Source organism: Streptomyces sp. A01 (genome assembly GCF_059026195.1).
This window is the reverse complement of the sequence record NZ_JBWLKN010000046.1, coordinates 1-41,485: the sequence shown is the minus strand read 5'-3', so window position 1 is coordinate 41,485 and position 41,485 is coordinate 1. Positions and strand designations below refer to the sequence as shown.

General features: G+C 69.6%; 33 protein-coding genes, 4 pseudogenes and 1 riboswitch. Of the genes and pseudogenes, 3 read left to right on the top strand and 34 right to left on the bottom strand.

From position 1 onward, the window contains the following. The first annotated feature begins 263 nt into the window (after window positions 1-263). Window positions 264-1,403 (top strand): LOG family protein, encoded by a 1,140-nt coding sequence (locus tag AC5P1B_RS34155; RefSeq protein ID WP_493891898.1) that lies wholly within the window; start codon window positions 264-266, stop codon window positions 1,401-1,403. A gap of 176 nt (window positions 1,404-1,579) precedes the next feature. On the opposite strand, the gene AC5P1B_RS34150 is transcribed toward AC5P1B_RS34155, so the two are convergent. From AC5P1B_RS34150 to rpsB, 9 genes are all read right to left on the bottom strand, one after another. Beyond that, window positions 1,580-2,608: an ABC transporter ATP-binding protein gene (locus tag AC5P1B_RS34150; protein WP_493891897.1), complete on the bottom strand. Its 1,029-nt coding sequence runs from the start codon at window positions 2,606-2,608 to the stop codon at window positions 1,580-1,582. A 315-nt stretch (window positions 2,609-2,923) separates the two neighbouring features. Next, the gene (locus AC5P1B_RS34145; RefSeq protein WP_493891902.1) at window positions 2,924-4,570 is read right to left on the bottom strand and encodes an ABC transporter permease; all 1,647 of its coding nucleotides are present in this window, start codon (window positions 4,568-4,570) and stop codon (window positions 2,924-2,926) included. A gap of 128 nt (window positions 4,571-4,698) precedes the next feature. Further along, window positions 4,699-5,769, bottom strand: a complete 1,071-nt coding sequence (locus tag AC5P1B_RS34140) for a thiamine ABC transporter substrate-binding protein (protein ID WP_493891896.1) — start codon at window positions 5,767-5,769, stop codon at window positions 4,699-4,701. Beyond that, window positions 5,765-5,875: riboswitch (TPP riboswitch) on the bottom strand. Its footprint overlaps the gene before it by 5 nt. A 136-nt stretch (window positions 5,876-6,011) precedes the next feature. Next, on the bottom strand, window positions 6,012-7,118 hold the full coding sequence (rlmN, locus tag AC5P1B_RS34135) for a dual-specificity RNA methyltransferase RlmN (RefSeq protein ID WP_493891895.1): 1,107 nt from the start codon (window positions 7,116-7,118) through the stop codon (window positions 6,012-6,014). Between the two features lie 216 nt (window positions 7,119-7,334). After that, window positions 7,335-8,498 (bottom strand): phosphatidate cytidylyltransferase, encoded by a 1,164-nt coding sequence (locus tag AC5P1B_RS34130; protein ID WP_493891894.1) that lies wholly within the window; start codon window positions 8,496-8,498, stop codon window positions 7,335-7,337. Then, the gene (gene frr, locus AC5P1B_RS34125) at window positions 8,498-9,055 is read right to left on the bottom strand and encodes a ribosome recycling factor (protein ID WP_493891893.1); all 558 of its coding nucleotides are present in this window, start codon (window positions 9,053-9,055) and stop codon (window positions 8,498-8,500) included. The genes AC5P1B_RS34130 and frr overlap by 1 nt, the downstream gene beginning before the upstream one ends. Before the next feature lie 170 nt (window positions 9,056-9,225). Next, window positions 9,226-10,002, bottom strand: coding sequence for a UMP kinase (pyrH, locus tag AC5P1B_RS34120; protein ID WP_493891892.1), 777 nt, complete (start codon window positions 10,000-10,002; stop codon window positions 9,226-9,228). Between the two features lie 190 nt (window positions 10,003-10,192). Then, complete coding sequence (gene tsf, locus AC5P1B_RS34115) at window positions 10,193-11,029, bottom strand: translation elongation factor Ts (protein ID WP_493891891.1); 837 nt, start codon at window positions 11,027-11,029, stop codon at window positions 10,193-10,195. A 159-nt stretch (window positions 11,030-11,188) separates the two neighbouring features. Then, the gene (gene rpsB / locus AC5P1B_RS34110) at window positions 11,189-12,148 is read right to left on the bottom strand and encodes a 30S ribosomal protein S2 (protein ID WP_493891890.1); all 960 of its coding nucleotides are present in this window, start codon (window positions 12,146-12,148) and stop codon (window positions 11,189-11,191) included. Window positions 12,149-12,451: 303 nt separating this feature from the next. On the opposite strand from rpsB, the pseudogene AC5P1B_RS34105 reads away from it, so the two are divergent. Continuing rightward, window positions 12,452-13,363, top strand: a pseudogene (locus tag AC5P1B_RS34105) (M23 family metallopeptidase); the annotation flags it as partial. Window positions 13,364-13,764: 401 nt separating this feature from the next. Here AC5P1B_RS34105 and AC5P1B_RS34100 read toward each other — a convergent pair. The 6 genes and pseudogenes from AC5P1B_RS34100 to AC5P1B_RS34075 form a co-directional block, all read right to left on the bottom strand. Then, entirely contained in the window at window positions 13,765-14,304 is a 540-nt protein-coding gene (locus tag AC5P1B_RS34100; RefSeq protein WP_493891901.1) for a TetR/AcrR family transcriptional regulator, read from the bottom strand. A gap of 92 nt (window positions 14,305-14,396) precedes the next feature. After that, window positions 14,397-15,233, bottom strand: a complete 837-nt coding sequence (whiG, locus tag AC5P1B_RS34095) for an RNA polymerase sigma factor WhiG (protein WP_493891889.1) — start codon at window positions 15,231-15,233, stop codon at window positions 14,397-14,399. 242 nt (window positions 15,234-15,475) lie between these two features. Continuing rightward, window positions 15,476-16,369: pseudogene (dprA, locus tag AC5P1B_RS34090) on the bottom strand (DNA-processing protein DprA); the annotation flags it as partial. A 191-nt stretch (window positions 16,370-16,560) separates the two neighbouring features. After that, window positions 16,561-17,826, bottom strand: a complete 1,266-nt coding sequence (locus AC5P1B_RS34085; RefSeq protein ID WP_493891900.1) for a UDP-glucose dehydrogenase family protein — start codon at window positions 17,824-17,826, stop codon at window positions 16,561-16,563. A gap of 125 nt (window positions 17,827-17,951) precedes the next feature. Then, window positions 17,952-18,392 (bottom strand): NUDIX domain-containing protein, encoded by a 441-nt coding sequence (locus AC5P1B_RS34080; RefSeq protein ID WP_493891888.1) that lies wholly within the window; start codon window positions 18,390-18,392, stop codon window positions 17,952-17,954. A gap of 28 nt (window positions 18,393-18,420) precedes the next feature. Beyond that, window positions 18,421-20,187 carry an asparagine synthetase B family protein gene (locus tag AC5P1B_RS34075; protein WP_493891887.1) on the bottom strand — a complete coding sequence of 589 codons (1,767 nt, stop codon included), beginning with the start codon at window positions 20,185-20,187 and terminating at the stop codon, window positions 18,421-18,423. Between the two features lie 335 nt (window positions 20,188-20,522). On the opposite strand from AC5P1B_RS34075, the gene AC5P1B_RS34070 reads away from it, so the two are divergent. Continuing rightward, a complete protein-coding gene (locus tag AC5P1B_RS34070) occupies window positions 20,523-21,920 on the top strand; it encodes an NsdA family TPR-like regulatory protein (RefSeq protein ID WP_493891886.1) in 1,398 nt (465 codons plus the stop codon). An 8-nt stretch (window positions 21,921-21,928) separates the two neighbouring features. Here AC5P1B_RS34070 and AC5P1B_RS34065 read toward each other — a convergent pair whose 3' ends face one another. The 19 genes and pseudogenes from AC5P1B_RS34065 to proS all read right to left on the bottom strand — a co-directional run bounded on the left by AC5P1B_RS34065 (window position 21,929) and on the right by proS (window position 41,302). Continuing rightward, window positions 21,929-22,456 carry a hypothetical protein gene (locus AC5P1B_RS34065; protein ID WP_493891885.1) on the bottom strand — a complete coding sequence of 176 codons (528 nt, stop codon included), beginning with the start codon at window positions 22,454-22,456 and terminating at the stop codon, window positions 21,929-21,931. Then, on the bottom strand, window positions 22,453-24,666 hold the full coding sequence (locus AC5P1B_RS34060; protein WP_493891884.1) for a hypothetical protein: 2,214 nt from the start codon (window positions 24,664-24,666) through the stop codon (window positions 22,453-22,455). The genes AC5P1B_RS34065 and AC5P1B_RS34060 overlap by 4 nt, the downstream gene beginning before the upstream one ends. Next, a complete protein-coding gene (locus AC5P1B_RS34055) occupies window positions 24,663-26,453 on the bottom strand; it encodes a hypothetical protein (RefSeq protein WP_493891883.1) in 1,791 nt (596 codons plus the stop codon). The genes AC5P1B_RS34060 and AC5P1B_RS34055 overlap by 4 nt, the downstream gene beginning before the upstream one ends. Then, a complete protein-coding gene (locus AC5P1B_RS34050; RefSeq protein WP_493891882.1) occupies window positions 26,450-27,745 on the bottom strand; it encodes a site-specific integrase in 1,296 nt (431 codons plus the stop codon). The genes AC5P1B_RS34055 and AC5P1B_RS34050 overlap by 4 nt, the downstream gene beginning before the upstream one ends. A gap of 558 nt (window positions 27,746-28,303) precedes the next feature. Then, window positions 28,304-29,926 carry a YifB family Mg chelatase-like AAA ATPase gene (locus tag AC5P1B_RS34045; protein WP_493891881.1) on the bottom strand — a complete coding sequence of 541 codons (1,623 nt, stop codon included), beginning with the start codon at window positions 29,924-29,926 and terminating at the stop codon, window positions 28,304-28,306. Then, window positions 29,926-30,279 (bottom strand): annotated as a pseudogene (locus AC5P1B_RS34040) (YraN family protein); the annotation flags it as partial. The gene AC5P1B_RS34045 and the pseudogene AC5P1B_RS34040, both read right to left, overlap by 1 nt. 289 nt (window positions 30,280-30,568) lie before the next feature. Further along, window positions 30,569-30,895, bottom strand: coding sequence for a DUF2469 domain-containing protein (locus AC5P1B_RS34035; RefSeq protein ID WP_184572634.1), 327 nt, complete (start codon window positions 30,893-30,895; stop codon window positions 30,569-30,571). 39 nt (window positions 30,896-30,934) lie between these two features. Next, on the bottom strand, window positions 30,935-31,450 hold the full coding sequence (locus tag AC5P1B_RS34030) for an NUDIX hydrolase (RefSeq protein WP_493891880.1): 516 nt from the start codon (window positions 31,448-31,450) through the stop codon (window positions 30,935-30,937). Between the two features lie 193 nt (window positions 31,451-31,643). Next, a pseudogene (lepB, locus tag AC5P1B_RS34025) lies at window positions 31,644-32,366 on the bottom strand (signal peptidase I); the annotation flags it as partial. A 194-nt stretch (window positions 32,367-32,560) separates the two neighbouring features. Next, complete coding sequence (gene lepB / locus AC5P1B_RS34020) at window positions 32,561-33,664, bottom strand: signal peptidase I (protein ID WP_493891879.1); 1,104 nt, start codon at window positions 33,662-33,664, stop codon at window positions 32,561-32,563. Next, window positions 33,594-34,808 carry a signal peptidase I gene (gene lepB / locus AC5P1B_RS34015; protein WP_493891878.1) on the bottom strand — a complete coding sequence of 405 codons (1,215 nt, stop codon included), beginning with the start codon at window positions 34,806-34,808 and terminating at the stop codon, window positions 33,594-33,596. The genes lepB (AC5P1B_RS34020) and lepB (AC5P1B_RS34015) overlap by 71 nt, the downstream gene beginning before the upstream one ends. A gap of 271 nt (window positions 34,809-35,079) precedes the next feature. Then, window positions 35,080-35,865, bottom strand: a complete 786-nt coding sequence (lepB, locus tag AC5P1B_RS34010; protein WP_493891877.1) for a signal peptidase I — start codon at window positions 35,863-35,865, stop codon at window positions 35,080-35,082. Window positions 35,866-35,915: 50 nt separating this feature from the next. Continuing rightward, window positions 35,916-36,263 (bottom strand): 50S ribosomal protein L19, encoded by a 348-nt coding sequence (gene rplS, locus AC5P1B_RS34005; RefSeq protein WP_493891876.1) that lies wholly within the window; start codon window positions 36,261-36,263, stop codon window positions 35,916-35,918. Between the two features lie 128 nt (window positions 36,264-36,391). Further along, window positions 36,392-37,234 (bottom strand): tRNA (guanosine(37)-N1)-methyltransferase TrmD, encoded by an 843-nt coding sequence (gene trmD, locus AC5P1B_RS34000; RefSeq protein WP_493891875.1) that lies wholly within the window; start codon window positions 37,232-37,234, stop codon window positions 36,392-36,394. After that, a complete protein-coding gene (gene rimM, locus AC5P1B_RS33995) occupies window positions 37,234-37,779 on the bottom strand; it encodes a ribosome maturation factor RimM (protein WP_493891874.1) in 546 nt (181 codons plus the stop codon). The genes trmD and rimM overlap by 1 nt, the downstream gene beginning before the upstream one ends. A 260-nt stretch (window positions 37,780-38,039) precedes the next feature. Further along, complete coding sequence (locus AC5P1B_RS33990; protein ID WP_362211881.1) at window positions 38,040-38,279, bottom strand: RNA-binding protein; 240 nt, start codon at window positions 38,277-38,279, stop codon at window positions 38,040-38,042. Window positions 38,280-38,281: 2 nt separating this feature from the next. Continuing rightward, window positions 38,282-38,725 (bottom strand): 30S ribosomal protein S16, encoded by a 444-nt coding sequence (gene rpsP / locus AC5P1B_RS33985; RefSeq protein WP_493891873.1) that lies wholly within the window; start codon window positions 38,723-38,725, stop codon window positions 38,282-38,284. A gap of 157 nt (window positions 38,726-38,882) precedes the next feature. Beyond that, window positions 38,883-39,473, bottom strand: coding sequence for a hypothetical protein (locus AC5P1B_RS33980; protein WP_493891899.1), 591 nt, complete (start codon window positions 39,471-39,473; stop codon window positions 38,883-38,885). Between the two features lie 416 nt (window positions 39,474-39,889). Beyond that, window positions 39,890-41,302 carry a proline--tRNA ligase gene (gene proS / locus AC5P1B_RS33975; RefSeq protein WP_493891872.1) on the bottom strand — a complete coding sequence of 471 codons (1,413 nt, stop codon included), beginning with the start codon at window positions 41,300-41,302 and terminating at the stop codon, window positions 39,890-39,892. Between the last annotated feature and the right edge of the window lie 183 nt (window positions 41,303-41,485).

Here is a 41,485-nt window from a genome sequence, read left to right as displayed (position 1 = left end):
GCTCCGTGCTCCGTGCTCCGTGCTCCGTGCTCCGTGCTCCGTGCTCCGTGCTCCGTGCTCCGTGCTCCGTGCTCCGTCGAGCAAGCGTGACGCCCCAGGCCCCCCGCCATACCCCGCTCACGGAGCTCACCTTGGGACCACATCCCGGACGTGCCCGGTTTCGTCTCCCGTGCTCACGGCTTGGTCCGGCTAGCACGCGGCTACCAGCGCCCGCTCTCTGCGAAGCCCTCAGGGTTCGCCTCCTCAGGGCCTAGCATGACGGTGTGCACACCGACCCTGCCGCCAGTTCTCAGCATGACTACGAGATCGAATCCCTAGCGGAGTTCGACCAGGTCATCGCCTCGGGTTCGCTCGCCGGTTACCGCGTCCAGTCCGTGGATCTGACGAGCCGTACGTTCGCTCTGCTGTCCGCGGACACCGCGGAGGCCGTCTTCCTCGGCTGCCTGATGGACGCTGAGGCATCCGCGAAAGTACGGGCCAGCGGCGCGCTGGTGTTTCCGCCCGTGCCCGAACTGCCCTTCAATCCTTATCGCGGGGCCCTCTACTCTCCGGCAGAGCTCTTTGGCGGGTTGGCGGACGGTTACGAGGGCACTTCGGACGCTCAGGCCTATGTCTGGTTCCAGCGGACGAAGGCAGACGGTGACATATTCGCGTCGATGCTGCGCGGCATCCATGATGACGCGGTCTCCGACGCACTCGAAGAACATCTTGTTGGCTCGCGCGTGGTGGGCGTCATGGGCGGACACGCTCTGGAGCGAGGCTCCGAGGATTATGCGGGCGCCGCTCGGCTCGGCAGGTCACTCTCGCGCGCCGGGCTGACTGTCGCCACTGGTGGCGGCCCCGGGGCGATGGAGGCTGCGAATCTGGGCGCGTACGCCGCCCCGTTCCCCGATGACATGCTCGGGGAGGCGCTCGATCTCCTGGCCAAAGCCCCGTCGTTCACGCCTTCTGTCGGGCACTGGGCAGCAGCCGCGTTCGATGTCCGCGACCGCTGGCCGAACGGCGGTGACTCCATCGGCATCCCCACATGGTTCTACGGGCACGAGCCGCCGAACGCCTTCGCCTCCCACATCGCCAAGTACTTCGCCAATGCCACCCGTGAGGACGGACTCCTCGCCCGCTCGAACGCCGGAGTGGTCTTTCTGCCCGGCGCGGCGGGAACAGTGCAGGAGATCTTCGACAACGCGACGCCGAACTACTACCAGTCGCGCGGCGAACCCACTCCCATGGTCCTCGTCAACCACGACCATTGGACACGAAGGCTTCCGACTTGGCCGCTCCTCCAAGCTCTCGCCGAGGGTCGTCCGATGGCGAGTCGCATCGCATTGGTCGAGTCCGTCGATGACGCCCCTGAGGCGCTGACCCGCTTGGCCGCGATGGAACACGCTCCTGTCGCTGATTGACCCGATGCGTGACGTGGCGGCTGTCCGTACCGCCCACGAATGACACCGCCCACCGGCTGGATGGGGCGGCCCCATGCGGAACGCTCGGGGATACGACACACGCTCCGTGCACCGTGCCCCGCGCTCCACCCCAACAGAGCCCGAGCGCGCGCCAACAACAGCCCCTCTCCCTCACATCACGGCGACTCAGGCAGCACCACCACATCGTCCGCCGTGAAGGTCACGCCCACCGTCGCCCCCTCCTCTGGCGCCTCCCGCAACGGGCATGCCGCTTCCAGCTGCGGACCGTGCTCAGGGCGCAGCAGCAAGGACACCCCGAGCCCACCCCGGAACGTGCGAGCCTGCACGACGCACGGCAAGCCGTCACCGGCGGGCGTCATGCGTACACCAGTGGGGCGAATCAGCAGTCGGCACGAGCCTGCGGGCGTGCGAGCGGGAACAGGGACCTTGCCCCACGGCGTGTCGGCCGCTGCGCCCCGTACCGTCGCCTCGACCACGTTGTCGAAGCCGAGGAAGCGCGCCACGAACTCCGAAGCCGGGCGCTGCCACACCTCAAGGGAGGTGCCCACCTGTGCGATACGGCCATCGCGCATCACCACCACCCGGTCGGCGAGTGCGAACGCTTCGCCCTGGTCGTGGGTGACGGCAAGCACGGTCGTGCCCAAACGGTTGAAGAGCTGGCGGAGTTCCACCACCAGCCGCTCACGCAGGCTGCGGTCGAGCTGGCCCAGCGGCTCGTCCAGCATGAGCAGTTTCGGGCGCGGAGCCAGAGCACGTGCCAGCGCGACCCTCTGCTGTTCGCCTCCGGAGAGCGCTGCGATGGCGCGGCGCTCCGCACCCGGAAGACCCACCAGGTCAAGGAGTTCGGCGACCGTACGATCGGCTTCTGCGCGCCCTGTTCTCCGCATGCGGAGGCCAAAGGCGACGTTTCCGGCCACGTCGCGCTGCGGGAACAGCTGGTGGTCCTGGAACATCAGTCCGACGCCACGGCGATGCGTGGGCACGCCTGACTGATCGCGCCCCGCGAGCCACACACGCCCCGCATCCGGGGCGCGCAGCCCTGCTACGACGCGTAGCAGCGTGGACTTGCCGCTGCCGCTGGGACCGAGCACACACACCGTCTCGTGCTCGACGACGTCCAAGTCCACCGCGTCCAGGGCGATGCGCTCACCGAACCGCGCTGTGACGCCCTCCAGCCGGAGCAAAGCGCGACGCGATACCTCCCGCCCGCCGCGTGCCCCAGCGTCGTGTGTTCCGTCGCTCCGCGCCGCGTCGCCCCGTGCCCCGTCGCGCGCTCCTCCGGCGCTCCGTGCCCCGTCGTCGCCCCGTGCCCCGTTTCCTCGTCCCTCCGCGCCCCGCGCCCCGTCGCCCCGCCGCTCATGGCCTCGTGCTCCGTCGCCGCCCTGTGCCCCGGCGCCACCCGGCTCCCCGCGCAGGGCACGCAGGCGAGAGACCAGACTCTGCCCCGGCTCCTCACACGCCGAATCCGCGTGAGTCGGCTTCTTGCGCGGCGACGCCATTTAGAACTCTCCCGAACGGTCGGTGCGCAGGCGCTCCAGCGCCAGCAGTGCGGTCGCGCACACCACCATCAAGATGGTGCTCAGCGCCATAGCCTGCCCGTAGTTGAGCTGGCCGGCGCGGCCCAGGAAGCGGGCCACGGCCACTGGCAGGGTGGGGTTGTCGGGCCGCGCGATGAAGACCGTCGCCCCGAACTCGCCGAGGGACACGGCGAAGGCGAAGCCCGCGGCGATCAGCAGGGCTCTGCGGACGAGCGGCAGGTCCACCTCGCGCCACGCCCGTAGCGGCGAAGCGCCGAGCACTGCCGCTGCCTCCCGTAGCCGATCGTCCACCGCGCGCAGGACAGGCAGCATGGTGCGTACGACAAAGGGGACACCCACGAGAGCCTGCGCCAGCGGGACGAGGAACCAGGAGGCGCGCAGGTCGAGCGGCGGCTCGTCCAGGGTGATCAGGAACCCGAAGCCGACGGTCACCGCGGACGTGCCCAGCGGAAGCATCAGCATCGCGTCGAAGCTCCGTACCAGGCGGCCCGGCCCCGAGGCAGCCGCGTCCGCGCCCCGCGCCCCGCGCACGGTGAGCGCCGCGGCGGCGAGCCCGCCGACGGCCAGGGCGATGACGGTGGCGACTGCCGCGTACTGGAGCGAGTTCCACAGGGCGTCCAAGGGCGCGACGATGAATGTGCCGCCGCTGTCCGCGGCCGATCCCAGTGCTTCGTAGAAGATGAGACCGTAACCGTCGGGCCCGGAGAACGAACGCTCGACCAGTACGCCGAGCGGCAGCAGGATCAGCAGCGCGATGACGGCGAGGACGCTCCACAGCAGTGCCCACTGCCCGGCTCCGTGCGGACGGGAGGCCGTCTGAGCGGCGTCCACCAGCCGCAGCGTTCCTTCGCGCCGCCGCACCGTCCACGCGTGTACGGCGAGCAGAGCACCGACCGCGGCGAATTGCGTGAGCGTGAGTACGGCGGCCGTAGGCAGATCGAGCAGCTGGGCGGTCTGACGGTAGATCTCCACTTCCAGGGTGGCGTAGCGCGGTCCGCCGAGGATCTGCACGGCGCCGAAGGAGGTGAAGGTGAAGAGGAAGACCATGAGCGAGGCGCCGGCCACGGCGGGGCCCAGCGCAGGCAGCGTCACCTTGCGCCAGGCCGCGAACCGGCCCGCGCCCAGAACGCGTGCCGCTTCTTCCTGGCGTGGGTCGAGCTGCGCCCACAGCCCACCGACGGTGCGGACCACCACCGCGTAGTTGAAGAAGACGTGGGCGAGCAGAATCGCCCAGACGGTGGTGTCCAGCCGGAAGCCCCACAGGTCGTCCAGCAGCCCGTTGCGGCCGACCAGCGCGAGGAACGCCGAACCGGCGACGACGGTGGGCAGCACGAACGGCACCGTGACGACTGCCCGCAGCAGCTGCTTTCCAGGGAAGTCGAAGCGTGCGAAGACATACGCCCCCGGGAGCGCCAGGGCCAGCGTGAGCCCCGTGGATGCGGCGGCCTGCCACGTGGTGAACCACAGCACGTTCAGCACGTCCGGGTCGCTGAGGACTTCGCCGATGCGGCCGACATGCCACGCGTCGCCGCTACGGAGCCCGCGAGCGGTGATGGCGGCGACCGGGTAGCCGAAGAAGAGGCCGAAGAACGCGACAGGAACGGCCATCAGGCCGAGCCGGAGCACCGTCCCCCTGCCACCGCGCACCGTGCTCCGTGCGCCAGTCCCCCGTCGGACGGCGCCCGCCCGTTCGACGGCGCCGTCCTTCCTGCGAGGGCTGTCCTGCTGGCGGGTGCTCACCTCACGACGAGAGAGGTCCACGACTTGACCCACTGCTCACGGTTCTCCGCGATCTTGTCCGGCTTGAGGGTGGCAGGATCGCTGATCTTCTCCCCGTACTTGGTGAACACCTCGGGCAGCTTCGCGTCCCGCCGCACGGGGTTGACGTACATCTGGAGCGGTACGTCCTCCTGGAAGGTCTTACTGAGAAAGAAGTCCAGGAGGGCCTTGCCGCCCTTGGGGTTCTTCGCCCCGTCGAGCAGTCCGGCGAACTCGGTCTGGCGGAAGCACGTGCCCGTGGCGACGCCGGTCGGCCCTTCCTCGGGCTGTGGCTTGGCTCCCACGACCTCGGCGGGCGGGCTGGAGGCGTAGGAGACGACGAGTGGCTTGTCCCCCTTGCCGCCGCCGGCGCCGGAGAAGCGGTCGTAGTACGCCTGCTCCCAGCCGTCGACCACCTCCACGCCGTTGGCCTTCAGCTTCTTCCAGTAGTCCTTCCAGCCGTCGTCGCCGTACTCGCCGGCCGTGCCGAGCAGGAAGGCCAGCCCCGGGGAGGAGGTAGCGGCGTTCTCCGTGACGAGCAGGTTCTTGTACTGGGGCTTGATCAGGTCATCGAACGTCTTCGGCGGGGCGAGCTTCTTGTCGGCGAAGTACTTCCGGTCGTAGTTGACGCAGATATCGCCGGTGTCGACGGGGGTGACACGGTGCTTGGCCTTGTCGAGCTGGAATGCGGCAGGCACCTGGTCAAGGCCCTTGGCCTCGTAGGGAGTGAAGACCCCCTGATCGACAGCGCGGGAGAGCAGGGTGTTGTCGACGCCGAAGAACACGTCTCCCTGCGGGTTGCCCTTGGACAGGACCGCCTGGTTCACGGCCGCACCCGCGTCCCCGCCGCGGACCACCTTGACCTTGTAACCGGTCTTCTTGGTGAACTCGCGCAGCACTGCCTTGGATGCCTTGAAGGAGTCGTGGGAGACGAGGGTGACCGTTTTCGAGTCCGCCCCGTTGTCCGAATCTCCGCATGCTGCGAGCGCTCCGGCGGCGAGCGCGCCGATCAAGGCGGTGCCGACGGCACGCCGAAGGTGGCTGTTCATTGGTGCGTTGACTCCCTACGCCGGTATGACCCGGATCAGGTCCGAGGGTCTGCGGCTCAGGCAGTGCCGCACTCTCAGCGCGTGATGCGCTCCCCTGTCGGAAATGTTCGATTTTTTCGATGGCTCGGTCTCGCGGAACAGTATCAGCGGCCGTCGTCCATGTCGGCGCCGTCGCCTACCCGGCGCGCAGGACACGCACAGAGGGTCCAGCAGCGCCCCGGCAGGACCGGGACCGTGGACCGTCAGCGCTCAGAGGCGGCCAGCTGCCCGCAGGCGCCGTCGATCTCCTGTCCCCGAGTGTCCCGAACGGTTACGGGCACACCATGCGCCTCAAGGGCCGCGACGAACGCGCGCTCGTCCTCCGGGCGCGACGCCGTCCACTTCGAACCCGGCGTCGGGTTGAGCGGGATGAGGTTCACGTGCACACGATGTCCGCGCAGCAGCCTGCCCATCAGGTCCGCTCGCCACGCCTGGTCGTTGATGTCCCTGATCAGGGCGTACTCGATGGAGACCCGGCGGCCGGACTTCTCGGCGTACTCCCACGCCGCGTCCAGCACCTCACGCACCTTCCACCGGGTGTTCACCGGCACCAACGTGTCACGCAGCTCGTCGTCGGGCGCGTGCAGCGACACCGCGAGACGGCACTTGAAGCCCTCGTCGGCGAACCGGAGCATCGCCGGCACCAGCCCGACCGTAGAGACGGTGATGCCGCGCTGCGACAGCCCCAGTCCGTCCGGCTCCGGGTCGGTCAGCCGCCGGATGGCTCCCACGACGCGGTTGTAGTTCGCGAGTGGCTCGCCCATGCCCATGAAGACGATGTTGGAGAGCCGCGCCGGGCCGCCGGGAACCTCACCGTCGCGCAGCGCGCGCATGCCGTCCACGATCTGGTGCACGATCTCGGCGGTGGACAGGTTGCGGTCGAGGCCCGCTTGCCCCGTGGCGCAGAAGGGGCAGTTCATCCCGCAGCCCGCCTGCGACGAGATGCACATGGTGACGCGGTCCGGGTAGCGCATCAGCACGGACTCGACCAGCGTGCCGTCGTGCATCCGCCACAGCGTCTTGCGGGTGGTGTCGTCGTCGCAGCTGATGTGCCTGACGACGTTCATCAGGTCCGGCAGCAGTTCGGCGGCCAGCTTCTCGCGGGCGGCGGCGGGAATGTCCGTCCAGCTCGCGGGGTCGTGCGCGTAGCGGGCGAAGTAGTGCCGCGAGACCTGCCCCGCGCGGAACGGCTTCTCGCCGATCGCGGCCACGGCCTCGCGGCGCTCGGCGGGGGTGAGGTCGGCGAGGTGCCGCGGGGGCTTCTTGGCCCCGCGCGGCGCGGCGAAGGTGAGTTCTCCAGGTACAGGCATGGTCCATCCAGTGTCGCAGACGTACGAAGAGGGCTCCGCCGTCTGTGGACAGCGAACCCCTCACCGTACAAAACCGCTGGTCGAACGAGGACTGGTCGAAGACGACCCGTCTCCCGACGTGCCCCGTGCCCCGTGCCCCCCGCCCCGTGCGGCATGGGGCCTGGGGCACGGGGCGCGGAGGCGCCACGAGCGGCTCCGTGGCGCCCTGCCGAGCGGTCAGCCGGAGCCGACGAAGACCACCAGCAGAAGCCAGACGATCGGCGCGGTCGGCAGCAGCGAGTCCAGCCGGTCCATGATGCCGCCGTGCCCCGGCAGCAGCGTGCCCATGTCCTTGATGTCGAGGTCTCGCTTGATCATGGACTCACCGAGGTCACCGAGTGTCGCGCTGGAGGCGACCGCGAGGCCCAGGATGAGCCCTTGCCACCAGGCACCGTCCTCGATCACGAAGTGCATGCACAGAGCGCCCGCCACCATGGCGAAGGCGACCGCCCCCAGCAGCCCTTCCCACGTCTTGCCCGGACTGATGCGCGGTGCCAGCCGGTGCTTGCCGAACTTCCAGCCGACGGCGTACGCCCCGGTGTCGCTGACCACAGTCAGCACCAGGAAGATCAGTACCCGCTGAGGCCCGTCGTCGGCCGCGAGCATGAGGGCGACGAACGTGGCCAGGAACGGCACGTAGAAGGCCGCGAAGATGCCTGCCGTGACGTCCCTGAGGTAGTTCTCCGGCGGCTCTGTCATCCGCCACGCAAGCACCGCGAGCGCCGTCAGCGCCATCGCCACCCATGCGCCCTCCGCGCCGCGTACGTAACCGGCGACGACCATCGCGGCGCCGCCCACCGCGAGCGGCACCAGTGGCGCCCGGATCTCCTTGCGTTCGGCGAGCCGTGAGGTCAGCTCCCACAGCCCGACGACGACGGCGACCGTGATGACGCCGACGAACAGGATCTTCTCGAAGAAGAGGGAAACGACGATGAGCGCGCCCAGGCCGAGGCCCACCCCTATCGCGGCGCGCAGGTCGCGGCCCGCACGCTTCTTCTGCGGCGCCGACGGCGTACCGGGCTGGTCCGCCGAAGGCTTCACAGAGTTCTCCCGTGCGGGCTCCCGGGAAGGTTCCCGGGAAGGCTTGGGGGACGGGGCGGCCGACGGCTCCTGCTCGTCGCGGAACAGGGGGCCGCCCGACGGGGCGGCCCCCTGATCGTCCTGGTCTCCGCCTGTCTCAGGCACGATGGGCATGGGCCGAGTTTGCGCCGCCTCGCCCGCCTCGCGCACGGGACCCGCCGAGGTTGAGGGCACCACCCCACGAAGCGAGGGGGAGGGGCCCTGGTCGGTCGGGGCCCCGTAGCCGGCGCGGGGCGGAGCCCCCCAGGATGAGTCGTTCATCAGACCTCGAGCAGCTCGGCTTCCTTGTGCTTGAGCAGCTCATCCACCTGTGTGACGTACTTCGCGGTGGTGTCGTCAAGCTCCTTCTCGGCGCGACGGCCCTCGTCCTCGCCCGTCTCGCCGTCCTTGACGAGCTTGTCGATGGTCTCCTTCGCCTTGCGACGGACGCTGCGGATGGAGATCTTCGCGTCCTCGCCCTTGGTCTTCGCGACCTTGATGTACTCCTTGCGGCGGTCCTCCGTGAGCTGGGGGAAGACCACTCGGATGATGGCTCCGTCATTGCTCGGGTTGACGCCCAGATCCGAGTCGCGGATCGCCTGCTCGATGTTGCGCAGCGCGCTCTTGTCGAACGGCGTCACCACAGCCATGCGCGGCTCCGGAACCGAGAACGACGCCAGCTGGTTGATCGGCGTCAGCGCCCCGTAGTACTCCGCCACGATCTTGTTGAACATCGCCGGGTGCGCACGCCCAGTGCGGATCGCGGCGAAGTCCTCCTTGGCGACCACAACGGCCTTCTCCATCTTCTCCTCGGCCTCGAGGAGGATCTCTTCGATCACCACTTGCTCCTGGTGTTATCAGTAAGCAGAGCCTCGCCCCTGCGTGCGTCTTCTCCTGCACGGTGTCCGACCGGCAGGCCGTTGTCCATCCCCGCGCCGGGGTCTTCCGGCGGCCGGGAGTTGCCGCCCGTATGGGAGTACGGACAGCCGTACGAAGGCGGTACGGACCGTCAGTTCCGGGTGCCCTGGTCGCTGACGAGCGTGCCGATCTTCTCACCCTTCACCGCACGCGCGATGTTGCCCTCCGCCAGCAGCTCGAAGACGAGGATCGGCAGCGCGTTGTCGCGGCACAGTGTGACCGCCGTGGCGTCGGCGACCTTGAGGTTCTGGGTGATCACCTCGGCGTATCCGAGAGCGTCGAACTTGACGGCGTCCGGGTTCAGCTTGGGGTCCGCGTCGTAGACCCCGTCCACGCCGTTCTTGCCCATCAGCAGCGCCTCAGCGTCGATCTCCAGGGCGCGCTGCGCGGCGGTGGTGTCGGTGGAGAAGTACGGCATTCCCATGCCCGCGCCGAAGATGACGACGCGTCCCTTCTCCAGATGCCGTACGGCACGGAGCGGGATGTAGGGCTCCGCCACCTGCCCCATGGTGATGGCGGTCTGGACGCGGGAGTCGATGCCCTCCTTTTCCAGGAAGTCCTGGAGGGCGAGGCAGTTCATGACCGTACCGAGCATGCCCATGTAGTCGGAGCGGGCCCGGTCCATACCGCGCTGCTGGAGTTCGGCGCCGCGGAAGAAGTTTCCGCCGCCGATGACGATGGCGATCTCGGCACCGTCCCGGACGACGGCCGCCACCTCGCGGGCGATCTTGTGCACGACGTCGGGATCGACGCCGAGTCCTCCGCCGCCAGCGAACGCCTCACCGGACAGCTTCAGCAGAAACCGACGACGCTTGGTTCCGTCAGTCTTCGTGTCGGCCTGATCGACCTGATCGGCGTCCTGATTCATGGGAGATCTCCTCGTGCACATACGAAGGAGGCCACTGCCGGGTGGTCCTTGATCGACCTCTGCGGCAATGGCCTCCTCGTCACATCTGCGGCCAGCCGGTGGACGACTGGCTGCGTACGACCCTATCGGGGTCGCCGCTCATTCGCTGCCCCGGCTCAGCCCCGTTCGGGGCTGAAGTCACGATCGGAGCTCAGACGCCGACGCGGAAGCGGGCGAAGTGCTTGAGCGTGGCGCCGGCCTCGTCCAGAACCTTCTGGACGGACTTCTTGTTGTCCTTGGCGAACGGCTGGTCGAGCAGCACGTTCTCCTTGAAGAAGCCGGTGACGCGGCCTTCGACGATCCTCGCGAGGGCAGCCTCGGGCTTGCCCTCCTCGCGCGCGGTGGCCTCGGCGACGCGACGCTCGTTCTCGACCGTCTCGGCCGAGATCTCCTCACGGGTGAGGAACTTCGGCGAGAAGGCCGCGATGTGCTGCGCGACGTCCTTGGCGACCTCGGCGTTCGCCTTGTCCAGCTCCACGAGCACGCCGACCTGGGGCGGCAGGTCCGGGCTGGTGCGGTGCATGTACACAGCGACGAAGCCGTCGGAGAACTGCGCGAAGCGGTCGAGGACGATCTTCTCGCCGAGGGTGGCGTTGGCCTCGTCCACGTACGCCTGCACGGTCTTGCCGGGCTCGATCTCCGACGCACGGAGCGCGTCGATGTCGGCCGGGGAGGTCTTCGCGACGTGGGCGGCGATGGCGTCGGCGACCGCGACGAACTTGTCACCCTTGGCGACGAAGTCCGTCTCGCACTTCAGCTCAAGCAGCACGCCGGAGGTGTTGTCGTCGGCGATGACCGAGACGACGGCGCCGTTGGTCGCGCTACGGCTCTCGCGCTTGGCCACGCCCTTCTGGCCCTTGACGCGGAGGATCTCAACGGCCTTGTCGACGCTGCCCTCGGCCTCGTCCAACGCCTTCTTGCAGTCCATCATGCCGGCGCCGGTGAGCTCGCGGAGCTTCTTGACGTCAGCGGCGGTGAAGTTCGCCATGGTCTGTGAATCTCTTCTCGAAAGGTCTCGAAAGGTGGTCTCGAAAGATCTGTGATCTTACGGGTGGACGGCGGGGGCGCCGCGTTACGCGACGCTCCCGCCGTCACCAGCCACGACACCACAGCGGGCCGAGGGCTACCCGGCCTGCCGCGAGGGTCGTCAGGCCTGCTCGGCGTCCGCGGCCGGGGCCTCGGCAGCAGCCGGAGCTTCCTCGGCAGCCGGAGCCTCAGTGGCGGCCGGAGCCTCGGCCGGGGCCTCAGCGGCGGCCGGGGCCTCAGCGGCGGCCGGGGCCTCAGCGGCAGCGGCGTCGGCGGGCTTCTCAGCCTCGTCGGCCTTCTTGGCGGTCTCGCCCTCAAGCAGGTCGCGCTCCCACTCGGCGAGCGGCTCGCCGGCGGCCTTGTCGGCCTTCGCGTCACCGGTGGCGGCACCGGAGCGGGCGATGAGGCCCTCGGCGACGGCGTCGGCGATCACGCGGGTGAGCAGGGTGACGGAGCGGATCGCGTCGTCGTTGCCCGGGATCTTGTAGTCGACCTCGTCCGGGTCGCAGTTGGTGTCGAGGATCGCGACGACCGGAATCCGGAGCTTGCGCGCCTCGCCAACGGCGATGTGCTCCTTCTTGGTGTCGACGATCCAGACGGCGCTCGGCACCTTCTGCATCTCGCGGATGCCGCCGAGGGTCTTCTCCAGCTTGGCCTTCTCACGCGAGAGGACCAGGAGCTCCTTCTTGGTGAGGCCGGAGGCGGCCACATCCTCGAAGTCGATGAGCTCAAGCTCCTTCAGGCGCTGCAGGCGCTTGTAGACGGTCGAGAAGTTGGTGAGCATGCCGCCCAGCCAGCGCTGGTTGACGTACGGCATGCCGACGCGGGTCGCCTGCTCGGCGATGGCCTCCTGCGCCTGCTTCTTCGTACCGATGAACATGATGGAGCCGCCGTGCGCGACGGTCTCCTTGACGAACTCGTAGGCGCGGTCGATGTACGACAGCGACTGGAGCAGGTCGATGATGTAGATGCCGTTGCGCTCGGTGAAGATGAAACGCTTCATCTTCGGGTTCCAACGGCGGGTCTGGTGACCGAAGTGGACGCCGCTTTCCAGCAGCTCCCGCATCGTGACGACGGCCATGGCCGTACTCCTTGAGGTGCTCGGTTCCCGTGGCGGCCGGGCGGCCGCCACGCCTGACGCCCCGACGCGCCTTGCCGCAGAAGAAATCTTCCGTAGACCGAGGGACGCGGCCGCCGGGCTGCCCAAGAAGGGACTGACGCGCCGGTGGCGGGGCGTGCGAAGTCGACCCGGTGACCCGGATCGCCATCTGAAGTGTACGGGACCCGCGCGGTGACGGGTGACGGCGATATCCACAACCGGTGAGTTATCCACAGGTTTCGACCAAGATCAGCGCCATTCGGCTATCTGCGGCACGGTCGTGCCATGTCTTCCTCACGCGAACTCATCCGAACCCAGCTCACGGGCCGCCGCGCAGGCCATATGCCCGCTTCCTTCGCTGCCCGCCGTGTTGTCCGCACCGGCGGCAGCACTCGCCCATCCGCGCTCGGCCGGCCCCGTTCCCCGCTCGTCCGGTGGGCAACGACGGGGGTCATCGCTTTCGGGCTGATCGCCGTGACCTGCGCCGTCACCGCGATCGAGCGGGCCTTGGAGGTCCGCCAGGCGACACGGAGCGCCCCCGGGCGCCAGCCCAGCCCGGCAGCGCAGACAAGCGCACCCGCCTCGCGAGCCGACGGCGGCACCGCTCCCCGGGCCGGCCTGGGCTCCGGCATCACCCCGGGCCCCGGCGGTGACGTCTCCCCGGCCACAGACGCCCGCAGGCCTACCGGCACGCTCCGTCCGCCCGCTCCGCCGAGCCCATCGCCGGTGCCAGGGCCACACCTCCCACGAGCCTTCTTTCCGATGGCGCTGGGCGATCAACTGCCAGGACCGTGGAAGGAGGGCCACCAGACACGGGCCCGCCGGGCGCCGGGGATGCGGGTGCCGGGGGCACGGGTTCCACGCCTGGCCAGGGACCGGACCTGGCCGGTGGACGCGGCGCCCGGGGCGCTGCGGCCGACGGTCATCCGTGGCTGGGAGCCGCCGCCCGAACCATGGTCAGCGGGACACCGCGGAGTGGACCTCGCCGCGCGGGCCGGGCAGCCAGTACGGGCGGCAGCTTCGGGGCGGGTGACGTTCGCCGGCCGGGTCGCCGGGCGCGGAGTGCTGGCGATCGCCCTGTCCGGCAGCGGCACACCTCCCCTGCGGATCACCTACGAGCCCGTGCGGGCCCTCGTCGCGAAGGGCGACAAGGTGGCTGCCGGGGAGATCGTCGGCGTCCTGCAGGCGGGGCCGTTCCACTGCCCGGCCGGATGCCTGCACTGGGGGCTGCGCCGTGGGGACCGCTACCTCGACCCCCTGTCGCTGCTGCCGCCCGAGATGCTGCGCGTCGGGCCCTCACGCCTGCTGCCCGTCTTCGGCGTCCCGGAGGGGTCCGCCTCCCCGGCGGCCAGGGGAACGGAGGAGCGCTCAGGGCCCGGAGCGGCCGCCCGCACGAGCCCCGCGCGTTACGGCTCCAGCTGCGCGAACCCGCTCTGCCAGGGCGCCCGCCGCACCACCCAGTCCCCCCGCGCGGGGGGAGACGCGCGGCCGCTGCGTCCCGGGCCTGCCCAGGCGGCCGCCATGATGCGCCCTGAGCTGCTCCAGGCACTGGCTGCGGCGCTGACGGCGGTCTGGGCCCGGCGGCGGATGGGGCGGCCTCAGCCGCGTACGCCGCGCAAGGCCATCAGGACGGCTGCCTCGGTGATGCCCTCGGGGTCCTCAGCGGCTCCGAGTTCGATACGCCGGACCGCGGCGTCCACCACGCCTTGCAGCAGCATCGCCGTCAACCGGGGCTGTTCGTGCCCGAGACTGGCAAGCGCCTCAACGACCATGGCGATCAGCCCGCCGTGCGCGGCGCGGATCTTCTCCCGTGCGCCCGCGTCCAGCTCTCCTGCGGAGATGGCGACGACGGCGCGGTGGCGCCGGTCGCCGACGAGGGTCAGCTGCTGTCGTACGTACGCCTCGATCTTGGCCTCCGGGGTGGCGGCGCGCTCCATCGCGGCCTCCACTTCGGCGGCCCAGACCGGGAAGTCGACGGCGCACAGTTCCTCGACGACGGCCGCACGGGACCGGAAGTACTCATAGACGGAGGACCGGGCGAGTCCCGTGCGCTCGGCGAGAGCGGGGAACGTCAGCGCCTCCGTACCACCTTCGGACAGCAAGGTGCGGGCGGCGTCCAGCAGGGCGCCGCGCTGCATCGTCCGGTGCTCGGCCACCGAGGCCGCTCGAATCCTGGGCACCCTCCCACTCTACGTACGCCTGTCCATCACGACGACGGAGGAGGGACGATTCAGCGTCCGACGTCGGCCAGTTTCGCCCGAAGCTGGAGGACGGACTTGGTGTGGATCTGACTGACACGGCTTTCGGTGACGCCGAGCACCTGGCCGATCTCGGCGAGAGTCAGCCCTTCGTAGTAGTAGAGCGACACCACGGTCTTCTCCCGCTCCGGGAGCGTGTTGATGGCTCGCGCGAGCAGCCGTCGCAGCTCGCGGTCCTCGGCCACCGCGACGGGATCATCGGCTGCGGTGTCCTCCAGCGTGTCGCCCAGCGTCAGCCGGTCGCCGCCTTCCCCACCGACATGCAGAAGCTCCTCCAGAGCCACCACGTTGGCCAGTGACAACTGGCTGAAAACAGCGTGCAGTTCCTCAAGGGCGATGCCCATCTCGGCGGCGACCTCGGCTTCCGAGGGGGTTCGCCGCAGTGCCGCCTCCAGCGTGGCGTACGCGCGCTCGACAGCCCTGGCCTTCTGCCGGACCGAGCGGGGAATCCAGTCCAGCGCGCGCAGTTCGTCGATCATGGCGCCGCGGATGCGCGTGATGGCGTACGTCTCGAACTTGATGGCCCGGCCTGGATCGAACTTCTCGATCGCGTCGATGAGGCCGAAGACCCCCGATGACACGAAGTCCGCTTGTTCCACGTTGGGCGGCAGCCCCACGCTCACCCGGCCCGCCACGTACTTCACCAGGGGCGAGTAGTGCAAGATCAACTGTTCCCGCAGACGGCTGTCACCCGTGGCTTTGTACGACCGCCACAACTCTTCGAGCGATGAGGGCGCTGGTGGCCGGACGGCGCCGCGGGCAGCGGGCGGCACCGTCGCGCGTTCAGACCCGTGGGTGTGCTGGGGCATGCGTCGTCTTGAGCCGTTCTGCCGTGACGTGGGTGAGGACGTGTGCCCGCGTCGGAATTCTTGTGAGCGTAGCGTGACTGCCGCGTCGCAATGTGCGAGCGACGTGGGTTGCGTGAGGCGCAGATTCGTTCCGTACTCCGCACCCTGGAGTTACGACCGCCGAAACAGACGAGGACCAGGAAGTCACCTCCGCGGGGGTGTATGCGGTCATTCCTCACACCCTTTCACCCAATTGCCCCAAATCAAGAACCGCCTCGCCGCGTGGTTTCACCCCGGTCGGGTCGCCAGGTCAACTCCCAGCGATCACCCCGCCGTTCGACGAAGCCGAGCGACAGCAGTTCGTAGAGTTTGCCCAGCGCCTCGTCGCAGCTTGTCCCTGACTCGCGGGCCAGCGCGCGGACGTCGTCGGCACCGCGCGGGGGCAGTGCCTCAAGCACCCGGGCGGCCACCGGCTCCAGCACGTCGCGCCGCACCACCGGCCCCCGGCGGTCGGGGGCGAGGTCCCCGATGCTGCCGATCACCTCAACCACTTCGTCGGCGTCGGTCACCAGCACTCCCTCTCCGCGCAGGAGTTCGTGCACCCCTGCCGACAGCCCACTGGTCACCGGACCCGGCACACCCATCGCGCAGCGCCCGAGCCGCCGCGCCCAGCGCGCGGTGACCAGCGACCCACTGCGGTACTCAGCCTCCACGACCACCGTGCCGCGTGTCATCGCGGCGATGACCCGGTTACGGAGTACGAAGCGGCTGCGCGTGGGATGGCCGCCCGGCGGCAACTCGGCAACCACCAGGCCCTGTTCCGCGATCCTGCCGATCAGCTCAGCGTGACCCCGCGGATAAGGGATGTTCACACCGGAAGCGAGGACCGCGATGGTGGCGCCCGTCGCCGCGAGCGCTCCCCTATGCGCCGAGCCATCCACTCCGGCGGCGGCACCGGAGGTCACCACCCAGCCCCGTTCGGCAAGACCGGCGCCCAGCGTCGCCGCCATATGCGCGCCGTAGTCGCTGCACGCCCGCGCCCCCACCACGGCGACGGACCTCACCGCCCACAGACGCAGCGACACGCTGCCGCGCACCCACAGCCCCACGGGACGGGCGTCACCGAGATCGTCGAGCTGCCCGGGCCACTCGGCTTCCGTGGCAAGTCTGCGCGTGTTGCTCGCTGCCTATCGGCGAACAGAAATGGCTTTCATTCCACTCTTCACCGGCCTCTAAAAGTCTGTCAATCTCATCGCGCTCGGCATCCCCAGAGTGAAAACGAGAGATCGGCCCCGGTCAGTAAGACCGAGACCGAATCTGTCGTGCTGATACTGCGGTGCCGGGCGAGTCAGGGGCGGCCGAGGGCGCGGACGGTCCAGCCAGCTTCGCGCCAGGTGTCGGCGTCGAGGGTGCCGCGGCCATCGATGACCTTCGGGCTTGCGGCGCGGTGGGCGAGGCGGTGGGGTGCGACGTGACTGAACTGCGCCCACTCTGTCAGATGTAGCAGCAGGTCGGCGTCCTGGACTGCGGCGATCGGGTCCTCGACATAGTCGAGCTCGGGGTGGGTCTTGCGAGCGTTGTCGAGGGCCTTGGGGTCGGTGACGGTGACGGTGGCGCCGAGTTCGTGGAGCTTGTGGGCGACGGCGAGGGCGGGCGAGTCGCGGATGTCGTCGGTGTTCGGCTTGAAGGCGGCGCCCCAGACCGTGATGCGCTTGCCCATGAGGTTGCCGTCGAGCTGTTCGCGGGCGAGGTCGACCATGCGCTCGCGGCGCCGGTTGTTGATCGCGTCGACCTCGCGGAGGATCGTCAGGGCCTGGTCGACGCCGAGCTCGCCGGCGCGGGCCATGAAGCCGCGGATGTCCTTGGGCAGGCAGCCGCCGCCGAAGCCGAGGCCGGGCCGCATGCCGCGGCGGCCGATGCGGACGTCGTGGCCGAGGATGTCGGCGAGCTGGGTGACGTCGGCGCCGGACGCTTCGCAGACCTCGGCGATGGCGTTGATGAAGGAGATCTTCGTGGCGAGGAAGGAGTTCGCGGACGCCTTGGCGAGTTCGGCGGTGGCCCAGTCGGTGACGATCGTCGGCGTCCCCGCTTCGATGATCTTGCTGAAGCACTGCCGCAGGACCGCTTCGGCCCAGGAGTGCTCGGTATTGAAGCCGAGGACGAGCCTGTCGGGGCGGAGGGTGTCCTCGATGGCGAACGACTCCCGCAGGAACTCCGGGTTCCAGGCGACCTCGATCGCGTCCCCGGCCGGTGCGAACTCCTTCAGGATTTTAGCGACGCGGGTTGCGGTGCCGACCGGGACCGTCGACTTGACCGCGACCACGGCCGGGCCCTTCAGGCGGGGTGCGAGCTGGCGGACTGCGGAGAACAGATGAGTCAGGTCGTAGGCGTTCTCGCCGGCCTGCTGCGGGGTGCCGACCCCGATGAAGTGCAGGTCGCCGTGGGCGGCGGCTTCCGCGTAGGAGGCGGTGAACTTCAGGCGGCCCGAGGCGGTGTGCTTGGCCAGCAGGTCATCGAGGTCACGTTCGAAGAACGGGGCCTTGCCGGAGTTGAGGACGTGGACCTTGTCCATGTCGGCGTCCATGCCGATCACGTCGTGTCCGAGTTCGGCCATGCAGGCCGCGTGAGTGGCGCCGAGGTAGCCGCAGCCGATGACGGTGAGCTTCACGAGCGGGTGTTCCCTTCGGGTGGGGCCGCCTGCGGCGGCCCCACCCCTCCCCGCCCGGGAGGGCGGGGTGATCAGGCGGGCCGGGCGGCCAGATAGCGGTGAATCCCGTCACGGATGAACGGCGGGATCATGAGAATGTCGAGGTGTTCGGGGGCGAAGAACTGGAGCTTGACGCCCTCCGCGAGGGGCAGCTGGGTCTCGTCGCCGTCCCAGCTGCCACAGAAGAAGGTGATGATCTGTCCCGAGCCGTGGACGTCGGGGATCTCGAAGAGTTCGGCCAGGTCGGCGACGGCCAGGCCGGCTTCTTCGTCGAGCTCGCGGACGATCGCGTCGGCCGGGGCTTCATCGCCGTCCGCGCCGCCTCCCAGCAGGCTCCAGTGGTCGGGCCAGGCGATGACGCCCGGCAGGTCGTCACGCAGGTGGAGCAGGAGTTCACCGCGCCGGTTGGCGATGACCGCGACCGCTCCGCGGGCGGTGGACGACTGTGGGGAGGTGGTGGTGTCGGATTGCATCCGACCACCGTAGTAACGGGGTTGGAGATCATGCGGCAGCCCTCACCGACGGGGCGCGAAACCAGGCGGCTGCCATCAGGGCCTGCATCCGGGTGCGGTCGAACCGGCCGCCGGGCTTGAGTCCGCCTTCCAGCAACGGCCGCCAGGCCGCGGGGGCGTCCGTGAGGGCGGTGCGGATCTGATCATCGGCCCAGGCGGCGAGGGGGCCGTTAAGCCAGGCGGGGACGGGGCTGGCGAAGCCGAGCTTGTCCCGGCTGCCCCAGACCTCCCTCGGCAGTCCCAGGGCCTTCGCTGCGTCCCGCAGGATCCGCTTCCCCTCGGCCGGATCGGTGATCTTGTATTCGGCCGGCAGCCGGTAGGACAGTTCCACCAGGTCGCGGGCGAGGTAGGGCGAGCGGCGTTCGAGGCCGTAGGCGGAGGCGAGTTTGTCGCTGGTCATCACGAGCGGCCGCCAGGCAGTGGCCAGATCGGCCAGTGTCAGGGCGCGGGCTAGATCTCCGCCGGCCCGGCTCATCGCGCCGCCGACCAGGTCGCGGATACGGCCCTCGGGGTCGGGGCCGCGCAGGATGAGCCGGGTGGCCGCCTCCGCCGGATCCAGCGCCTGCCCGGCGGCGTGCATCAGTTTCGCGGCCAGCGGCCGGTATGCCTCCAGCCCAGCGGCCAGGACGGCGTCGGCGCCGAAGAGGACGAGCGCGTGACGGACGTAGCCCATCAGGAACTCATCCGGCCCCAGCCCGCCGACGACGACCTTGAGACCGAGGTCGGACGCTTTGCGGTAGGCCATGTACTCGGAGAACGTCGACGCGTTGCCCATCGGATAGTCCAGTGCCGAGACCATGTGCGGCAGCACCGTGGTGAAGTCCGCCGTGTCCGGCTCGACCACCACCAGCTCGGCGCCGATGTCCCGGGCGATGGCCGCAGCGGTCTTGGACTCGTCCAGCCGGTCCTGACCCGGGTAGCGGACCGTGATGCAGACCGGCGGACGCATCAGGTAGGCCAGCACCGAGGAGTCCAAGCCGCCCGATAACAGCAGGGCGAAGTCGCCGACCGGGGCCCGCAGCGGGACCTGCTGGGCCAGCACGACCGAGAAGCGGGCCCGAACCTCCGTGAAGTTCCCCTCGAAGGGCTGCTGGTTCTCCAGCGACCACCAGGTGTGCTGGTCGAGGGAGCCGGTGGCGGTGTCGAACGCCATCAGAGTGGCCGGGGCCAGCAGCTGGATGCCCTGGAAGGGGGTGTCGGCGCCGGTCGGGGTCTCGATGGAGACCATCTCAGGCCGCAGGACCGGCGGGGCACTGCCGTAGCCGGTCAGGGTGGTGACCTCGGAGGCGAACGCGAGCCGGCCGCCGTCCAGCCGCCAGTAGAGCGGCTTCTCCCCCAGCCGGTCCCGAGCGAGGAAGAGCTTGCGGACGCGCGGGTCGTAGACGGCCAGGCCAAACATGCCGTCCAGCCCGTCCAGGCAGGATGGGCCGATCTTCGCCCAGGCCCGCAGCAGGAAGTGCGCATCCGACTCACGGGCAGCCAGTTCGATGCCCCAGGCTTTGGCCTGCTGGCGGAAGTTGTAGATCTCGCCGTTGAAGGCCAGCAGCACCCCGGAGGGGCGGTCGAGGTAGGGGCCGGGCATGGCCTGCGGGTCAACGATGAGCAGCGTGTTCATGGCCAGCACCGCCCGCCCGTCGACCGAGGCGGCATGCATCGTGCCGTCCGGTCCTCGATGGGCCTGCGAGGAGCCCATCGCGCCGACCGTCATCTCGTGCCGGGAGGCGTCGCCTCCGGCCAGTCCTGCGATTCCGCACATCTGGTTCACCCCCGAGGGTGGTTGGGATGCCTTGGCGGCGGCCACCGCCGGAAGGAGGTCGCTCCGGTTCCGGCGGTGGCCTGAACCCTCATCACACCGGCTGGGGGTGATCGCGGGGAGGGCTCGCAGGGGGGCTCACAACTCGCATGCGCGGTTCACCGCGAGCCCGCAAGGCAATACCCTCGGTGACCCAACACGCGGGAAACGCGTACGGACGAAAATGCCCAGCTGCCGTCGCGTGCCACTGAACGTGCTCAGTCGCGTACGGCTTCCGGGCGCCGGTCAGTGCGACTCTTCGTGTGCGTAACGCTTAAGTGACTGGTCAGGGGGACGCCGTGACATCGACCGTCCGCCGGAGCCGTCCGCCCAACGCGGATCTGGCCCGGCTCATCGAAGGCTGCGGTGCGAGCCATAAGTCCCTGGCCCACCGGATCAACCAGCTCGCCCAGCAGGCCGGGATGGAGACCGACTACTCGCATACCTCCGTGGCGAACTGGTGCCGGCGCGGGATGACGCCGAAGTGGCCAGTCCCGAGGCTCCTCGCCCAGGCGATCGGTGAACGGCTGGGCAGACCTGTCAGCCTTGGCGAAATCGGTCTGGGCGATGCGCAGACACCGGAAGCGAACATGGGGTTGGATTTCCCGCGAGATCCCGCTGACGCCGTCCGCGTCGCCACTTCATTCTGGAGCTCCGTGAACCGCCGCGATTTCCTCACCACGGGCGCACCCGGCTTCGCCGTATCCGCGTTCACCACCCCCGTCACCCGCTGGCTGGTCACCCCCGCCGACGAGACCGCCGACCACGACGGCGGCCACCAGGTCGGCCGCGCAGACCTCGACGAACTGCACGAGGCCGCCGACGACGCCCGGCGGTGGGACTCCAAATACGGCGGCGGGAACTGGAAGGCCAACTCCGTCACCACCTGCCTCCAGGAGCGGGCGGCCCCGCTGCTGCGGGGCTCCTTCGCCGACGACGTCGGCCGCGAACTGTTCTCCGTCACCGCGGAACTGTCCCGACTGGCTGGCTGGACGGCCTTCGACGTCGGAGAACACGACGTCGCCCAACGGCACTTCGTCCAGGCTCTCCGCCTCGCCCGCGCGGGCGGCGACGTCCAGCTGGGCTGCTATGTCCTGACCACGATGGCCATGCAGTCGCTCCTGCGCGGGTTCGCCGGCGAGGCCGTCGATATGGCCCAGGGCGCCTATGAGCGGGCGAAAGGCCAGGCGGTGCCCCGGGTGCTGGCGTTCACCAAGCTGATCGAGGCCCGCGCCCACGCCCGCGAGAACGATCCCAGGGCCGCCTCCCGGGCCCTGGCCGCCTCCGAGACGCTGCTGGAACAGGCGAAGGACGACAGCGGCGACGAGCCCGCGTGGATCGACTTCTATCACCACTCACGGCTCTCCGCCGACGCCGCCGAGGTCTTCCGCGACCTGAACAACCCCCAGGCCGCCCTGGCCTGGAACCAGCGGGCCGCCGCCATGCCGCCGGGCGTCTTCACCCGCTCCGTCGGCATGCGCCTGGCCATCGTGGGAACCGCCCACCTCCAGGCCCGCGACCTCGATCACGGCCTGGAACTGGGCCACCGGTCCGTCGATATCCTCGCCCGCGTCCAGTCCTCCCGGGCCCTGGACTACGTCCGCGAGTTCAACACCGCCCTCTCTCCCTGGCGGCGCGAACCGGCCGTCCGCGCATTCGTCCAGCGGACCCGCAAGGAACTCGGTGTCGCCGCATGAACAGCGGCTCACCCCCGGGGCTTGAGAACGCGGACGACACCGCCGGTGTCCGCTGACTCACGAAGCTGGTGGTTCTCTACTTCCAGAACGTGGACGACGCGGGCGAACTGCTTGGCCTGCTCTTTCAGCGCGTCACGCTCCTCGCAGACCGCCTTCAGCTTCGCCTTGAGTTCTTCGTTGTGCCTCGCCAGCTGATCAGCGACCGCCGGCCGCACTTCCCGCGCCCGCAACAGCGCATAGAAGAGGTCCTTCAACCCGGTGTGCTTGTGGGTGAGCTTGTTGCGCCTCAGCCCGGCCTCTTCGGCCAGCGCCTTCACCGTCAGCTGGCCGTCGGACCGCAGGGGAACCCCGACCAGCAAGCGGACCATCGCGTCCGTGATCGCCTGGATCTCCGCCGCGTCCTGCGGGCTGTCCGGTGTGGCCGCTGCGGAGACCTGGGCCAGCACAGCCCCGACGGTCTGGGCGATGCCCGCCGACAACGGCGCCTCGGCGCCCGCCGCCGCAGTGGGCTCGGTGGTGGACTGTATCTGGGTCATTCACGCTCCTCAGCGGTCAGGGTGGGCTCGATGCGCGTCGCCCCGTGCGACTCGATGATCAGGTCGAGCTTTTCGATCCGTTGCTCCAAGCGCAGGGCCACGGGCTGCGGGTTCAATCCGTCGGCGAGTTCTTCGGCCAGCTGCTGCTTCTCCACTTGCGCGCGCTCGATATGGGTGTCGGTCCGCGAGATGTTCGCGCAGGCCGGGTTGCAGCGGTTGAAGCTCGGGGTCCGCAAGCCGTTCCCCTGACCGAGATCCGGATCACACAACGCCTTGAAAGGATCCAAGTTGCAGGTCAGGAGGGCATTCTCACTCTCATAGACACGCAAGCGGGGGTTGGCCTGCAACGCGGTGTGCTGGCGCCGGGTGAGGAACCCGCCCTCGTAGCGCGCCCGGAACTCCTGAGCGGCAGCCAGATAACGGCCCGCGGCCGGGCCGCTGACCCCTTCCCCGGCCTCCAGCCGGTCACCCGCCTCGGCCAGGGTCTCGGCGACCGCCAGGCTCTCCTCGAAGTCCAGGACGCTGAGCATGTCGAACTTCGTGCGGCTCCCGTACGACTCCCCCATGGAAGAGCCGACATGGCCGTACTGAAGCCCCAGCGCGAGACGCCCGCCCGGCCGCCGGTAGATGAACCACGCGACGGTTCTGCGAAACCGCCCCAGCGTCAGCGTGTCCTGGGGATCCGGAGGGATCACCTCATGACCGCGCCCATGGACGGTGGCCAGCCCGTTCGCCCAGGCCATCAGGTAGCCGATCCGGTCCTTCACCCAGCCGGTCCTGATCGCCTCGCCATGATGCGCTGAGGCCCGACGCTGCTTGGTGATGCTGGAGGGAAACAGCAAGGTCTCGTCGTGTGCCTGCTCGACCACCGCGATGGCGCGGTGGACCAGCTCGATCACGGTCCACGGCTCGGGGCGCATCTCGCCCTCGGGGACGGTGTTGCCGTCCTCGTCGGTGACGCCCTTGAAATGCCGCCCGTTGACGCGGTAGCGGATGGTGCCGTCCCCGCGCGTCTCACGGTGGGCGCATCCGCGCTCCAGATGGAGGGCTTCTTCCTGCCGCATTCCGGACAAATATGCGATGACCACCAGCGAGGCAGTGACCAGATGCAGAGTCAGATCCTTAACCTCGGCGAAGTCGATGCCATCCGTCCACCGCTCGCCGTCGATCCGGCCCGTGACAGGGATGTCCAGCAAAGCGCCACGGCTGAACTCCAGGTCCGCCCACGCCTCGGGTTGATCACGCATGAAGTTGGCGACCTGCTTCTTGTGGATGCCCAGCGTGCCAGCGATGAACGCCTGGTTCACGCCAGGACGCTGGCCCTGGTCGTGGCCGGTGCGGGCGAGCGTGGCCTTCGCGCGGCGGTCGGCGTTGGGGGCGGTGTAGACCGGAATCGGCTGGCCTGTGACGCGCAGATCCGCGAAGTATCGTTCCAGCACACCCGTGGCTGACCCCGACGATGAGGCCGGGATACGGGCCAGCAGGCGCCGGTGTTCTCCGATGGCGGCCAGGATGTCCGGCGCCAGATCGGTGACGACCCGCAGGGACCAGACCAGGAGCGGGGACATGGTCGCCGGGTGGATCACCTCCGTCTTGTTCTCACCCCGGCCGTCGTCGTTCTCGCCGAGGAAGTCCGTGAGTACGGCCCCGGTGTCGTCCCACGGAGGCATCACCAGCCGGTCCTGCGGCAGCAGAAACGGTGCGTAGGCCCAGATCCGGGTGACCGCGAGCAGGACGTTCCTGTCATGGGCAAACGTCCTGCCCTTCGCGGCGATCATGGACGCAAAGTCCTCCATGACTGCCCGGTCGACCTGGTCGAAGCCGGTGACCTGCCGCTGGACCAGCCAGCGCGTGAACTCCCGCCAGCCCTTCGCCGCGTGGTGGACCGTCCCGGCCGCGATCAAGGGGCGGGACGTCGTGCGGGCGCGTCGCAGCAACACGTCCGGCGTCTCAATATTGATCACGGCCCATCCGATGCGCTGCAACGACGCCTGGAAGGGTTCCGGGAAGGTGTCCCAGTCGAGGAACTTGGTCTCACCGGTCTGCTTGCGCTCCATGTCCGACAAGGCCCACCGCCGGTCGCCGAACACGGAGACGCGTGCGAGGTCGATACCCGGCCGCAGCCGGCCGGCAGGGATCACCGGCGTGTCCGGTGCCGGGTTCACCAGCGTGATGCCGTCGAACAGAGGTGCGGTTGCTTCGCGGATCACGGGTCGAGCCTTCTTTCGAGCATGCGGTCCACGAGGTTCCGGTCGTGGTCGCTGAGCGTGGCCAACAGCGCGGGGCGGGCTTCCACGGGGCAGTGCTTGTCCAGCAGGTCGGCGACACGGGCATGGTGGGCGGCCCAGTCCTGGAGCCAGGCGGACGCGCTGGCCACCGAACGCTGGGCTTCCAGAACCTGGTGGAGGTAGATGATCCGCGGCAGGTGCCGCCCTGTGGCCAGGGCGTTGGGGCAGGCGAAGCACAAGAGGAATGACACCTCGCACGGACCCGACGCGGTGAAGGGGCTGTGCTCGAAGTCGGTGCAGGCGGCCACCGGGGTGTCCAGGCGCCCGCTGACGACACCCTGAGCGGTCTCCGCGCCGACCCCGGCCTGCTCGGCGATCTCCTGCGCGTCCGGGTCCCCGCTGCCGTCGTCCTCGACGATCACACGCATCTGCACCTGGGCCCGGGCTTGGGCCACGGCGGCGCCCAGGGCCTCGGCGACGATGTCGGCGGCATCGTCGCGCACCCCTTGGTCCTGCATGAGGTAGGCGTCACGGTGGACGGTCTCGGTGTTGTTACGTGGGCCGCCGTGGATGACCTGCACCGCATGCCGCACGGTCCTGGAGGCCACCCCTGCGGGGAAGTTCGGATCGTCTGCTTCCTGCTGGCGGGCCCAGGCCCGGATAGCCCACTCCAGCCCTCGGCCGTCAGTGAACGGCCCCGGGTCCTTCGCCCCGCCAGGTGTCACCCGGCGGGACAGGAACAGGGAGGTGGTGGGCGTCCCCAACCGGTCCAAGGTCGCCCGTGCCTGGGCGGATATGTCGAGGACCTGCTGCATGGCCTGGCCCGCGCTGCCTTCGCCGACGTTGACCAGATTGTTGGTGCTGTGGCGCCGCCCACGTCGGCGGGGCTTGTCGGTGACAACGTGGTGGACCGCCGGCTCGTCAGTGTCCTGATCGGCATTCGGCCAGTGCGTGGGGATCTGCATCTTCTCCAGCACCGACATATTCCATGCCTCGTGGCAGGCCAGCAGGATCGCGGCTGCCCCCATCTCCGTGGGTGTCGGGAACAGTCGGGATATCGCCCGGCCGAAGCCCTCCTTCACGATCACTTTCTTGACGCGGTCGGGCATCTGTCCGCACGGCTGGCGCGGAGCGTCAGCCGTGCGGGCCATGTGGTCCAGCAGCTCGCCCCACCGCGCGTCCTCGTCCTCCAGGCCCGCAGCGTTGGCCCGCCAGCGTTCCAGCAGCGTGACGTTGTCCGCGATCCGCAGACGGGCCGTCCTGACGGTCTTGGCCGCCGCGTACCGGATCGCCTTCAGTTCCGCGCGGGAGTATCCGGTCTTGACCGACGGCTTCTGCCGGCGGATGCGGGCCGTGACCACAGCCCTCGTCGCCTCCGGCAGCGACGCAATCTCTCCCAGCACCACACCGAGGGTGGCCCGATCGACGCTGCCCGTCAGCCGCCACCTTTTCCAGTGGGCAGCGGTGAACTGGGCCATCGACGCGATCGGCGGGTCAAGTTCCGCCGCCCAGGCGATGAACGTCTTCAGCCCCCTTGCCCGGGTGCGGTAGGTGTCCTCACTGTCCCAGTGCCGCAGGCCCCGGGCGGCGAAGGCGGCCACGAGCTCACGCCGCATCTGCTCGGGCCCGGGGCTGTCGGTGAAGTCGTAGATGCCCAGCGCCAGCCCGCCCTGGTTGACGGGCCGGACGATCAGCCCGGAGGCATCGACGGCCTGAGGCCGCCGGTAGTCCGCCGGGGGCAGGGCCGCCCCGCGCTTGCGGGCCGTCATGCCACGTCCAGGATCAGACCGGTGCGGGCGGCAAGGCCGGCCAGCAGTTCCTCGTTGCTCGGGTTGTCCTCATCGTTCAGCAACGAGTCCAGTTGCAGTCCACGCAGCGGCTCCAGGTAAATCTCCCGCGTCGTCTCCTCCGAAGCGTGTCCCAGCAGGTCCTTCACCATCACCCACACATTTCCGTAGATATCTTCGTAGTTCCGCCGCTGGGCCGGGGTCAGGCCCAGACGGCGGTCCAGCGCACGGTTGAGCGCGAGCAGAACGCGAAGAGCCATCGAATGCCGCAGCATGTGCGGCGTGGCCCATACCCCCAGGCCCCGGGCCTGGCAGCGCTCGCTGGCCCGCTCGAAGACCTTGCTCCAGCCCCGGTAACGCATCGGCAGACCGGACTCCGCCAGCCACACCATCGCCGGTTCCAGCCCATCGTCCCCCCGGACGAACAGCAGCAGCCGCTGCCGGTCGGTCAGCGTGTCCAAATGGGCCCGTCCGCCCTGGCCGTTCGTCTCCGTCCAGCGCACCAGCCCCCGCCGGGAGACTTCCTCGACGATCCGCCGGCCCTCGATCTGCTCGTAGAGCCCGCGGCGCTGAGCACGGCGGACCGCCTGGGCCCGCGTGGTGATCCGGTAGGTCTCCACGCCCTGCAAGGCCCCATGGCTGGCGTAGAAGAAGCGGCCCGCCCGCTTGGCGACCGCCTTCGCCACGTTCCCGGCGTAGTAACGCCGGTCCCCGAGTGCGGGCAGTTCGGCCGTGACCAGCGTGCCAGCCTCCCGGCGCCGCAGCCCGGTGGAATAGACCAGATCCGCATAAGCGGTGTCCCGGCCGTCGTTGCGGCCCCGCCAGCTCTCGTCCTCCAGCCCGTTGGGCAACAGGCCCCCGAGCCCCACATCACGCCACAGCCGGTAAGCGCGCGGCGTCAGCCACTTCACGTTGGAAGCGCGTACGTCCTTCGGCGCCAACTCGGCGATCTCGGCTATCGCGCCGTCCCGGGTGACGACCGAGCGGGTGCGTACGGGGCTGGCCTGCATGTGCTGCCGCTCCACGGCCAGGTCATAGAACAACCGCATCGCGGCCAGCTCGCGGCCCCACTTCGAGCCGCCGATCGGGCTCGGGTTACCGGCCCCGCGCAGCCGCCAGTCCTCCCAGTCCTCAAGGTCGTCGGCTATCGCCTGGTCCCAGTCCAGTCCCCGCCGCCACAAGAACGTGAAGAACAGCCGGAGATCCGGCACGTACGACTCCTGCGTGCCCTGAGCCTTCACCGCGAAGCGCCCGCGCCGGAAAATCTCTGCCATCCGCGCGTCCACCCGGCCCAGAGGAGAAAGCAGAATTGGCTGGCGGTCCCGGAAACCCAGTGCGCGCTCGCGCTCGCTCAAGTCTTCCCATGCGGCAAGAGCGTCCGTTCCCGAACTGCTAGGTGTACCGCCGTCGCCCACCCAAAACAGACGCCACTCATCCACAACACAGACCTCCACGTGTGCAACACGACCTCGGGCAACACGCGAACTGTAAACAGAATTCAGCGTCCTCCGGGCAGACGAACCGGCCGCCGAGCGCGGCGACGGCGGCCAGATCAGCCGCAGGGTCAAGGCCGGCGGCGCGGAGCGCGTACCCGGCGAGGCGGGAAGCGCTCGCCCCGTGCGGCGGCTCGCACTCCCCCGTCAGCGCGCGGCGCAGCCCCACCGGCCCCAGCCGGCGCAGCCACCGGCCTACGGTGCTGTCACCGGGCTCCACCAACCGCGTCAGTGCCGCCCTCGCCAGTCGCACCTCGTCGGAAGCCCCGCGGCGCCAGCCTGAGGCCGCATCGGCTGTTCTCCCGTCATCCGTTCCCGCTTCCGCCGGACTTTCCGCCATCACGCGCTCCCCACAACGTCCGGCGCTCCCCGGCTGACGCCGGTGCGCAGTTGGAGCGCTCGCATCACGTCATCGCGCAGTGGCCGGTCATGCCCCGCCAGGTCCGCCACCGTCCACGCGACCCTCAGCACCCGGTCCAGGCCGCGAGCGGTGAGAAGGCCGCGTTCCATGTCGCGCTCCGCCTCGCGGAGTGCTCCGGGAGCGGGGTGCCAACGAGTGCGCAGCTCGTAGCCGGGCATCTCACCGTTCGTGCGCCATGGGGTCCCCTCATATCGCGCGCGGGCCCGCTGCCGTGCCTCGCGCACGCGGGATGCCACCACATCCGTGCTTTCGGACTGGCCGTACTCGCCACTGAGCTCCGCTCTGCTGACGGCGCCGACCTTGATACGCAGGTCCATCCGGTCGAGCAGAGGACCGGAAAGTCTGGCCTGGTAGCGGCGGATGGCGGCAGGCGGGCAGGCGCAGCCCTCCCCCAGCTGCCCGTGCCGCCCGCACGGGCATGGATTGGCCGCGAGCAGCAGAAGGAAGCGCGCGGGCATCCGCATCACGCCCGCTGACCGGGCCACCACCACGTGGCCGGACTCCAGCGGCTGCCGCAGCGCGTCCAGCGCCCGGCCGCTGAACTCCGGCGCCTCATCCGCGAAGAGCACCCCTCGGTGCGCCAGCGACACCGCTCCCGGCCGGGGCAGTCCGCTCCCGCCGCCGACGAGGGCCGCCATGGTCGCCGAGTGGTGGGGCGCACAGTAGGGCGGGGCGTCTACGAGGGGCTTACCCGGCGGGAGGATTCCCGCGACGGAATGCACGGCTGTGACCTCAAGGGCCTCGGTGGGCGTGAGGGGCGGGAGGAGGCCCGGCAGCCGCTCAGCGAGCATGGTCTTGCCTGCACCGGGAGGGCCTTTGAGGAAAAGGTGGTGGCCGCCTGCGGCCGCTACCTCCAAAGCCATCCTGGCGGCGCGCTGCCCGGCGACTTCCGCCAGGTCAGGTGGCCTGGCCGCGCCATGGCCGCCCAATCCCGCGCCCGTGTCCATACCTGCTCCCGGCAACGACAGGCCCGCGAGCATCGGGTCAGGGCGGCCGTCCTCGGGCTGTTCCTCCTCTTCGGGCACGGGGGCGTCGGTGAGCACGGCGATGAGCTGGCGCAGGCTGCGGATGCCCAGCACGGAGATCCCAGGAACCAGCGATGCCTCGGCTGCGGTCCGCTCGGGGACGACGACCTGCCGGTATCCGGCGTCGGCCGCCGCCAGCACGGCGGGCAGGACACCCCGCACCGGGCGCACCCGGCCGTCGAGACCCAGCTCCCCGATCATCATGAGGTCGGCGATCTCCCGCGGGTCGATGCGCTCGGCCGCCGACAGCACGGCGCAGGCCACGGCGAGGTCGAAGCCACTGCCACTCTTGGGGACGGACGCGGGGCTGAGCCCGACAGTGAGTTTCTTCTGCGGCCATTCCGCGCCGGAGTTCACGACGGCCGCCCTGACGCGGTCCCGGCTCTCCACCAGGCTCTTGTCGGGCAGACCGACCAGCGTGAAGGCCGCGACACCGGGCTCCAGGTCGGCCTGGACCTCGACCACCACGCCCTCGACTCCGACCAGGGCGACGGAACACGTACGGGCGAAGCTCATCACTCCACCCCCTTCGCGTGCTCGACGACCGGCGCTCCCCGATCGGGCAGGAGAACGCCGATCAGGTCGATCCGCACGCCGCCGGAGGGCGGGCCGCCGTGCAGCTCCAGCCAGCGGTCGGCGAGCCGTCGCAGCCGTTCCCCCTTGACCGGACTGACGGCTGCCATGGGGTGCTCGTACGCACCGGTTCGGCGGGTCTTGACCTCGCAGATGACGAGCGCGTCGCCGTCCAGGGCGACGATGTCGATCTCACCGGCGCGGCAGCGCCAGTTGCGCGCGAGCACCGTCATTCCGGCCGCGGCCAGGGTGCGCACCGCCAGGTTCTCGCCGTAGCGTCCGAGTGCACGGCGTGCCTGTGACGGGCTCGGCTCGCCTACTGGGGACGCTCGCGGTCCGTCGGGCGGGCCGGGGACCGGGGGGCTCGATGGGCGGGCTGGGCTGGGTCGTGTGGGACGTACGGCACGGCGTTCCGGCGGTACGGGGCGTCGCTCCCCGGATGTTCGCGGCATGGGCACCACCTCCGGCACCGACTGTGCCGCCCCTGCCCGCAACTTTTGGATCTTGGTGGATATCCGTGGGATTGTGGATAACTCGCTCACCCATTCGGGTGGCGAGATGCCGATCCGGGGTCTGCGGTGATCCCTAGCTGTTAAAGCCCGATTCCCCTGAGGTCAGATCGAGGTCGCTCTTGTTGAGCTCTTCGATGTTCACGTCCTTGAATGTAAGGACACGGACCTGCTTGACGAAGCGAGCCGGGCGGTACATGTCCCATACCCAGGCATCAGCCATGGAGACCTCGAAGAAAACCTCGCCCTGGACCGAGTGCACCTGCATCTCGTAATCGTTGGTGAGGTAGAAACGCCGCTCGGTCTCAATCACGTATTTGAACAGACCGACGACATCGCGGTACTCCCGGTAGAGCTTCAGCTCCATCTCGGTCTCGTACTTTTCGAGGTCCTCGGCGCTCATGGCATGTTCCCCTTCAGCCGTGCGTCCCCCCATTGTGCGTCAGACGCGCTCAGTCTCCAGGACCACCGGCGCACTAGGGGGTCCCTCGTCGAGCAGCGTACGCAGCAGTTCGGCGAGTCTGGTCGGATACACCGTCTCATGAGCGGCGAACAGTTCTTCGGAGGTCCACCAGCGCAGCCCCGTGACGCTACGCCGCTCAAGGTCGGTCTGGCCGCCGGTGCGTGTCAGCGTTTGGGACGTTCTGGCCAGGTAGTACCACTCATCCTGGTCCCACCTGCGCCCGTCGAACGGGAACGAGCACACACGCTGCCAGATCACCGGCCCCAGCCGCACATCAGTGATGCCGGTCTCTTCCGCCAGCTCCCGCAGGGCTGCCTGCTCCCGGGTCTCCCCCGCCTCAAGGCCGCCGCCCGGAGTGAACCACCAGGTCATCGACGGATCGTCCGGCTCGAAGCCGTGCATCAGCAGAATCCGGTCATCGGGGTCGAGCAGGATCACCCGCGCCACTTTGCGCAGCGCGGACTCACCCGCTGTCGCCGGTATGCCGTCAGCCACTGCTCCTCGCCGTTCCCTTCTCGCCCCTTCGGGCCTCGCCGGGCGCGCCCGGCGCCCCAGTATCACCGGCGGCGCCCGCGTTCCCGGAGGCACTGGGGGAGTCGGCGGGCCCCGCGCCGGTTCCGGTGGACGCACCGGCCCCAGGGGCCTTGCCTGCCTCGCCCCGTGCCCCGGGCCCCGTAGCGCCGCCCCGCTTGCTCTTGCCGCCACCGGCACACCGTGCGACCGGTCCGTAGGCGGCACCGCCCAGGATGAGTACGGCGCCGACCACCACCATGATCACGATCAGCTGTAGTGGACCAGGCTGCGACACGCCACCTGGAAGATCGTCGAACGCCGACGGCCGGTCGAGCATCCCCACGGAACCCAGCGGCCACGCTGTACCGTCCACGCGCGCGTCCACCGCGTCCCGCGACACCGCCCCGTGGTCACCGTCGGTGAGGTGCCCCCGGGAGTCGACCGAGGTGTCGCGGTTGTCGCCCAGGAGGAAGAGCTTGTCCTCAGGCACCGTGGCGGAGAACTTGTTCGGCGAGACAGGACCGTCGCCGGGTACGTAGGACTCGTCGATGGCCTTGCCGTTGACCGTCAGCCGACCCTGCTCGTCGCAGCAGGCGACCTTGTCGCCGCCGACCCCGACCACCCGCTTCACCATCGGCATGTCGCCCCACACCGAGTCGCGGAAGACCACCACGTCGCCACGGCGTACGTCGCCGCCGTCAATGCGCTCGGCGAGCACCCGGTCGTCCTTGGCGATGGTGGGCGACATCGAGTCCGTGGGAACGGTGTACGGCTGGTAGAGCACCGCGCCCCACGCGAACCCTCCGAGGAAGAGCACACAGCCGATGGCGACCGCCAGCCCGGACAGTACGTTGCCCCGGCGGCTCGGCCCCCCGCTCGTACGCGCAGCTCCACTCATTCCACTCTCCTGTCGCCCGGCAGCGCCCCGTACAGGCACGCCCCGCGTCGGATGTCCGCACCCATGCCCGGCTACCCCTCCCACGTCGGCTGACCGCGGCCCCCGGAGCGGAGGCGCGGTCCACACGCCCGGGGCACGGAGCACGGGGCACGGGTCCGCACCCTACCCGGCGGTATGGGCGCCGTCAGCCCCTGCTATGCCTTCTTGATCAGCCGACGACGGCGCCACAGCACCAGCGGCAGCGCGCCCGCGAAACCGGCGACCGTCGGAGTCACGGACGCCGCGGCGCTGATTCCCGGCTGGTCGAAGGTGTCAGGGATGGGAAGCGTCCCCCAGCGGTTGACTGGCCACGCCTTGACGATCGCCCGGCCGACGACCTCGTCGACCGAGACGGTGCCGTTGTCTAGATCCTGGTGGTAGCGGGAGTCGAGCGAGTCCTGGCGGTGGTCGCCCATGACCCAGATCCGGCCGTCCGGTACGTGGATCGGCCCGAATTCCTTGTCACCACAGGGTGTGTCACCCGGGAAGATGTACGGCTCGTCAAGCGCCTTGCCGTTGACCTTGACCGGGCCGTCGTTCTTGCACTCAACCGTGTCGCCGCCCACCGCGATGACCCGCTTGATCAGATCCTTGTCCTCCGCCGACGGCATCAGGCCGATGAAGCTGAGCACCTTCTGCATGCCTTCGGCGACTGGGCCGGAGTCGGACTGCGGCGCTTCGTCCAGCCAGCCGCCCGGGTCGTGGAAAACGACGACTTCGCCGCGCTCCGGCTCCGATCCGAACCACGGCGTCAGCTTGTCGACCAGCACCCGGTCTCCGCGCTGCAGCATGTTCTGCATGGAGTCGGAGGGGATGGAGAAAGCCTGCACCAGAAACGTCTTGATCAGCAGCGCGAGCAGCAGCGCGATACCGATGAGAAGCGGCAGTTCCCTCCAGAAGGAACGGTGCTTCTTCTGCTTCGCGGCACTCGCTCCGCCGCTCTCCTGGCGCTCGTCATCCTCGTCGGGCTGGTCGGGATCGCCCGTCCGGGCATGCGGTCCCGGCTGGCCCGGAAGCGGGGCAGCGTCCGCGCTCTCGGCCCCGTCGGCGCGGGGCCACGGGGCGTTTGCGGCGTCCGCCCCGTGCGTGGCGGGCGTGTCGCGGAGACCGGGGCTTCCGTCGGCGCTCGCCTCGTACTGGGTCCGGGCCTCGGACGACTGGGCTTCGGGCGCCTCGTTCACGGATGGCTCACCGAGTCGTCCTGGCCGCCCCTCGGGCTCTTCGTGTCCGGACCGTGCGCCGACCGCCAAATCCCCCACATCCACTCCTCTTGCCGCGCTGCCGCCTGCCCCAGGTCCGGCGCAGGCCCACCAATCCCATAACGAGCGGGAGTTCCGCAAGGGTCGGGGGATGGGTCAATCCTTGCGCTTCTGGAGGAAACGCACTGCCTGGGGACACACTATGCGCAGTGCCGCCGTCTCGTTGCTGGGCGTCACCCGCGTCGCGTACGGAGGCGAACGTCTCCGGCTCGTCCAGTTGTCGCCAGTGGCCGAACGGCCAGGCGATGACCACGGCCCGGCCGACCACCAGGTCCTCCGAGATGGTGCCGCGCCCCTCGTCGTCGAGGTGGTAGCGGGAGTCGGCCGAGTTGGAACGGTGGTCGCCCATCACGAAGATGCGGCCCTGCGGCACCGTCACGCGGAACTTGAGCTTGGACGGGGCGTCCCCGGGGTGCAGATAGGGCTCGTTCAGTGGAGTGCCGTTGACCGTGACGCGACCGTTCTTGTCGCAGCAGCGCACCGTGTCGCCGCCCACACCGATGACGCGCTTGATCAGGTCTTGCTCGTCGGCGGACGGCAGCAGTCCGATGAACGTCAGTGCCTGCTTGGCCTGCTTGATGCCCACCGGGTCGTCCCCGCTGGGCTTCTGTTCGTCCTCCAGCCAGCCACCGGGGTCCTTGAAGACCACGACGTCACCACGTTCGGGCTTGGAGCCGAACCACGGGGTGAGCTTGTCCACCAGTACCCGGTCGCCGATCTTGATCGTCTGCTCCATGGAGCCGGACGGGATGACGAACGCCTGGACGAGAAAGGTCTTGAGCCCCAGCGCGATGAGCAGCGCCACGACTATCAGTACCGGTATCTCCTTGATCGCGGAGCGGCGGCGTCTGCGCTTGATACGGCGGGCGGCCCTGCGCCGCTCGGCCCGACCACCTGTCGGCCGTCGTGGCCCCGTCGTCCGCTCGCCCTCTGCTGACGGCGGCTCCTGCCCGGCGGGCTCCGGGTCGGTCTCGTACGGGTATCCGGGGCGCTGCTCCTGGCCGTACGGCGGCGAGTCCGGCCCGTGGCTGCCCCCGAACGCTGCTCCGCGCGCCGGGCTTCCCGCCCCGTAGGCCTCATATCCGGCTCCGGGGCGTCCGCCCGCGGCTGTCGCGCGTCCGGCCCCGTGGACTGTGCCAGGCACGTATCCGTACGGGGCCCCAGTGTCATGAGCGGTGTCGTACGGCTCACGCGTGAGGGCGTCAGCCGCCCCGCGCCCCGTGCCGTATCCGTTCCCCGGCGGGAAACCGGCCGGCGGCGTGTATCCGACCGGTCCGGCTGTTGCGTGTCCGGGTCCGTGCCCCGTGGACGGCGGCACCGTCTGCTGGCCCAGTGGCGGTGCCGACTGCTCCGGTGGCTGGCCCTGCTGCTCCGGTGGGCCAGCGCCGCGGTGTCCGGAGCGAGGCCGTCCGCGGTTACCCATGCGCCCTGCCCGGCTCCGGGGCCGGGCTGGGCTCCGGTACCCGGGCGAACACCTCCGGCCGGTGCAGTGTCCGCCAGCGGCCCAGCGGCCAGCCGATCCAGTCGGCCCGCCCGATGACCTTGCCGACCGGCACGGAGCCACCGCCTGGTGCGCCGAGCAGGTCACGTGAGTCACGCGAGGCGCTGCGGTGATCCCCCATGACCCACAGCTTTCCCTGTGGCACCACGATGTCGAACCGCACTTGCGACGGAGCGTCCCCAGGACGCAGGTAGTCCTCGTCCACCGGCTGCCCGTTCACCTTGATCCTCCCCCGCTTGTCACAGCAGGTGACCCGGTCACCTCCGGTGCCCACCACACGCTTGACGTAGTCGGTTTCGGCCGGTTCGGCGAGCCCGACCGAGGCGGCCGCCTCGCGGAAGAACGACGTCACCGGGTTCTCCGACGGCTCGTCCTGCGTGAAGGAGCCGGTGCCGTCGAAGACCACTACGTCGCCGCGCTGCGGCTCGTCACCGAAACGGTACGCCAGCTTGTTCACGAGCACCCGGTCGCCGACCTTCAAGGTGTTTTCCATGGAGGTGCTGGGGATCAGGAAGGGCTGCACCACGAAGGCGCTCAGCAGCAGGACGACTGTGACGCAGGCCGTGGCGAGCAGCCCCGCACGGCGCCAGGGCCCCCCGCCGGTCAGCCATCCCAAACGCACGGAGCGCGACCGCTCCTCCGGCCCCTCTGCGGGGGCGGGAGAGCGGTCGCGCTCCGAAGTCTGTGCGTCGGTGTCCATCGGGCTCAGAGCCTAACCGGCCTGCCTGAGCCGCCTGGCACACGCTCGGCTCAGTTGTCGCGCTTCTCCTTGATCTTCGCGGCCTTGCCGCGGAGCTCACGGAGGTAGTACAGCTTCGCGCGACGGACGTCACCGCGGGTCACGAGCTCGATCTTCTCGACGATCGGGGTGTGCACCGGGAAGGTGCGCTCGACGCCGACGCTGAAGCTGACCTTGCGGACCGTGAAGGTCTCGCGCACGCCCGAGCCCTGGCGGCGGATGACGACGCCCTTGAACTGCTGGACACGGGAGCGGTTGCCCTCGATGACGCGGACGTGGACGTTGACCGTGTCACCCGGGCGGAAGGCCGGGAGGTCGCTGCGCAGCGACGCGGAGTCGACGCTGTCAAGAAGATGCATGACGTCTGCTTTCTTCGCTGATGCCACAGGTCATCAACGGGATATTCGGAATGATCAGAGGTGCCGCCCCGTCGGGCGGACGTCGTTCCCCCTGTGGCAGGGGCGCGCGCCGGACGGACAACAGCGGCCTATTCTTCCACGTCTTCCCCCGGCGGCCCAAATCGGCCGCCCGCCCCCTCGACCCAGCCCAGGGCCGCGAGGATCGCGCGGTCTCCTTTGTCGAGTGCCGCCGGGTCGCAGCGCTCGATCAGGTCCGGGCGGTGGCTGACGGTGCGGCGGAACGCCTCGTCCCGCCGCCAGCGGGCGATCTTGCCGTGGTGGCCGCTGACGAGGACGTCGGGGATGCCGCGCCCCCGCCACTCCGGAGGCTTGGTGTAGACGGGGCCCTCCAGCAGGTCCGCCATGGCGCCGGGAGCGAAGGAGTCGTCACGGTGCGACTCGGCGTTGCCGAGCACTCCCGGCAGCAGCCGGGCCACGGCCTCCGTGATCACCAGCACCGCCGCTTCGCCTCCGGCGAGCACGTAATCGCCGATGGAGACCTCATGGACTTCGAGCCGCTCGCCGTACTCGTCGATGACGCGCCGGTCGATGCCCTCGTAGCGGGCGGGTGCGAACACCAGCCACGGCCGCTGGGACAGCTCGACCGCGAGCGTCTGGGTGAAGGGCCGGCCGCTGGGCGTCGGGATGACGAGCGTCGGCTTGGCACCGTCACCGCCCGCCTCCGCCTCGCCGTCGCCCGCGCCAGAGGCGATGACCGCGTCAAGCGCCTCGCCCCACGGCTCAGGCTTCATGACCATGCCCGGCCCACCGCCGTACGGGGTGTCGTCCACCGTGTTGTGGCGGTCATGCGCCCACTCCCGCAGGTCGTGGACGCGTACGTCGAGCTGCCCGCGCGCGCGTGCCTTGCCGACCAGCGAGACGTTCAGCGGCTCCAGGTACTCGGGGAAGATCGTGATGACGTCGAGCCGCATCAGCTGTCGTCCCTGCTGCTCGCGATCTCGGCCTGGCCCTCGTCGAGCAGGCCGGGGGGCGGGTCGATCACGGCGCGCTGTTCCTCAAGATCGATCTCCGGCACGATCTCGGCGACGAACGGGACCATCACCTCGGTGCCATCGGGGCGCTTCACGATGAGCAGGTCCTGATGCGGAAGGTGGGAGACCTCCGCGATGCGGCCGACTGCCGCCCCGTCCACGGTCACCACGTCGAGGTCGATCAGCTGGTGATCGTAGAACTCCTCGGGGTCCTCGGGGACGTCCTCGGGATCGATCTCGGCGATGAGCAGGACGTTACGCAGCGCCTCGGCGCCCGTACGGTCCTTGACGCCCGCGAAGCGCAGCAGCAGGCGGCCGCTGTGCACGCGGCCGGTTTCGATGGTCAGCGGTCCGGCCGACGCCGGCTCCGTGGCGAGGACGGCGCCCGGCGCGAGCCGCACCTCGGGCTCGTCGGTGCGCACCTCGACGGTGACCTCGCCCTTGATGCCGTGAGCGCGGCCGACGCGCGCGACTACCAGCTGCACTGTGCGTTTCCTTCTCTGCTCTTCACGAGGGCCTCTACGAGGGTGGGGACGGGGCCCGAAGGCGTGGTGGGGGCTTGAGGCGCCGGAAGGCGGGTGCTCGACGACGCACGGGGCGCCACGGGCCGTGAATCCTACGGGCACGGGGCACGGGGCACGGGGCACGGAGCGCCGCGGCCAGGCGTGCGGGCCGCGAGCCGAAAGCGGCACGGGCCGGGAACGGCATCAGCCGTTCCCGGCCCGTGCCGGTGCTCTTTCGCTCTTCAGCGAACCTGGTCCACGTCGACAAGGTCGACGCGGATACCACGGCCGCCGATAGCGCCCACGACAGTACGCAGCGCGCGTGCGGTGCGGCCGTTACGGCCGATCACCTTGCCGAGGTCGTCGGGGTGTACCCGGACCTCCAGCACACGTCCACGACGCAGGTCGCGCGATGCGACCTGCACCTCGTCGGGGTTGTCGACGATGCCCTTCACCAGGTGCTCGAGGGCTTCCTCGAGCATCCTCAGGCCTCGGTCGACTCGGTGGACTCAGCAGCCGGGGCCGCCTCGTCCGACTTCTTGTCAGCCTTCTTCGCCTTCGGGGTGATCGCCTCACCCTTCGGCTCGTCACCGGCGTCCTTGGCAGCGGCCTCGAACAGCGCGCGCTTGTCGGCCTTCGGCTCAGCGACCTTCATCGGGGGCGGGGCGGGCAGACCCTTGAACTTCTGCCAGTCACCGGTGACCTTGAGGATGGCTGCGACCGGCTCGGTCGGCTGCGCACCGACACTCAGCCAGTACTGCACGCGCTCCGAGTCGACCTCGATGCGCGACGGGTTCTGCACCGGGTGGTACAGGCCGATCTCCTCGATGGCCCGGCCGTCACGGCGGGTACGGGAGTCGGCAACGATGATGCGGTAGTGAGGCGCGCGGATCTTGCCCAGGCGCTTCAGCTTGATCTTGACTGCCACGGGAGTGGGTGTCTCCTGGTCTTGACGTGGTTGAGCACTGCGATGTGCCGCGTGGGGTTGCGGTACCCGAGTGCCCGATGGACGCGTCAGCCGGAGGAGAGAGGGGTCCTGTTCGACTGTCGAGTACAGCTGTTCATTGTGCCATACCGCTGCCGGGTCAGCCGACCGCGACCACTTCGGGGATACGGAAGGGCTTGCCGCATCCTCCGCACATGATCGGGGCCTGGGCAAGGACGGACGGTACGACTCTGACGTTGCGGCCGCAGTCGCACACAGCCTTGACCCGCACACCGCCACCGGACGAGCCATGCCGCGCGGCCGGGCCGCGGAAGCTGCGGGCGGTGTCGGACGCGGTCGCCACCGTATGCGCCTTGAGGGCGCGCTGGAGGCGCTCGATCGTCGGGCGGTAACGCTTTCTCGCTTCTGGGTTCAGCGTGACCAAGGAGAAGCCGCTGCTGGGATGTGGCTCCTCGGCATGGTCGAGTCCCAGCTCCTCGGCGATCGCCAGGAACCGGCGGTTGTGGTAGCGGCCTGCGCGCGAGGTGTCGCGGACGCCGCGGGTGGCGGCGATGCCGTGAACTGCCTCGTGCAGAAGCCGTTCGAATGAGAGCTCGTGGCCGCAAGCGGACGACGACTCTCCGATCAAGGATTCGGGCGCGGCGAGATCCGGCAGCTCGGGGTGGTGCCGTTGAATATCGGCCCACGCCTGCGCCAGTTCCGCGGCGAGAACAGGTGGTGTCGTGCTCACGTCGTGACAACGAGCGGTGGTGTCCGGGTGTTCCGATTCCGGGCATCCCAAATAATTTGCACGTACCAGTCGGTTCACGCTGATGCCTCCTGACGAGGGCGGGTGCGCAGATCTGCGGATGAGCGGTACGGCGCGCGTCAAGCCGGTACGTACTGGTGCGTACGCCCCAGCGTGCGGGCGCGCCCGCACGCTGGGCTGGAGCCTCAAGCCCGCGCTCGCTCGCACGTGCGCGCCCCGCTATGCCGCCCCTTCCCACAGGGCGATCGCGGCGGCGTCGCGCGCCGCAAGCCACAGCGACGCGACGGGCGTGGATATCTCCAGCCGAGTGTGCGCGCCGTCCAGCCGTGCCCCGTGTCCGGCACGGCTGGGTGTCCGGCCGCGCTCCGTGCTCCGCGTCGGCCCGCCCCGTCCCGCGCTCAGTAAGCGCGGGCGACGATGGCGACCGTACCGGGAGCGTCGTCCGCGTCCGGCACCGACCCATCCTCGGCGATCAAACACCGCACGGACACAGCCTGTTCAGCCAGTTTGGCTTCGCCCTCGGGGCCGAGATCCGCCCAGCGAATTCGGGCCCAGCCGCCTGCCGTAGCGGCTTCAGCGGCCTCGTCGATGGTGGAGACATCCGAGGTACGGGCCTCGCGGCGCTCGCGCGACTGCCGGAGGAGGAGCGCCTGGTCCTCTTCGAGGATCGCGGGCAGCGACTCGGCCAGCGTCTCGGTGCGTACGGGCTCCTTGCCACCAGGAATGCGGCGGGCGAGCATCGCGGTGCCGTTCTCCAGGTCGCGGGGGCCGATCTCGATACGGACCGGCACGCCCTTGAGCTCCCAGTCCACAGCGCGGCGGCCGAACGGGATGTCCACCCGGTCGTCGACCTGCACCCGGATGCCCGCGGCCTTCAGCTTGTCGCCCAGGGCGCGCACCGCGGCGACGGACTCCTCGCCCTTGATGGCCAGGACAACGGCCTGAACCGCCGCCAGTCGCGGCGGCACCCGCAGCCCGTTGTCGTCGCCGTGCGACATGATCAGCCCGCCGACCATGCGGGTCGAGACGCCCCACGAGGTCTGCCAGACGAGCTCGCGGCCGCCCTCCTTGGAGAGGTACTGCGTGTTGAACGCCTTGGCGAAGTTCTGGCCGAGCTCATGGCTCGTACCCAGCTGCAGGGCCTTGCCGTCGCCCATCATGCCCTCAAGCGTGAGGGTGTTGATCGCGCCCGCGAACCGCTCCTTGGCCGTCTTGCGGCCCAGCACCACATCAATGCCGAGGACGTTCAGCATGAAGTCGGCGTAGACGTCCCGGTGGATGCGCGCCGCGTACTGCTGCGCGTCCTCGTACGTGGCGTGGGCGGTGTGGCCCTCCTGCCAGAGGAACTCGGAGGTGCGGAGGAACACGCGGGGGCGCATCTCCCAGCGGACGACGTTCGCCCACTGGTTGATCAGTAGGGGCAGGTCCCGGTAGCTCTGCACCCACTTCGAGAAGTACTCGTTGACGATCGTCTCGGACGTGGGGCGCACCACGACCGGCTCGTCGAGCTCCTTGCCGCCGCCGTGTGTGACGACGGCCAGCTCGGGGGCGAAGCCCTCGACGTGCTCGGCCTCGCGCGTCAGGTACGACTGCGGGATGAAAAGGGGAAAGTACGCGTTGGAGGCGCCCGCTTCCTTGATGCGTGCGTCCAGCTCCTGCTGCATCCGCTCCCACAGGCCGTACCCGTAGGGACGGATGACCATGGTGCCGCGCACGGGGCCGTTGTCGGCCAGCTCGGCCTTGTTGATCAGATCCTGGTACCAGCGCGGGAAATCGTCCGCCTGGGGAGTGAGTACGGGAGCCTTTGCCATGGCCCAGATCGTACGGGGCCGCCATCCCTGAGCGTGAATCGCTGCCCCGGTCTCCAGGGCGCTGCGCTCCGGGGCGAGCGCCACCACCAGCCCCGATCGCACCGCCCCGTGCTCCGTGCTCCGTGCTCCGTGCTCCGTGCTCCGTGCTCCGTGCTCCGTGCTCCGTGCTCCGTGCTCCGTGCT

Excerpts from the sequence above, each read along its gene's own strand:
- AC5P1B_RS34100 (WP_493891901.1), bottom strand. The coding sequence starts at position 14,304 with ATGCAGCGCGGCGCCCTGCTGGACGCCGCCCGCACCTTGCTGTCCGAA.
- pyrH (WP_493891892.1), bottom strand. The coding sequence starts at position 10,002 with ATGAATCAGGACGCCGATCAGGTCGATCAGGCCGACACGAAGACTGAC.
- AC5P1B_RS34145 (WP_493891902.1), bottom strand. The coding sequence starts at position 4,570 with ATGGCCGTTCCTGTCGCGTTCTTCGGCCTCTTCTTCGGCTACCCGGTC.
- AC5P1B_RS34055 (WP_493891883.1), bottom strand. The coding sequence starts at position 26,453 with ATGACGGCCCGCAAGCGCGGGGCGGCCCTGCCCCCGGCGGACTACCGG.
- AC5P1B_RS34080 (WP_493891888.1), bottom strand. The coding sequence starts at position 18,392 with ATGCAATCCGACACCACCACCTCCCCACAGTCGTCCACCGCCCGCGGA.
- AC5P1B_RS34075 (WP_493891887.1), bottom strand. The coding sequence starts at position 20,187 with ATGTGCGGAATCGCAGGACTGGCCGGAGGCGACGCCTCCCGGCACGAG.
- rplS (WP_493891876.1), bottom strand. The coding sequence starts at position 36,263 with ATGCATCTTCTTGACAGCGTCGACTCCGCGTCGCTGCGCAGCGACCTC.
- proS (WP_493891872.1), bottom strand. The coding sequence starts at position 41,302 with ATGGCAAAGGCTCCCGTACTCACTCCCCAGGCGGACGATTTCCCGCGC.
- tsf (WP_493891891.1), bottom strand. The coding sequence starts at position 11,029 with ATGGCGAACTTCACCGCCGCTGACGTCAAGAAGCTCCGCGAGCTCACC.
- rpsB (WP_493891890.1), bottom strand. The coding sequence starts at position 12,148 with ATGGCCGTCGTCACGATGCGGGAGCTGCTGGAAAGCGGCGTCCACTTC.
- lepB (WP_493891877.1), bottom strand. The coding sequence starts at position 35,865 with ATGGACACCGACGCACAGACTTCGGAGCGCGACCGCTCTCCCGCCCCC.
- AC5P1B_RS34050 (WP_493891882.1), bottom strand. The coding sequence starts at position 27,745 with ATGGCAGAGATTTTCCGGCGCGGGCGCTTCGCGGTGAAGGCTCAGGGC.
- AC5P1B_RS34085 (WP_493891900.1), bottom strand. The coding sequence starts at position 17,826 with ATGGCCGAACTCGGACACGACGTGATCGGCATGGACGCCGACATGGAC.
- trmD (WP_493891875.1), bottom strand. The coding sequence starts at position 37,234 with ATGCGGCTCGACGTCATCACGATCTTCCCCGAGTACCTGGAGCCGCTG.
- AC5P1B_RS34045 (WP_493891881.1), bottom strand. The coding sequence starts at position 29,926 with ATGAGCTTCGCCCGTACGTGTTCCGTCGCCCTGGTCGGAGTCGAGGGC.
- AC5P1B_RS34130 (WP_493891894.1), bottom strand. The coding sequence starts at position 8,498 with ATGAACGACTCATCCTGGGGGGCTCCGCCCCGCGCCGGCTACGGGGCC.
- AC5P1B_RS34035 (WP_184572634.1), bottom strand. The coding sequence starts at position 30,895 with ATGAGCGCCGAGGACCTCGAAAAGTACGAGACCGAGATGGAGCTGAAG.
- AC5P1B_RS34065 (WP_493891885.1), bottom strand. The coding sequence starts at position 22,456 with ATGACCCAGATACAGTCCACCACCGAGCCCACTGCGGCGGCGGGCGCC.
- AC5P1B_RS33990 (WP_362211881.1), bottom strand. The coding sequence starts at position 38,279 with ATGCTCGAGGAAGCCCTCGAGCACCTGGTGAAGGGCATCGTCGACAAC.
- AC5P1B_RS34140 (WP_493891896.1), bottom strand. The coding sequence starts at position 5,769 with ATGAACAGCCACCTTCGGCGTGCCGTCGGCACCGCCTTGATCGGCGCG.
- rlmN (WP_493891895.1), bottom strand. The coding sequence starts at position 7,118 with ATGCCTGTACCTGGAGAACTCACCTTCGCCGCGCCGCGCGGGGCCAAG.
- whiG (WP_493891889.1), bottom strand. The coding sequence starts at position 15,233 with ATGCCCCAGCACACCCACGGGTCTGAACGCGCGACGGTGCCGCCCGCT.